This window comes from Paraburkholderia sp. RL17-347-BIC-D (genome assembly GCF_046027915.1).
GTDB lineage: Bacteria > Pseudomonadota > Gammaproteobacteria > Burkholderiales > Burkholderiaceae > Paraburkholderia.
In genome coordinates, this window is the sequence record NZ_JARESS010000018.1 from 1 (window position 1) to 57671 (window position 57671).

Consider the following 57671-nt stretch of genomic DNA (forward strand, 5'->3'; position numbering starts at 1 on the left):
ATCGTGTCGCTTTGACCTGAACGGGAGTTGACCGGAATTTTGCGGCGGGCGCGCTGCCAGGCCCACCCTTCATTTCAATGCATTTTGCGACGGCAGGTTGATCTTGGCTTGATGCGGGATTGCGAGACGGTCCCGCTAAAATACCTCACCAAATCAGGCGCTTCCTGTCTGCCGTTTGCCCCCTTTCCGTTTTGCCCCCTTCCCGTTTTGCTCACTCCGCCGAAGTTTTCGCATGCCGGAGTGACGCCTGCCCTGCGCTCGACGGGCGGAACTCTAGTCGTGTCGAGCCGATGGAGATTATTGCCGTTCAAGCTAACCGCCGTTGCTTCGCATCCAGGTCAGCGACGCCCGGCAGCAAATAATGCCTAATGCGTCCGATCGGGAAATCGAACGTTCCGCGCAGGTTGATACTTTCGAGATCTGCCAGCGGCACGACCTCGATCTTTTCCCGATTGTGCATTCGGTTCTCGAAGAACAGCCGATTGCGATGGAGCGAAAACTTCCCGCTCGACGGATCGCCTGACACAGACACTGGATGCCCTTCGACATCTTCGCTGTTTAGTCCGCCGACATCCACAGCCACCCTCACGATCAATCAGGAAGCGGCGACATGAATTCAATCATTGATCTCTCTGGCAAACGCGGGCTGATCGTCGGACCTAGCGAATTTCCCTGGCCACGGTCTGCAACTGCCTGAAGGCGCGATACCGCGCCTCGTGCAATGCCGCAATGTCACCCGTGTCCGACTCGTAGATCCTACCGATCTGCGACATTCTGGCCATCGCCGAGCGCACGTCGTCGAACAGGCCGCCAGCCACGCCGCCCAGGATCGCCGCGCCCAGCAGCACGGGTTCTTCCGCCCGCGTCGCAAGCACGGGCTTTCCCGTCGCATCGGCGAGCAGTTGCCGAACGAGATCGAGTCGCCCCGCGCCACCGCTGATGACCACCCGCTCGATCGGTGCGCCGGCCATCGCCTGTGCTTCGATGATCTGGCGAAGGCCGTAACCGATACTGCAAATGCCGGCAATGTAGAGGGCGACCAGACTGTTCAGGTCGTCCTCCATTCCAAGGCCCGCAATCACGGCTCTTGCGTGTGGGTCGGCCAGCGGGGCACGGTTTCCCAGGAACTCCGGGACGACATGCAGGCCGTTGGCCAGCAACGCCGCGCCCGACAGGCTGTCCGCCGCCTGCGCCGCGAGACCGGCAAGCATCACCGGCAGCGGGTGGCCCTCGTGCTCTGCGCGACGTCGGACGTCTGGGGCTGCGGGGTGCATCGAAAGCAGTCGTTCGATCGCCGCGCCCGCTACCGATTGGCCGCCCTCGTTGAGCCATGCATCCGGCACCATCGCCGAAAAATAAGGCCCCCACACGCCGGGCACGAAGACCGGACTGCGGGTCGTGGTCATCGTGCACGATGAGGTGCCGAAGACGTAGGCGAGGCAGGACTCGGGCTCGCCGTCGGCGCCGACCGTGCCGATCCCCCCGGCATGGGCATCGATCACGCCCGTGGCGACCGGCGTTCCGGTTCGCAGGCCGAGCTGCGCGGCGGCGTCTTCGGTCAGTCCGCTGCCCAACGGCGTACCCGGGTCGACGACGGTCTGGCCGATGCGCGCAAAAGCCTCGTCCGCCAGCACGCCGAGGCCGATGCTCCGAAAGTAACTCTCGTCCCAGCGCCGCTCGTGCGCCAGATAAGTCCATTTGCAGGTGACCGTGCAGGTGGATCTCGACAGATCCCCGGTCGCGCGCCAGGTCAGGAAGTCGGTCAGGTCGAAAAACTGCCACGCCGCCTCGAACACGCCCGGCCTGTTCTCGAGGAGCCACAGCAGCTTCGGTGTTTCCATTTCCGGCGAGATCTTGCCGCCGACAAACTTCAGCACCTCGTGGCCCGTCGTATTGATGCGCTCCGCCTGTGCCACGGCGCGGTGATCCATCCAGACGATGATGTCGCGCTCGGCTTGCTCGGAAGGGCCCACGGGCAGGGGCTGGCCGCCCTCGCCCAGCACGACGAGCGAGCAGGTGGCGTCGAAGCCGATGCCGGCGACCTGATCGGGCGAGACGGCGGCCTGCGACAGCGCATCCTTCACGGAAGCGCAGACGGCGGTCCAGATTTCGCCGCTCGATTGTTCGACGATGGAGCCGCTTGCATGGAACAGCGTGATGTCACGCCTGGCCGAGGCCACCATGCGACCGGCAAGGTCGAAGATTCCAGCCCGGGCGCTGCCCGTGCCCACATCCACCCCGATGACATGGAGCGCATCGCGCGTGCTGTCTGTCGCGCCGGAGGTCGAGTTTTCTGAGGTCATAGCTCGCTGCCTGGTCACTGTCTGCTCATTGCCTTTTTGGGGGAGGCGTTCCATGTTGACGGCGAGCCACACAACCGCGCCCGCGTCTGGCACGCATTTCAGAGATCGACGTTGTTTGGAAGAATCACGAGATCGCGGATGGTCACGTTGCGCGGCCGCGTCAGCATGAAGAGCACCGCATCGGCGACCTCCCTGGCCTGCATCAGGCTGCCCGAAGCGAGCGCTTCGTCCATCTTCGCCTTCGGCCAGTCGTCGAGCAGTGCGGTGACGACCGGGCCCGGGGCCACCGCGCCGACCCGCACACCATGCTTGGCGAGCTGGCGCCGGGTCGTGTGGACAAAGGCCTGCACCGCAAATTTGGACGCGGTGTAGATCGGCTCCCACACGACCGGGACGATGCCCGCGATGGAACTGGTAAAGATAATGTCACCCGATTTCTGCGCGACCATGTGCGGCAGCACGGCGTGGACCGATCGGAACGCGGCATTGACATTCAGGTTCAATACGCGATCCCACTCGTCCGGATTTCCATCCACGACATCGCCGCCGACGTAGGCGCCGGCGTTGGCATGGAAGATATCGAGGCCACCGGCCAGCTCGAGGATTCTCGGCAGCATCGCGGACACCTCCGACGGCTGCAACAGATCCACGGCCAGCGGCAGTGCGTTCGGCCCCAGTTCTGCGCACAGTTGCACGAGCCTGTCTTTCGCACGGTCGATCAGAACGACCTTTGCGCCTTCCGCGAGCAGGGTGCGCGCGCACTCCAAGCCGATGCCCGATGCCGCGCCCGTGATGGCGGCAACTTTTCCTTTCATGGATTCACTCATTGACTGCTCTCCTGTGTCGACCGGAGTTAGCGCTTTAGCGCTTATTCCGGTCCCATGCGGTTTGATGGCGGTCGACCGGAGTTAGCGCTTTAGCGCTTACTCCGGTCCCATGCAGATTGATCGCGGTCGACCGGAGTTAGCGCTTTAGCGCCTATTCCGGTCCCATGCAACCGCGGTCCCGTGCAAGATGATTGCTGATTGCTCGAATTACGCGCGACCATGCGAGACGCGGGACTGCCGGGCAAGCGAGTCGACGATCACCGCGATCGCCAGCACCGCGCCGGTGATCATGAAGCGCAGCGAGGACGACAGGTTCAGCAGCGTCAGGCCGCTGGCGATAGACTGGATCACGATAATGCCCAGTACTGCGGAATACGCGCTGCCTCGGCCGCCGAACAGGCTGGTGCCGCCGATCACGGCCGCTGCAATGGCGTTCAGGTTCACGTCGCCGGTGCCGGCCTGCTGACTGGCCGAGGCGAGCCGTGCCGCGGTCAGCACGCCGCCGAGTGCGGCGAGACTGGCGCACAGTACGAAGGCGCTGGTGTAGATGGCGCCGACATTGATGCCTGCCCGTCTCGCAGCCTCGTGATTACCGCCGACCGCGTTCATCGACCGGCCCCAGCGCGTCCTTGTTAGCGCATAGTCCATCGCGACCGAGAGGCCGAGGAAGATGCCGAACATCAGTGGAACGCCACGTCCCTGGTTGAGGTAGGCAACCACAGCCTCCAAAAGTACGGTGATGGCCAGGGCGCGCACACAAAGACTGCCCACGGAGGGCGCCGAGAGATTGGATGCACGGCGGCGCTCACGCGTGCGCAGCCCGATCACCAGCATCACGACACCGGGCACCAGCGCAAAGAGGTACGAAACGACAGCCGGGATGATGATGAGTTGCCCGAGGTTCACCATCGTCGAACCATAGGGGAGGTTGATCGACCCGGTAGCACCTAGCACATACAGCTGCATCCCGAGGATCGCGAGCAACCCGGCCAGCGTCGCGACGAAGCTCGGCATGCCGAGCCGGTTGAGCAGAAACGCGTACAGTGCGCCGACCACCGCACCGACGACGACCGCGGCGACGATGGCCAGCAGCACCGGCCAGCCGTGGTTGACCCAGAGCATTCCGACGAGGGCCGAGGCAAAGCCGCTCATCGAACCCACCGACAGGTCGATCTGCCCCACCATCAGCACGCAGACGATCCCCAGCGAGATCACGCCGACCGTCGAGCAGTCGAACAGCAGGTTGACCAGGTTGTCGGCCGAGAGGAACACCGGGTTCAGGCTGGTGAACACGGTCCAGATGATGATCAGGCCCGCGACGACCGGCAGCGATCCCAGATCGCCCGAGCGCACCCGCTCGACGAAGGCGGCCACGGTACCGCCGACTCCGGTGGCGTGCTTGACGCGGACATCGCTGCGGTCGAGCAGCGTGGACGGCTGTGGCGCGCCTTGCGGTTCAGGCTGCGAGCCGCCTTGAATATCGTTGCTCATGACGGCTCCTTAGTCTGGGTGCCCTGTTCGGCCTGGCGTCGGCCGGCGCGACGCGACACGGCGTTCTCCGTGGCGCCGGTGATCGCGGCCACCAGTTCCTGATTCGAGGAGTCGGGATAGAAGACGCCATTGTTGCGGCCCAGTCGCAGCACCACGATCCGGTCCGCCACGGCGCGAACGTCCTCCATGTTGTGGCTGATCATGATCACCGCGTGACCGCGGTCGCGCACCCGCTCGATCAGATTCAGCACCTCGGCGGTCTGGGCCACGCCCAGCGCTGCCGTCGGCTCGTCGAGCATGATCAGCTTCGGGTCCAGCAGCAGCGAGCGCGCAATTGCGACGGTCTGGCGCTGGCCGCCCGAGAGCGACGCGACCACATCGCGCACGCTCGGAATACGCGCCGACAACTCGTTCAGCAGCGTCCAGGCCTTCACCTCCATCGCGACCTCGTCGAGGCGCAGCGGATTCAGCTCGCGCCCGAGGTAGATGTTCGCGACGACGTCGAGGTTTTCGCACAACGCCAGGTCCTGGAACACTGTGGCGATGCCGAGATCGAGCGCCGCGCCCGGATTGGACAGCGTGACCTCCTTGCCGCCGAAGGTAATGGTGCCGGTGCTGGGTTGATGGACCCCGGCTAGAACTTTCACCAGCGTCGATTTGCCGGCCCCGTTGTCGCCCACCAGGGCGACCACTTCGCCGGCATGCACGTCGAGCTCGATGTCCGTCAAAGCCGAGACCGCTCCGAAGTGCTTCGAGACGCCGCGCAGGCTCAGCACCAGTTCGCCGCGCCTGGATCGTGTCGTGGAGTTGTCAGTCATGGGACGGATACCTCATTGAGAGTAGACGGACCCGGCACGAGCCGGGTCCGTCGGGCGTTTGTGCCGCATTTGCGTCAGCTATGCGCCAGATCAGTAAGTGATTCCCAGCTTCTTGCATCCTTCGGCATACCGATCAGTACACAGGTCCTTGCCGCTCGCGAACCCCTTGTCGACAACTTCCGCCTTGAGGTTCTTCGCCGTGATGACCGCCGGCTTGAAGAGCTGGGACGGCGTATTGAAGAGCGTCGTTTCAGCCTTCGGCGTCTGCCCGGAAAGGAAGCCGACGGCCACCTTCGCCGCTGCGGCGGCGACGATCTCGCTCGGCTTCAGGATTGTGTTGTACTCGTCGCCCGCGATGATCAACTGCAATCCCGCGAGCGTCGCGTCGTTGCCGGTCACGGGGGGCACCGGGTTGACGCCGGCTGCCTTGAAGGCCGCGACAGCCCCGCCGCCCGTGCCATCGTTAGCGGCCACGACACCGACAATCTGCGAGCCGAAGCGCGTGATCTGCCCGCTGACCCACTGCTGGGCCTTCGGGGGCGCCCAGTCCGGTGTGTCGTACTCGGCCAGCGTCTTGTAGCCGCTCCCCTGCAGTCCGGCGTGGATACCCTTCTTGATCAGTCCGGCGGCCGCGTCGGTCGGCGAACCGTTGACTTCGAGCACGCCGCCCTTGGTGGTCGGCACGCCGGTTTCCTTCAGGTGCTGGACGAGTGACTGCGCGATGGCCTTGCCGATGCCTTCGTTGTCGAACGAAACGTAGTAGTTGGCCGGCGTCGAGGGCACGGGCCGGTCATAAGCGATAACCTTGATACCCTGGCCCTGCGCCATGTGGACCAACGACGCGGCGGCCGTCGAGTCGACCGGGTCGAGGACGATCACCTTGGCGCCTTGCGCGATCACCGAGTTGAACTGCTGCTGCTGCGTCGAGACATCGGCATTGGCATTCTGGTAGAGGACCTTGCAGTCGGGGCAGAGCTTGCTCATTTCGGCTTTGAAGCCGGGGAAGTCATGCTGTTCGTAGCGGGTCGACGCCTGGTCGGGCATCAGAAAGGCGACCGTGCCACTGGGGGCGGCCAGCGCCGCCGTGTTGCTCAACAAGCTCAGGCTCAGGGCGCTAGCGCCGATTAGTTGGTTCGAAAGTCGGGTCATCGAATGTCTCCATTATTAGAAAAATTCCGGCGTAGCTGCTGCCGTGTCTGCGTCGCGAGTGAACTCCTTGTTGTAGTTTTTCGTCGTTGCTAGCGGCTTCCAGACCAATGCCCATTACCTGCCTCACTTGCGTTGGCCCGATTATGGGAAAGTTGCCGCGTCGTGTTTCATATCCCATGTACTGCGCGATGTCTCCGTTCCACGGGCTGAAAGTGTTGCGCCTTTATTTATCGTGTAGTCATCGCCGGTCTTGCACAACTGCGGCATCAGGCGATTCAGCACCACTGGCAGCGTTAAGTTGTTGGTAGGCGCGCCATCGCGAAGGCGACATGTCCTTAAGGGAAAGGAACTGGCGGTTAAAATTCGAGAGGTTATTAAAGCCGACCTGATAGCAGATATCGGTGATGTTCAGTTCACCCGACATCAATAATTGACACGCGAGATTAATGCGCAGCCGGTTCACATAATGCACGAAAGGCACGCCGGTGTGCCGACGGAAGTATCGCGAGAAGGCACTGACGCTCTGTCCCACAAGTTCGGCCAACTCCGTTTCGCGCAACTCTTGCGACAGGTTCTTGCCAATGTAGGAAAGCACGTGATTGATGCGCGCCTGCGCATAGCGCGCCGGGTCCGCACAATAAGCAGCACTCGCCAGTTTCACCGGCGCGACGCTTTGCACGAGCAAGTCAAGCAAAGCAAGAAACAACGTGATGCGCCGCATGCCTTTCGCGCCCAGCATCTCGCGCATGATCGGTTCAGCTGCCGCGCCCGTTTCCGGTGTGAACAGTACACCCCAACGCGATGCATCGAGTAACAACTCGACGCGTTTAAACTCCGGGAAAAGCTTGATTGCGCGCGTAACGAACTCTGCATCGAATTGCAGAATAAGACAGCGTTCATCCACACGGTCGCCCTGCGGCACATTGCTGACCCAGTTGTGCGGCAGATTCGATCCCACCATCACGAGATTGCCAGGCGCGAAATTGCCGATGTAATCGCCTACGAAGTATTTGCCCGTCGTCGACGTAACCAGCTGAATTTCGTATTCAGGATGGAAATGCCAGCGCACCGTGCGATAGGGATACCCGTGGGACCAGATCTTGAACGACTCGTCGCGCGGCACGGCGACCAGTTCCAGATCCGGCTGAGCGATTTCGGCGTGGCGGGCATCGGTACGCGCCGTGACACCCAGCGTCGTCTGCATCTGTCTTCCTCCTGAGCCCATTCTGCTTTTGACAGTCGCATATGTCGCATTGCGTCCGCTATAACAGAAAGTTAGCCCCGCCGCGGACATCTCGCCACTGAAAATAAGACCGCGAACTAATACTTTATTGCATTCGGGTAAATCCGTACGGCATCAAGTGACAACGCTCCCCTCACCCATCCTGGCCCATTCCCTTCCGATACAGACTGGGTGAATTTCCGGTCCACTTCCTGAAAGACCGGCGAAAGCTCGCCGCATCCGAGAATCCAATGCGCTCGGCGACCTGATCGATAGGAAGCCGCGTGTTCTCGAGAAATTCGATGGCGAGCGACCGGCGCACATCGTTCAACAAGGTTTGATACGAGTAGTTATCGTCGGCCAGCCGTCGATGCAAGGTTCGCAGTGACATGCCGAGTTGGGCGGCCATCTTCTCGGCGGATGGGAACACGCCCGGTGCGTTCAGGCAAGCCATGCGGATCTGCCTCGCCAGTTCGGGAATGCCATCGCGTTCTTCGAGAATACGATCACACAGTTGCTGGCAGATTTGCGCGGTAATCGGATTCGCATTCGGACACGGACGGTCCAGTACATGCACGTCGAAATGCCACTCCATCGTATCGGCGCCGAATTCCACGGGACAGTCGAACATCCTCTCGTAATTCCGCCAATGTGGCGGCGCCGGATACGCCATGACCATGCGCTTCGACGGAAAAGGCGCTTCCAGCACCCGGCTGAATAACACCGTCATTGAGCTTCGCCAGAATTCGGCGACAAACGGCAACATGTCGCCGAGCGATGCGAGCCCGTGACTGCTCAGAATACCGGTATTGCCCTCGGTGGAATAGCGGATCTGCAAAACCGCGCCGGCCATCCTGACATTTTCGACGCTGAATTTCAGGGCGTCTCCAAAGGTCGTACTGCTGACCATGGCATAGCCATATATGCCGAAGTCACTGATCCTCTGACGCGCACCCGCGAGCAATCCAACATCGGCTCTTGTTGCAAGCCGTTGGGCGTTTCGATAAATGGCGAGGCGTTGACGATGCGAAATTCTCGCCTGCGAATCCTCCAACTGGTTCGCATGGACGCCCGTATTCGCGAACAGTTTGTTGACGGAAACGCCCTCCGCGGCCAGTTCGGCGGCGAGCGCGGCCAAGCCCAGAAGACTCTGCGTCGGCGCATCGAGGTCCGGATGCAATGGCGTGACGATTTTCGGTGGTCGCACGATTTGTCTCACTCCAGTTGCGGACATACTCGCACATTTTTCCGATCTTCGTCGAGCACGTTTGGCACAGTTTGACACGGCAATTGGCAGCGTTGGACATTGCCGCTCAATGAGCTCGCTGAGATAGTAACCATCAACGGCGCACGCCGAAAAACAGATGGAGACAAGCCATGAAGCCCTCAGCCCACCCTGCTCCGGCACTAGTGACAACCCTGATCGGCGCTCATCCTGAAACCGTGGATGGCGCAATCGGTCCCGTCCATGCGGCGACGCAACACGCTCCGTCGATGCGAGCTATCGCGGCATCGGTTTGACGCACCGGTCACGGACTCGTCCGTCGACCCTCCCACACGCAGGCCGCGCCTCAAATGCTGCTTTGAAGCCAGTGGCCTTTGCCTCGCCTATCGCACCTTGCAGAGAGAACCATGACCACAGTAAAGATTGAAATGGATGGCGCCGTCGGAATCGTTTCACTAGCCAAGCCACCCCACAACCTGATCGACGACGCGATGATCGCGGATCTGCTCGCCGCGTATCGCAGCATAGTCGCCGAAGGTGCCCGCGCGATCGTGCTCAAAAGCGACATGCGGCACTTTTCCGCCGGTGCGGAAATGAGCTCATTTACCGATGGCAAGACGGTGATCCAGCACAACGCCGATCAATTCCTCGAGTTTCTCGACGTGCTGGAAAACGCACCGGTTCCGACAGTCGCGGCCGTTCACGGCGCCGCGCTCGGCGGCGGCCTCGAACTGGCGCTCACCTGCGACATGATCGTCGCCGCGGACACGGCCTACTTCGGCCAGGTCGAGAACATCGTGGGCCTGATTCCGCTGCTTGGCGGCACGCAACGACTCGTTCAGCGAGCGGGCGTCGTGCGGGCCAAGGAAATCGCGTTGATCGGACGGAGGCACCCGGCGGAAGCATTCGAACGCTGGGGCATCATCAATCACGTCGTGCCCGAAGCCGAACTCCAGAGCGCCGCCATGTCGTTCGCCCGGCAACTGGCGGCAGGCCCGACCCAAGTCCTCCACGGCATCAAGCAGCAGGCCAATCTCGCTGCCAACGGCGGCGTGCGCAGCGCAGACCTCGAACAGATCAACCTCAACAACATGATCTGGAAGACGGGCGATCGCGAGCGAGGTTTCGCTTCGTTCTTTTCGACCGGACCCGCCACCGCCGAATTCAAGGGAGATTGATCATGTCAGCACCGCTGCAGGGCATTCGCGTGATCGATTTCACGCGAGTGCTGGCCGGACCGCATTGCACCAAAACGCTCCTCGACCTCGGCGCTACCGTGACCAAGATCGAGCCGCCTTCCGGCGATATCGGCCGCGTGAGCATGCCGCATATCGGCGACATGTCGCTGTATTACGTGCAGCAGAACGCCGGCAAGCGCAACGTGAGCCTCGATCTCAACTTCCCGGAGGCACGCTCGATCATGGTCGACATGTGCCGGGACGCGGACATCATCGTCGAGAATTTTCGCCCCGGGACGCTGAACCGGTTTGGACTCGGCTATGAGCAGGTGCGCGCTTTCAACCCGTCCGTGATTTATGCCTCTTTGAGTGGCTATGGACAATCGACGTCCTGGCGCAACCGTCCGGCGTTCGCGCCGACCGTGCAAGCCGAGTCGGGACTGACCGACATCGTCCAGCACCATTTCGGCGATGCGCTCACCGAAGTCCGTAACGACGCATGCAGCCACGCCGACATGTACACCGGACTTCACGGCGTCATCGGCATTCTGGCCGCGCTTCAGCATCGCGCGCGAACCGGCGAGGGGCAGCACGTCGACATCTCGATGGCCGCCACCATGCTATCGGTGAACGAACGCGTGGGCGCACAACTGTCGGAAATCGATACGGATGGCGAACCGATCATTCTCTCGGCGCCAGATTCGCACATCTTCGATTTGCCCGATGGACGCCAACTCACCATCGCTGGCAGCCCGATCTACACGCCAATGTTTTCGCGTTACTGCGCGATGATGCGCCGCAACGATTTGCTGAGCGACTCCCGCTTCGGCACGGCGCTTTTGCGGCGGCAAAACATTGCTGATTTGCTGGCCGAAGTGCGCGCGTGGCTTCTCACCTTCAACGACCTGGATCAGCTTCAGACCCAGGTCAGCGAAGCGGGATTGGCCATTGGCGTGGTCCGGAGCGTCAACGAGTTCGCCGATTCCGAGTGGGTGCAGGAATGGGGTGCGCTAGTCGATGTCGACGACAGATCAGGCGGCACGACACGCATGCCCGGCGCGCCGTGGCATTTCAGCCAGTCTGAGTTACCGCAGCCGGGCAGCCCTGCATTCCAGGGCGAGCATAACGCCGAGGTGCTCTCCGAACGCAAGCTCAGCGCGGCGTTCATTCGGGATTTGCAGGAGCGCGGAATCCTTCTCAGCAGGCACAGCCCCACGCGCCCGTTCGACTGAACGTAGGTGCCATTACGCGAGCGGCTCGCGCCTTACCCCGAATGAATCGAGACGAACATGCAACACACTCTGAATCAGACGCATGATCCCGCTGCGCGCAGTTGGGTCGAGTCCGCCAATGCACCGGCGGGCGACTTCCCCATCCAGAACCTGCCATTCTCGGTTATCCGCAGAAGGAATTCCGATGAGGCGTTTCGGGGCGCGGTCGCAATCGGCGATCAGGTCATCGACATCGCCGCCTGGGCGTCTCGTGCCGGTCTGAATGGAATCGCGGGCGAGGCCGCGCGGGCATGCGCGCAGCCCGTGCTCAACGGGTTCTTCTCAATGGGTCCGTCCGCATGGCGCGAATTGCGACACGCGCTATTCGCGGCGCTTCATGAGCGCGCCCCTTCGGACGATCGCGCGGCGATCGAGGCATGTCTGGTCCCGCTAGCGGAAGTGGAATACAACCTGCCAGCGCAGATCGGCGATTACACGGATTTCTACACCTCGATTCATCACGCGACCAACATCAGCAAGCTACTCGGCCTGAGCGCCGTGGGCGCCAACTTCAAATCGATACCCATTGCTTACCACGGCCGGGTTTCGAGCATCGGGCTAAGCGGTCAGCGGTTCCGACGCCCGGCGGGTCAAATCATACTTCCGGGCGAAGATGCACCGATCTTCTCGCCGTCGCGCAAGCTGGACTACGAGCTCGAACTCGGCATCTACATTGGACAAGGCAATGCGGCCGGCGAGCCTACCGATCTGGATCAGGCCGACAGCCATGTTTTCGGGCTATGTCTGCTCAACGACTGGTCCGCTCGCGACATTCAGGCATGGGAGATGCAGCCACTAGGGCCGTTTCTGGCAAAGAATTTTGCCACCACGATCTCGCCGTGGATCGTGACCATGGAGGCACTGGCGCCGTTCAGGCTTCCCCTGCCGCGCCCGGACACAGATGGGAAGCCGCTGCCTTATCTGGACTCCGGCCGGAATAGCACGACGGGCGCCGTCGATATCCAACTGGAAGTCTGGATGGAGACTTCTCGCCATAGAGCCGGGAATCTCCCGGCGACGCGACTCTCACTGACGAGTTTCAAGCATCAGTACTGGAGCATCGCACAGATGGTCACGCATCACGCCGTGGGCGGCTGCAATCTGCGCGCTGGAGACCTGCTTGGCAGCGGCACCATCTCAGGCCCGGAGAAATCGGAAGCGGGCGCGCTGATGGAACTAGCACGCAACGCAAGCGAGCCGGTCACGCTGGGTACGGGTGAAAAGCGCAGCTACGTGGAGGATGGCGACGCCATTATCCTGCGCGGCTACTGTGAGAAAGCAGGCTTTGCACGAATCGGATTTGGAGAGAGTCGCGGCGAAGTCCTGCCAGCAAAACTCTAGTGATTAAGCCTCTTCAGATGTCTGTCATGAACACCATAACCGAGGAGACCCGACATGCAATCCATGGAATCAATCAACGCGGAGTTCGAGAGGCAAAACGCGACGAAAGTCAGATCATCCGGCTTGTCCCTCGTCGAGAAGACGCGAGCGCTCGCAAACTTCCGGAACCGCTTCGTATGGTCATTGCTTTACACCTCACTGGGAATCTATTTCGGCCTGTTGATCGCAGTGCTGGAGTTTCCTGGCGCGATGTCCCTATCCGTCTACGGCGAGCTCAACCTTGGACTGCTCGCGGTAGTCGTTCAGTTCGCGCTCACGATCGCTACCTTCTGGGGCTACTGCGCGTGGGCCGAGCGAGTCTACGACCCGAAAGCGGCCGAGTTGCTTCACAGCGCGTTTGCACAATCGAACGGTGATCGACATGAATAATCTGATCAGTCATGGCGGGCTCAGAATCATCGCCTTCGTAGGATTTATCGGACTCAGCCTCATTCTGACCGGATGGAGCGCTCGCCGGTCGCGCGGAACCTCCGGATTTTTCGTGGCCGGACGCAATCTGTCGCCGTTTCAGAACGGCCTCGCGCTGGCGGGAGACTTTATGTCCGCCGGCTCGTTTCTTGGTGTGACGGGACTCGTTTCCCTGTTCGGATTCGACGGCATCGTGTATCAGGTCGGCTTCATCGCCGGATGGATCATGATCATGCTGATCGTCGCCGAGCCTGTCAGAAACTGCGGCAAATACACCCTCTCCGATGTGGTCGCACTGCGTTTGCGCAGCCGCGGAGTTCGAGCGGCCACATCGGTTTCCTCGCTGATCATTTCGTTAGCCTATCTACTCGCGCAACTCGTTGGCGGCGGCGCACTGGCCAGTCTGCTATTGCCGATCGGCACCAACGCCGCGATCGTGCTGATCGGCGTACTCATGATCGCGTATGTGCTGTTCGGCGGAATGGTGGCCGCGACTTATGTGCAGATCGTCAAAGCCGTCCTCGTCTGGACTGCCGGCGCGGTGCTCGTGCTGCTTGCTCTCGCGCATTTTTCCTTCGACGTGGGCGCACTGTTCAATAAGGCACGCCTCTCATCGCTGCGTCCGGCGCAGTACTTTGTGCCGGGCGGCTACTTCAAGGATCCGCTGGATACGCTGTCACTCACGCTCGCTCTCGCGTTGGGCACAGCAGGCCTGCCGCACGTCATGACCAGGTTTTACACGGTGCCGTCCGCCGTCGCGGCGAGAAAGTCCGCGAAAATCGGTCTGATTGTGATGACGTCTTTTGCGGTAATGATGATCGTGCTCGGATTTTCCGCCACCGCGATCGTGGGACCGGCGGCGATTCTCGCCACACACAGTTCAGGAAACAGCGCCATCACCCTGCTCGCCACGACACTCGGCGGCGGTGCGGGTTCTGCCGGCGGCGAACTTCTTCTCGCTTGCGTTTCGGCAATTGCCTTCGCGACGATCCTTGCGGTCGTCTCGGGCATCATGATTTCCTCGGCCTCGACCATATCTCACGACATCTTCGGCCAACTCTTTTCGGCGTCTGGCGACAAGGAGCGTCGGCAGGTCGTGATCGCAAAGATCGCAACAATAGTCTTCGGTATGGCCGCGATGGGACTCGCGCTGCTCGTCAAGACGTTTAATGTCGCGTTTCTCGTAGGGCTCGCGTTCGCCATCGCGGCCAGCGCAAACTTGCCCGTGGTTCTCTTCTCGATGTACTGGCGGCGTTTTACGGATCGAGGCGCCGTGGCCGCAGTGCTCGCCGGCACCCTTTCCTCGATTGGTCTCGTGCTGCTGGGGCCGGCCGTCATCGGAGCAAAAGGCATCATCTTCAAGGATTCCACCCCGCCTTTCTGGCTCTCGAATCCCGGTCTGTTCAGCATTCCGGTGGGCTTTATCGCGGGCTGGATCGGATCGGTCACGACACGTCAGAACGCCGGCGGCGCTTCCTTCGATGCTCAGCAACTTCGAATGCTAAGCGGCCTTGGAGCGGAAGCCGCGTCGGAACACTGACCCGAGAGAGCGCGCTCTACCGACCTGTCCAACAAGGAGACAACAGTGATTAACTTACGTACTGCCGCTTCACGAGTTGCATTGTCTACGGCCGCCGTTGCTGCAATCAGCATGAACATGTTCTGTGCGCCCGCGATGGCGGCGACCGTCGAGGTATCGGAAACAAAGACGATTATCGATCACGTGACCGTCTCTTCCAGCAAACCCTACGCTTCCGTCAAACAGGATCTGGAGAGCCGTCTCGGCCGACTTGACGATCATATCCGCACGCTGCTGAAGCAGGACAAGGTCGACGAATTGCGCGTCGCCCTTCAGAAAGCCGCCGGCAACGATGGTCTTGTGATTCATTACATTGGGCTGCATGGAGATTGGCTCGTGCTGAAAGGACAGCGCCGGAACGGTACTGAGTATTTCACCGGCAACGTTCTCACCGCGACTGAAATGACCAGCGTCAATATGGCGGCGGGACTGTACGCGCCATTGCGTATCATGGTCTACGAGAACGCACAGGGTGGCACGACGATCGAGTACGATAAGCCGTCGACCCAACTCAGCCAGTTCCACAGCGCCCAAATCGACGTTCAAGGCCGTTCGCTCGACGCTCGGCTGGCGAAGCTTTGTGCTTCGGTATTGCAATAGCAACGTACTGATCTGACGGGCCAACGTCCTGACGAAGCGGATATCCACCATGAAAATAGACACTTTCAAACAGATCGTTCTTGCCTCTCGTCCCGATGGACAGCCAACCGTCGACAATTTCCGTCTTGAGCAAGCCACGCTGCCGGACACGCCGCCGAATGGGCTGCTGCTTCGTGTTTTGTACCTGTCGCTCGACCCGTACATGCGGGGCCGAATGGATGCGCGCAAGTCGTACGCGCCCTCGGTCGCAATCGATCACAAGATGGTCGGTGAAGCCGTGGCCGAGGTCATCGAATCCAGACATCCGGACTATCGCACAGGTGAACTCGTACTCGCACCAACCGGATGGTGCGACTATGCGGTGATCGACGGTACTGGATTGCGCAAGGTCGACCCCGATCTCTCGTCACCGTCGGCTCGGCTCGGCGTGCTCGGCATGCCGGGATTCACCGCTTATGCCGGCCTCATGTTGATCGGCAAGCCCAAACCCGGCGATACGGTCGTCGTTGCAGCGGCTAGCGGTCCGGTCGGCTCACTCGTCGGGCAGCTTGCGCGAATAGCCGGGGCGCGAGCAGTCGGCATCGCGGGCGGTTCTGAGAAGTGCCGCTACGTGTTGGACGAACTCGGTTTCGACGCCGCGATCGACCATCGCGCGCCCGACATGGCCGAACAACTGGCTGCGGCTTGTCCGGATGGAATCGATGCGTACTTCGAGAACGTCGGCGGCAAGATATGGCAAGCGGTGCTGCCTCTGCTCAACCGCTTCGCGCGTGTGCCAGTTTGCGGCCTCATCGCGCAATACAGCGGCGATCAGGAAAACGCCAACGGCCAGCTTGCGGCCACGATGCGCCAGATACTGACAAAAAGCCTTCTGGTGCGAGGCTTCATCAACTACGAGTTTGCCGACGAACACTATCCCGAGTTTCTGCGCATCGTGTCCAACGGTATTGGCGAAGGACGGATTCGCTGCAAGGAAGATATCGTCGACGGTCTCGAGAAGGCCCCGGAGGCATTTCTCGGCATGCTGGAAGGGCGCAACTTCGGCAAAGTAGTGGTGCGGGTGGCGGACCCGGCCAAGTTCGACTGATCGAAGTGCCTGCAAACTCAAGGGGTAGAGGCAGGTGCCTGGCCTGGCCGTAAAGCGAGCACGCTCCCTGCGCGCGCCACGATATGCTAACTTAGGGCGTCCGGGCGCCAACCGCGTCGAATCATTGCTTACTCCAAGGCTGTAGTTTTTCCACCGTATGCTGTCCCCAACCAAAGTGCCACGCCTTCCCCCTTTAAACGCGCTGCGGGCATTCGAAGCCGCCGCGCGTCATCTCAACTTCCGTGTCGCCGCAGAGGAAATAGGCGTAACTCAAGGCGCAGTTGCCCAGCAGGTGCGCAATCTCGAAGATGTTCTTGGACTTCAGTTGTTCGATCGCCTGCCGCGCGGGCTCGCGTTAACTACCCATGGTTCGATCTACTTCTCATCAGTGCAGCGCGCGCTAACGATCATCGCGAACGCAACGGAAGCGCTCACACACCGTGCATCGAGTTTGACGGTCAGCACGACGCCTTCATTTGCGTCGAAATGGCTCATCCCACGGCTGGCAACATTTACGGACGCTTATCCATCAATTGAAGTGCGCGTGATCGCAGATCAACAACTCTCGACTTTCAAAGGCGATGGAGTCGATATTGCAATCCGCCACGGCAAGCCGCCTTTCGGTAAAGGACTTGCTGCCGATCCGCTCTTTCCGGTCGACATCTATGCCGTCTGCAGCCCTTCATTGGCCGAATCGAGACGACCACTGAGGAAGCCGTCCGATCTGAAGCGTCACGTTTTGCTGCATGATTCACATGACCTGTGGCCTGAATTTCTCGAAGCGCTGAACGGAGGAGAACATGTCGATCCGAGTAAGGGGCCTCGATTCAGCCAGTCCGCCCTTGCAATCGACGCCGCGATATCGGGCCAAGGCATCGCGCTGACCAGCGAGCAACTCGTGGAACGGGATCTCGCCGCCGGCCGCCTGTGCCGCCTCTTCGATTTCGCGCTGCATCTCTCGCTGGGCTATTACGTCGTCTATCCCGATGACCGGCGCGACTCGGAGACTATTCGGGCAATGCGAGACTGGCTGATCACGCAGGCCCAATATGAACTAAAAGCAGCGACAACAGCAAAGCGATCGCGAGAAGGCAGTAGAAAAACTACTGCCAAGCTGAATAAATAATGATTCGACGGTGGCTGTCCATAAAACTAAAATACCGCTGCACGAAACCAGCCGCCAGAGATCGCTGTCTTGCCTCGTTAAATCCGACATACCAACATCGCAAAGGCTTCGCGCAACTCAAGTGAATCGTTCCCACCGCATCGCAATTCACACCGGAAATCCAATCCATGAACGCACCCTATTCGAATCGCCAATGGTTCTATGTAAAACGTCCCACGAGTCGCGTTGGATCGGAACACTACGAGCTTCGTGAAAGCGAAATTTCGGGACCGTTGGCGGAGAACGAAGTCATCGTTCGCGCACGGTACATCAGCGTGGATCCGTATATTCGCATTCAGCAGCACGAGCGCAATACGTATGACGTGCCTCATCCCCTCGGCATCGTGCAACGCTCCGGTGTAGTGGGAGAAGTGGTCGAGTCGGCCAGCCCGCTGTTCGCCAAAGGCGACTGGGTGTCGACTTATTCGGGTTGGCAGTTATATGCACGGTGCCATCACAGCGAACTGACCAAACTCGATCCGGCAAGCGCGCCCGTTTCCACGGCACTCGGTGTGCTCGGCATGCCGGGGCGTATCGCCTGGTTTGGTCTCATGGAAGCCGGCCGGCCGCGCCCTGGTGATACCCTGGTTGTTTCCGGCGCGGCAGGGGCCGTCGGCTCGCTGGTTGCACAGTTTGGGAAAAAAACGGGCTGCAAGGTCGTCGGCATTGCCGGTGGTCCAGACAAGTGCCGATTCCTGCTCGACGAACTGAAACTGGATCGCGCGGTCGATTATCGGGAACACAAGACGCACGAAGACTTGACGAGCGCGCTGCTCGAGGCCACAGGAGGGGTGGACGTTTATTTCGACAACGTCGGCGGCCCGATCACGGATGCCGTGATCCCGCTTATCAAGCGCCGAGCCCGCATCGTGATTTGCGGAGCGATCAGTCAATACGACGGTGGTTTGGACACGCCGGACGTGGGACCACGATTTCTACAGCACATGCTCTTTCAGCGCGCCACCATCCAGGGCGTGCTGGCAAGAGACTACACCAATCGTATGGACGAAATGGTGGCGCAAGTGGCGCCTTGGGTTAAAAGCGGTGAGATCGTATTCAAGGAGACTTTTGTCGATGGATTCGAACAACTGCCTGCTGCGCTGAATAGCTTGTTCGAAGGCGGCAACATCGGCAAGTTGCTCGTGAGGGTTTGAGAGAATTCGTTTCGCGCTCGTAAAAGATCAGGATCCGCACCCGGCCGCATCGCTCAAATCGACTTGAACAGGGGACTCTTCGCGAGTGCCTCCGCGCGGTCCGCGCTGGTGAGAAACTTCTCCGTGTAGATGTCGCGCTCGAACAACTGGCCCTGCATGAGAGTGCGGATCGCCGCTTCAATCATCATGGGCGGCCCGCAAAGATAGGCCTTGTGAAGTATGGTCACTGGTTTCACGTTCCATCCGACGGCTCGGTCGGAACGCTGAAGCTGAACGTCACGCCACGGATCTCATTGCGCACGATCCAGATACGGCCGGCGTGTGAGACTTCTGATGCTCCGTCCCCGCCGACATCGCCTCGATGGCGTTTCGCAAAGATTGACCATCGCCTGCTGAATCTGCACTGCGTCGGCTCTAATCATCAGTTTGCCTCAGCCATTCACGCCGTAACGCACCCGCAAGGCTGTCCAGCCCCTCCGCGACGTTGTCGCGGCCAGTTCCGTGAGCCTGCCGGCGCGCAGTCTGGCTGCCTGATCTTCGGCCCGCATCGCAAAAAGCCAGTGTTGCAGTCCATCATGGGATCCATGGATTGAAACGCATCATAGACAGTTCGTGTCGCGGGGCGTCACCGGAAAGCAGGCGACACTAGCGTTTTTCGTTCATTTTGTGAGTTGCGAAGTCTTTGGCTTCCTGCACATTTTCACGATGCGTCAGTGTGATAATGCGGTCGCGGCCAATCGCCATGCAATACAAATGCACCTGCTGCTTTGCGCGCTTTGCCGCGTCTATCGCAATGTGGCAATACGGGAGGGTTTCGCGCGTTAAACGGTCATTGGCTCACCTGCGTCCCAGACTCAACATCCTCAGGCTTTTTCGCGGGCCTTTCCGCAATTGCAGCCCCCACTTGCGCAGCGGCGCCCGCGGCCCATAGTGCGGAAGCCACCTTAGGAGCTACCGATGCCGTGGCATCGAATACCGCAACCGTATCCGCTATGGCCGCGCCAAGATTGAATCCCCCACTTGCGAACTTTAAAGCGGAGGCGTGGCTGTAGCCGTTCCAAAGCTCCGTTCCGGCTTGGGCCATGTTGAGCCCTGCACTCAGTCCCCATGCGCCACCGGAAAAGCCGCCCGCGACTTTGGCTACGACATGGCGACTTGCCGTTGTCGCATCCGATACGCCAGCACCCAGATTGGCAACGCCGGATATCATTTGCCCTGCGTGAGATGCAATTCTGGCCGCTAGGCTACCGACTGATAGCTGGCTTTGCGTGCCGATACCCGCTACCAGGCTGGCCGTGTTGCCGACTATACCCGCCGCTGCACCGCCCGCCCAAAGAGCACCAGACGCGGCGGTACTTATCACCTCGCGTTTCGGGATTGTCGCGACGCCGGCAGCGATGGCGCCCCCTAACTCGAGTGCTCCCGCGATACCTCCAGCATATCGAGAGGCTATAGGTGCGTTCCCTTCTTTAGAAGCCGCCATGCCAGACGATTGGGCGCCGCTACCGGCGGGGTCCGCGGACGTCGTGTGAGATGCAGCGCTGGCGGGTGCTTGCGGACCCAGTTGCGGCATCCGCTGCAACGGGATCGAATCGCTCGTCGAAAACGTTCGACCTCCGGCTGTTGACGGTGACGTACCCCACCGGACGGACGATGAAGCTCGCGCTGCCGGCCCGGGGTCCTTGACTGACCTGAGACCGGACAATGGGCCCGTCATCTCGGGGGAAGCTGGAGGTTGCGAGCCGCTTAGCGCTTTTGACGCTGATGCCGTTTGCCGGTCGTGGCCATCGTCGATCGCTGGCATATTGCTCGCTGGTGCTTCAATTCTCACGATATGAATACTCCCTTTAAGTTTCGTACCACATCATGATCAGAGATATCCGCGCATGTTATTTGACAGAAAAACAGTGCGTGAGCCAAGGCTTGGTCGGCGCACGCTTGCGAGGCGTCAGGCTGACGGACCACTTGTGGATAATGTCGCACCGTAATTGCGTCGCACACAGAAAACTTGAACGGGTTGACTTTATATTGTCAGGAATTCCTCGGCACGTAAAAATGCCGTAAAACGGCGAAGATACAGATCGCAATGCGAATACCAAGACGTTCTCCGTTTGGTACGTGCGGAGAGCATACGTCGCTTATAACGAGGTGCCGATTCATCGATTCTACGTGGCCACTCTGTCCCCTTCCTGAGCCACGCCCGCGAAGCGACGGGCAGCACTTATGCCTTGAGAGTAGGATGCCGAATCCCATTTACCTTTTGTGAATCAGCGTATCCGTCTCCCCTTGCCGCCTGAATGGCCTTTTCCGCCTCGTCGCGATGTCGCTGGTCGCACCTTCGGCTACCTTGTCGCGCTTCAATATCGCGGCGCCGATGTGTGGCTCTGGAGCTGTCGTTGCGGCGGCCACGTGACTGCCGAGTTGGAGGCGGTAGAAGGCGGCAGAACGCGTGATTGTGGCTGCCGTGAGCAGCGTCGTGTGTGGCGGTCCCGCCCAGGCTCACCTGCGCTGCGGGGCGGTGAGGTGTTTGGCCAGCTGACGACCGATCGGTACGCTGGCGATGGTTTGTGGGTTTGCCGGTGCGACTGCGGTGGTGAGGCAACAGTGAGCGCCGGGCGCCTGCGAGTGGGCAAGGCGCGTTCGTGCGGCCGCTGCTTCGGCGCTTCGACCGACTGACCGGCACGGTTTGCTCGGTTTGGTCATGGCATGCGACGTTCTTTGCAAGCTGTCGTCGGTGTCCGGGCATTAACCCCGGCATGTCAGCTCTATCTCGACGTTCCAATATGACCCGGTACAGACTGTCATCATCCGGCGAACTGTGCGGCGCGTCTCGGAGTGCAGCGGACATTCGAGGAATGAGATCGTTGGCGGATTCTCGGTCGAAGCTCGATTGGGTCACCCAAGGACAGCGGCCGGCATTTCCGCTGCGGCTATCGACGCGCTGATCGACGAGTATCGAGCAGGTGTCGCCATAGCTACCCGAGATTTTCCGATGGACGTGGCCGACGCGGTGTTCGTCGGCATACGCCGCCCGAAGAGGAAACTCGCGCAGTAAGCCGTCGGTGAAAGTTGGCGATGAAATTGCGCAGGGAAAGTTGTCAATGAAAGTAAGCACCAAAAATGCAGCGCATTCGTTGGGCTATGCTAACCTCGATGCGACTAGCTCAAGTTTCTTACAAAATAATGAATAGCTTCGATTCCTCTATCGAAACATATCTGTCCAACATACACTTCGGTCATTTCGCGACCCGATCCATAGAAGGCATCGCCGACCTTTACACCTTCAAAGGCCTCGTACTCATTCCCATGCTGTGGTGGATGTGGTTTCAGCAGGACGAGCGCCGCGAATGGCGGCGAGAAATGGTTCTCGCGACGCTTCTCAGTGGCCTCGTGGCGCTGTTCGTCGGAAGACTGCTGACTCACTGGTTGCCGTTCAGAGTGCGCCCCGTCTATAGCGCCGAACTGCATCTGCACTTCGCAGGTGGCGATATCAAGGACGCACTGCTGACAAGCTGGAGCTCCTTTCCAAGCGATCACGCGATGCTATGGATGGCGGTCGCAACCGGCATCTTCCTCGTGTGGCGCGGCATCGGTGTGCTGGCGATTCTCTATACCGTGCTGTTCATTTGCGTTCCGCGCGCCTATCTCGGCTTTCACTACCCAACCGATTTGCTGGTGGGCGCCGCTGTGGGAATCGGAATTACCTATGTCATGACGCGAGATGCGATCCGCGTGCGCTACGCGACTTCGGCGCTGCGATGGATCGAACGCTTCCCGGGACCTTCAGCGATGCTGGCGTTTATTCTGTGCCTCGAACTCGTTACGCAGTTCGACGAACTGCGCACGCTGGCGAGCAGTGTGCTCAAACATCTATGAACCACCCGTTGCGGCGCGGCGCTGGGAGCATGTCGGTGGTGGCGCCGCCCGAGCGAGTGATTTTATCGAAGCCAGGTTCATCGACGCGACACGCGTCGTTGTGATCGAAACGGCCGCTCAGAAAGCGGAGCAGTCGCACGAATGTCCAGGTGACGGTCTAGATGAACGTCGCTTCATGGGCCGACCTCTGCCCTACGAGCGATCGGCCGTAGCCGCCCCCTAACGGACGGCCGAGCTGAATGAAGGCAATGGCCGCTTACGGTAGATCAGTCGTTTGCTCGCTCCAAGTGCACCAGGATGCCTGACGATTCAGGAATTGATGAACGCCAAAAGATCCGCATTGATCGTATCGGCTTGCGTCGTAGGCATGCCGTGCGGGAAGCCTTTATAGGTTTTCAAGGTGCCGTTCGGCAGCAATTTCGCGCTCAACGGCCCAGAGTCGGCATAGGGTACGATTTGGTCATCATCGCCGTGCATCACTAACGTCGGGACTGTGATCTTCTTCAGGTCTTCGGTGAAATCGGTCTGGGAAAAGGCCACGATCCCGTCGTAGTGCGCCTTGGCTCCGCCCTCCATTCCCTGACGCCACCAGTTCAGGATCACGCCTTCGGACGGCTTGGCCCCTGGCCGGTTATAACCGTAGAACGGCCCGGCAGCAACATCACGGTAAAACTGTGAGCGGTTGTTGGCGACCTGCGCCTGAAATCCATCAAAAACCTCCTTGGGAAGACCTTCCGGGTTGTTAGCGGTCTTCACCATCAGCGGTGGCACAGCACTGATCAGCACCGCCTTGGTTACTCGACCCTCGCCATGACGCGCGAGATAGCGGACGACCTCACCGCCCCCCGTCGAGTGGCCCACGTGGACTGCATTTTTAAGGTCAAGATGCTCGGTAACGGCCGCGAGATCATCGGCGTAGTGATCCATATCATGACCGTCGGCCGTCTGCGTTGACCGCCCGTGACCGCGACGGTCATGCGCGATGACACGGAAACCGAGGTTCAGGAAGAACATCATCTGGGCATCCCAATCGTCGGCGCTCAGTGGCCATCCGTGTGAAAAAACGATGGGCTGCCCTGTTCCCCAGTCCTTGTAGAAGATCTGAATGCCGTCTTTGGTCGTGACCGTGTTCATTGTCATTCTCCTTGCTGAGGCGAGCTTTCAATTGAAAATGAACCACCGCGTGAACTCGTGCGCCATGAGACATTGCAGCGGGGTAAGCAGGCGGTCGGCAATCCGTCCGGGAAACATGCTGGGGTTTCGCAACTGGGCAAATGCGCTTTTTAGGCCGACAGTCTGTTCGCCTGCCAGCCGATCTCAGTTGGGCGTCATTCCATTGAGGCCACAACCTCGTCGGTAGTCACCACGCCGTGCGCGAGGAACGCGTAGTTGATCATCGCCGCCTTGTAGCCGTCGCCCCAAACGGGATGACGTGGTCCGGCTGTTGCATCGCTAACGACATACACCTCGAATCCCTGTTCGAGCAGATCACGCAAATGCGACTCCACGCACATGTTGGCAAGCATGCCTCCCAGTACCACCTTCCTTGCGCCTCGCTTGCGCAGTTGAAGGACGAGATCGTTGGTTTGCGGTCCGAAGACCTTGTGCGGACTCACAACAACCGTCTCGCCGTCGTTGATGTAGGGCTTGAATTCGTCGAGCCAGTCCGCGCCGGAGCCTTCAAAACCTTCCAGACTCAACTGACCACTACGCGCAAACGTGCCGGTAGCGAATTCATCTGCCTCCAGCGGTCCATTGAATTTCCACACACGATCGGTCGGGAAAAAGTAATGTGGCGAGATAAAGACCGTAAACTTTGCGGACTTCGCCGCCTTGAAGATTCGCAGCATGTTTTCTACCGTCTTATTCTCTGTCACGCTTGCTCCCACCGCGCCCCAGTTCTTGCCGTTCTTGCTTAAGACATCGACTTGCGGGTCGATGAAAACCACGGCTGTTTCAGTTCGATCAAAGGACACTTCGGACCTTTTATAGAGTCCATGACGGCTCGCCAACTTTCATCGACCCGAGCCTCTCCGATCAGATTAGGAATCGGCGAACTGGAAAGCAACGACGGTCCGATGGCGCGTCCAGGTTTTTGCACGCGCGCGCCGAGTGACGGGGCGCTTGATGAGTCCACCTGTTGACTTCGCGTGCACACTATTAACAAGCCAATGCTTAAGAAGCCAACGCGATCGTTGGGATCACGCATGCAAACAAATGCGGTTTCCGCGACAGCCTAGCCGCGCGTCAGTTCGAACACGTGCACGCAGCTAAGGTCCGCTGTCGGCGCCAAGCCGACGTCCGAATGACCGATCGATCGCACGAACGAATGGCGGCAGATGGCCGAAGCCGGAAGTACATTGCTCCACCGCACTGAGCCACCCGTGGCAGCGGCCCGACTTCTGTAGCTGACCCACTGCGAACCTTCGCCCCACCCCCAAACAGACATCCGTTTGCGACCCTTTGACTTCATCTGCGCGGCGCATGGCCAACGCTTTCGTCCTCGTAATGCAGGACATGTTTTGCGCATTGCGGCTAAGGGGATGACCTCAGGTCTTCCAGGTGGTCGATGCAAGCTGCAGACCGGGGATGGATATCCGAAATCCATTGACACAGCCGCCGGGCGCAATTAGTTTCCCAGTGTTTGGGACAAGTCATCCGGGTGATTCCACGTTGATACGGGGTAAATCAGTTGCGGCCCTTTGGGCCGCGCTGCGTACGCAGCAGAACCCATATTCGGCCCCACAGCAACACTCAATGCGCAGAACGTGCAGGACCCCTACCGTATGGGTTATCAGTCGGTCGAGACGCTGATCGCTGCCTTGCAGGGCCATCCGCCGCGTCCAAAGGTATTCGTCGACGTGGTGACGGTGACACGCGCGAACATGAATGAGCCGGCGATACGCGCCGTGATAGCCAACTACAATAATCGATAGCGACGCGGGAATGAGCGCGCGCCCCGAGTCTGGAAGCAGATTCAGGCGGTAATCGTCCTTTTCGTTCGAAAACAGGCAGATTCTCCAGAAGGCATTCTTGTGAGGCGCTCAGGGTGATCCTGATCTGTCGGACGTCGGGACCGGATCTCACGCAGCCCCGGTACGCCGCTCCAGTTCCGCTGTCGTGCGCTCCAGCTCCTGCACGATCATCGCCTCATCTGGCAACGCGGTCTGGTATTCCGCCGCGAGAATCTTGTTCGGCAGGTTGTCCAGCGCGTAGTGTGCTTCGGCCGCACCTTTTTCGGCGCAAAGGATCAGACCGACAGGTGGATTCTCCCCAGGCTTCATCCAGTGCTCGCGCGCGTAGTTCAGATAGAGATGCATCTGCCCGGAGTCCGCATAGCTGAAGCGGCCGACCTTGAGATCGATGATGACGAGGCATTTCAGACGTCGATGGAAAAACACCAGGTCGACCCTGAACCACGTGTCGTCGATTCGCAGACGGCGCTGCCGTCCAACGAAAGCGAAGTCGTCGCCAAGTTCCAGCAGGAAGTCCGCCAGATGCTGGATCAACGCCTCCTCAAGACCCGACTCCGAGTACTCGTCCTTGATGTCGAGAAACTCGAGGACGAACGGGTCGCGAATCGCCTCCTCTGGCGTGAGGAGATCACCCGGCTGAACATCAGCAGCTTTCCTGAGCAGGGCTGCCTTGTTGCGCGACAGCGCCAGCCGCTCGTAAAGCTGGCTACTGATCTGGCGGTCGAGCTGGCGCACCGACCAGCCTTCACGCAACGCCTCTGTTTCATAGAAAGCGCGAGCGGGCGCCGTCTTCACTGAAAGCAGGCGCACATAAGCGGACCACGGCAACGTAAAACGGGCGGCTAACGCCATGTAATCGGGCGCCGTTGCCATGGCGTCGACGACGTCATTCGCCGGCGGCGATTTTCCAGACGGCGTCTGGACATTTTCGGGGGCTGCAGATTTTCCAGACACTGTCTGGAAAATCTCCGCCGCCGGCCAGGCGAAATAGAAGGCGCGCATGCTGGCCAGATTGGCCTTGCCGAATCCGCGTCCGAAACGGCGCGTCAGGTCGTCCGCGAGCCGGGCAATCAGCGCCTGTCCGTAGCCCGCGCGCGCCTGCCCGCCCTGCTCACTGGCGACGATCCGCCGCCCGATCTCCCAGTAGGCGGCGGTCATCACGGCATTGACGTTGCGAGCCGCCGTGCGTCGCGCCGACTCGACGACACTGACCACTTCCTTATGCAGCCCGGCGTAGTCGCCGGGAATGATCGCCACCTTCGTCATGACGCGTTGACCGCATCCTTGAATGCCTTGCCGGCCGTAAACCTGACCGTCCTTGCCGCGGCAATCTGGATTTCGGCACCCGTCGACGGGTTGCGTCCGGTGCGTGCGGCGCGCTGCCCCGTCGAGAACGACCCAAAGCCCATCAGTTGCACGCCGTCGTCAGCGATCAGCGCGTGCATGCTCGCCCCGAGCACCGCATCGATGGCTTCACCATTGGCGGCCTTGCTGTCGCCGGTGCGACCGGCGACAGCGTTGATGAGTTCCTGTTTGTTCATGGACAGCTCAGTTCCGTGAGTAATACCCGCACCCTACCGCATCGCACGGCGCACAGGCAAACCTGACGCTGGGCGACGTCGGCGTCGGCATCGCACGCCGGCGGCGAATGCCTGTCCGACGACCGGTTCTCGATGTGACGCGTACAGCGGCGCCCGCGCCTGCATCGCTTCGTCGCCAGTGATCGTGGCTCGCCGATTCCACCTGAACGTGCGGCCTGAAATGATCGGTGATCGCCTAGCCGCGCGGGCACCGGCCAGGTTCCTGTTCATCCTGCTGTTCGGGTGCAACTCCATTCCGCTGCCTTTGTGTCCGCCCTCTGCGTCGTTTGCGTGCGCGCGCTGGCGCTGCTATGCCTCGCAGACCCGGTTACGGCCGGTTGACTTTGCTTCGTATAGGGCCGAGTCAGCCATCTTCACCAGAATCGCGCCATCGTGAACCGCTCGCCCTTGCGACGTCACCACGCCGATGCTCACGGTCACACAGCCATACCGGCTCTGGGCGTGTTCAATGTTGAGATCAAATACGGCTTGCCGAATGGTCTCTGCGACATTCGCGGCACCGGTCGCGTCGGTATCTGGAAGGGTCACCACGAACTCTTCGCCGCCATACCGCGCCACCTGGTCGGCCGGTCGGCGAACGCACAGAGCCACGCATTGAGCAACGGCTCTTAGTACCTCATCGCCCGCCTGATGACCATAGTAATCGTTGTACGCCTTGAACTGATCGATGTCGACGAACAGCAGCGAGAGCGGACGGCCCGAGCGATTGGCCTGTTGCCATTCCTTCTGCAACGTTTCGTCAAAGGTGCCCCGGTTGCTCAATCCCGTAAGCGCGTCCGTACGCGCCAGATGCTGTAGTTTCGACTCCGCAAGCTGTCGCCGCCGTAGTTCACGCGACAACAGCAACGATCCTGCCCCAAGGATCACGCCGAACACCGCCATCACGATCTCAAGTCGCCTGGCCCGGCGTTGCCATTCCGCGTAAATGTCGTTCTCCGCGGGTGCCACGTCGACTATGATCGGAAGCCCGGGTAGGTGCTTGTACACGTAGAGCCTGCGGATCCCATCGATTGAGGCAGTGCCAGCGAACGCACCTTCGTTTGTCGACATCGCCTGAATAAACACGGGGGCGTTTCGGATGTCACGCCCAACCACCTTCGGATCGTAGGGCAATCGGGTGATCATGGTTCCGTTCGTCTCGATCACTGCCGCTGTGCCGCGCTCCCCCACGGACAGGCCGTCCAGTAGAGCGCGGAAATAGTCGATGCTCAGCGTCCCAACCACGACACCGCCGAAAGAGCCGTCCGTGCGCGTAATCCGGCGACTCAGGGCAATCGTGAGCGCGCCGTCGCGCAGCCGCGACGCGTAGGGTTTGCTGATGTAGAGGCCGGTGTTGCCGCTGTCGCGGTGAAAGCTGAAATAGTCACGGTCAGCGAAGTTCCCGACCCGCGCCGGTATGAATCGGGAGTCCAGGACGATGTCGCCGCGCTCACTCATCACGAATATGGAGCCGAGGTACTTACCCGAAGCGGCGCGGTCGAACAACACCCCGCTTCGGATCCTCGGGGGGAGTGCCATCACCTGCGGATCCGCCACCCCGTCCGCTACCGCTTGCAGCGAAAGATCGTAGAGCTCGATGTTGCGAGCGATGTCCCGCTCGATGACGAGCATCAGGTTCCGTGCATTTTCCTCGGCGTGGTTGTAGGCATCGTTGCGTGACTCGAAAAGCACCCACGCGCAAAGGCTGCACGTGAACAGCGTCAGCAAAACACCACAAACGATCACACCAGATGGCGACAACACCCGCGAGGCGGCTGACGAAACGGATCGGCGCACAGAAAGCGATAGTGACGAACGCATGGAGCCTCATGAGACGAATTCATCCGCACGGTCTGAACAAACGTTGCCGCGCGCACGGGGCGGCACGGGTGCCTTCCGATAACAAGCCATCGTCATTTCTCGCGGCGCACGAGACCCCAAAACGACTCTGATTATCGCCGCACAGGATCTGACAAAATCATTACTTGAGTAATTTACTGGAACGCCAAGAGGCCGCCTTTTCAAATACCCGAGGCGACACTTGCCCAGCCACCGCAGGCGAGATGGTATCTGCGGACAATCATTTGGACGCCGTGGGATGATAAATCGTATTCGACCGGTGGCAAGGGATGTCAACGCAGATAAGGACCGTTTCACAGTTTTCCTGATGGACGGCGGCAAGTTGAAAATCCCCTTCCAACGATTTACCAGACTGCTCGCCGCATCGCGAGAGCAAAAGGCAAGCGGTTCGTGTGAACGCCGATGTCCCGGCAGCAGCGACGTTTCTTCGACGCCCGTCGAGTACAGGATGAACGGCCAGCAACTCCCCCGTCCTCGTAAATGCGGATATCGTGAGCCAAGCTGTGCACGTAGAGCGTGCGCCGCGGGTGCCCGTTGTCAAGCTGAATGACTGTGGCTCTCACCTGGCGCAAACGTCACTTCCAGAATCCGTCTGTCAGAAGCGGCCGATGTGACGTGATCGGATCGGCGTTCTCGCTAGATTAGACGTCAAAGAATCAAACACGCACCGAACCGGGGCCGCGCCTTGCCGCAGCCGCGGCCAGAATTTCGCGGATTGAAGCGAGTGACCGCTCGGCAGTCGCAGTCGATATGCGTGGGCCCGACTCGCCGAATATTGGCGGCCTCAGACCTAGGCATCGGCAGACACGAGACACATAGGGCTTTGTCGGGCCGCCGCACCGCTCAGCGGCCGCGCCAAGGGCGGCCTCGCCGACCTGCTCCCGCATCCAGGCGAGCGTTCGGCGATCCTTGTCGTTAAGAATACGAATCAGATGTTCCATATTGCCGACCCTGTATATATAACCAGTACTGTTAATATATACAGTATTGCTGCTGCGTTCAAGGTGAAAGTAGCGGTTCCACCGCGACCGCCGCCGATACACACTGCACCGGCGAACGGCACAACCGATCACCACCGCCGGAAAGCGATGGCCATCATAGAGTGATTTCGTATTTTTCATCGCCGATTTACGCGGCCACCGCAGCAACGTGACAAGGCCCCTACGATGATTGACCGGCGTTCGACTAGTGAGAAGGAGAACTCGACAAACGATAGCGTCGACTCCGAACCGTTTCGATCATTGTGTCCAATGGTCGAAACGCGTCGCGGAGGAACTTGATATGGACATCGACCGTGCGCTCACTGGCATGGGGTTGTGCCATCCAGACCTCCTGGACAAATGCGTCACGGGAAAGTACCTCTCCTGGATGCGCCAAATAAAGACGTAGGAGCTTGAATCCTGTCGGCGACATAGTGACAGCAACTTCTCGGTCCTCCCGCCGTACGAATACTCGATGTGACGTGAGCGACACGGTGATCCCAGGGACGCTCAAAAAATATCCTGGGAGTTCACGTTTGGTTGTGGGCGCAACATAACCTGTACACGGGCAAACAATTCCCTTGTTGAAAAGGGCTTGACGAGATAGAAGTCCGCCCCGGCATCAACAGAGACAGTCCCGTCATGTCAGGCAACGTCCAGCCAAGAATCACAGCCGCCGGCAACCGCTCATCAATTAACTCCTTCGCCTTTTTTCCCCGTGAATGCAACCAGGTCGATGCCCCGCTTCCTGTGCATGTAGCCATAGCAGTTCGGCTATCGAGGGATCATCTTCAACAATCAGAATTTCAGACATGTTGCTGGCCGAGGATCAGCGCGAGAGGTGGATTCGGAGCTACAAAAATCTGCCAGAGTTTATCCGTGAGAGGCGTGATGATAACCGCTGCCTTCCAGTTAATTGCGAACTGCAACTTTTTTTTCGACATCTCCTGGACACATTTATCGGAGAGCCAATTTTGTCGGCTTTCTGAAGACATGTTTGGTAGGTCCTGTTGACGCGCCATCGCGAATTGCAAGCCAATATTCAGGTTTCTGCCGCTAAAGTTTCACTCAGGGGTGTTCCAATTCGCCCTGCTTTAAAGGCAGTCGTGGCAGTTGCACTTCTAATAACATCCCAGGCAAGCTCCGCACGTAGTTGAAAGTGAACGCGCTGCACCGCGCAATCGGAGTTTGCTCTGAAGGGCGTATACAACCAACAGGGGCTCCCCCACAATGTCGGTCAACTCAACAAGTCGCACCACCACTCTTCTTCTAACTTCGATCGCGGCAGCCTGCGTGCTGACCGCTTGCGGAGGTAATGACAACTCTACACCGGCGGCCAGCAACGCCCCCACGCAGACATTCGCGGGCGCCGTCGCCGCCGCCGGCTTCGTGCCGGGCAGCACGACTGGCGATCCAATCCTCAAGGCAGGCTACTACGCTGGCGCGACCGTGTGCGTCGACGCGAACGGCAACGGCAAGTGCGACGGGGCTGAAACCATCGCGACAACCGACAGCACGGGCCATTTCACGCTGAAAACCAGCGGCAGCGGCCAACTGATAGCCGACGTGAGCACCAAGGCCACCAACACGGCGACCGGCGCAGCCGCCCCGAGCCACATGATCCTGCGCGCCTCGGCGGCACAGATCGCCGACCAGGGCGCGACGAACGTCGTGATCAGCCCGATGTCGAGCGAAGTTCAGCGTCTGGTTGAAGCGAACGGCACGACCTACGCCACCGAGAAGGCCAACCTCGCGACGCGCCTGAGCGGTCCGGGTGTGGCCGCTTCGGCAGCGACTGTCGCGGCCGCCGACGTGCTCGGCGACGTGAACAAGCTGTCGGGCGCCGAGCAGTCGGCGATCCTCTTTGAAGACAATGCACTGACGAACCGCTATACGTACGCAACGACCAAGCTCGATCGCGGCGACATGTACCCGGATAACCTCGCGGTTGCGGGCGGCGATCCGTCGCTCGTCGGCAAGGCGGGTGTGACCTCGACGACGGCCGTTGTGCCGACACAGACGCAGACGCCGATCACGTTCGCGCAGTCGCAGCAGGCTGCGTTCAACGTCGAAGGCATTCCGCGCTATGACGCGGTCTTCATTGTCATGCTCGAGAACCGCTCGATCGGAACCACGACGGGCGGCACGATCGGTATCGAGGGCTCGGGCGACGCACCGTACATCGCCGGCAACCTCGACTTCACGAGCGGCAAGTGGAACCAGGCGACGACCTATTACTCGACCGGCAACCCGTCGGAACCGAACTACACGGCGCTCGGCGGTGCGGACGACTGGGGTATCACCGACGACAACTGGTGGGGCTGCGGCGTAGACGCTTCCGCGCTGAAGGACACCGCGTTCGCGGGCGGCAAGGCATCAGACGGTCAGCCGCTGGTGGCGACGGCCGCTGTTCCGGCCAATCAGAACGGTGACCTGTCCGGCTTTGGCACTTGTCCGACGGGGACGACCGCTGCGCACAACATTGTCCAACCGAACCTGTTCACGCAGTTGTCGAACGCTGGCCTCGCGTGGCGCACGTATAGCGAGTCGATGAACCCGGGCCAGGATCCGCGTACCGACAGCATCGCCGACCCGGCCGTCGTGGCCGGCTACAACGGCATCGCAGGCACCGTCACCGCCGGCCTGACCAGCCCGGCTCTGAACATGCCGTCAGCGCTGTACAAGACGAAGCATCACCCGGGCATGGCCTACCAGACCGCGCGTTCGCTGCCGGAATTCTTCGCTAGCAACCGTACGATCTTCGGTACGCAGTACGCTTCGGCGCTCCAGAACACGTCGGTGTACCCGGTCCCGTCAGGCTACAACTTCGACCAGTTCGATACGGACCTGCAGAACGGCGACGTTGGCGCGGTCAACTTCGTGGTTCCGGACCAGTGCGACGACATGCACGGCACGGGTAACGACCCGACCTGTAAGGGCGACAACCTCGTGAAGCGTGGCGACGCGTACGTCCAGCAGGTGGTGACCAAGATCCAGGCTTCGCCGATCTGGAACAATCCGAAGCGTCACGTTGCGATCGTCGTGATGTTCGACGAAGGCGAAGGTAGCTCGACGTCGTGCTGCGGCTGGAACCCGAGTCAAACGTCGGCCGCTGAACCGCTCACGTTCACGAACGGCAAGTACACGCCGACGACGACGACGCAGTACAACAAGGGCAACCACGGTCACGGCAACTCGATCTTCGGTGTGGTCACGAACCATGGCGCGCAGGGCATCCAGGACAGCGACGCGTACAGCCACTTCGCGCTCGTGCGTACGCTGCAGGACATGTTCCAGCTCGCCGATCCGGCACCGGGCCAGGAGTCCACGTACATCGCCCGCTCGAAGTACACCGAGAGCTTCATCACGGCGAACATCCTGAACCTGCCGGAACTCGCGGACAGCGCCGATACGCACTTCGACTCGGTCCGTCCGATGAACCATGCGTACATCACGCCGCAGGGTTATACGCAGAAGCTGAATCCGGCCGACATCATCGGTACGCAGGAAGCTAATCGCCAGCCGGGTCCGGACAAGACCCAGACCAACATCTGGACGATCCAGTAAGTTTCACGGTCACGGGGAAAGGGCCCGCCCTTTCCCCGTCTGAAACCATCGCAGCTGTATGCCGGGTATGCCTTGCGCGTTACCCGGCACTTTTGTTGAACATCTCGCACATTTTCCCGGCCACCTCGCCTCGTGCGACTACGGGGTCGCCCGGAAACTGACTTCCCGGCGAAAACTATACCAACCATGCGTACGCTATCTCTTGCTCTAATCTGCTCCGTTTCCGCGATACTGGCCGCCTGTGGCGGCGGTAGCTCGTCCAGCAGCGACGCGTCAAGCCCATCATCTGGCGCATCGGCGCCTGCCGCCTCGACGCTAAGCCAGAAGGCGCAGCTCGGCCAAACGATCTTCTTCGACAAATCTCTGTCGAGCAACAAGAACATGGCATGCGCGAGTTGTCATAGCCCGGCCTACGCGTACGGGCCACCGAACAGCCTGTCGGTACAGCTCGGCTCCGATCCGTCGCTGTCGGGCGTGCGCGCAGTGCCGTCGCTGCGCTACAAGGCGATGACGCCGCCGTACGACGACAACGCGGCGAACCCGGACGGCGTCACGCAGAACGCGCCCGGCGGCGGCTTCATGCTCGATGGTCGCGCCACGACGCTCGCTACGCAGCCGGCGTTTCCGTTGCTGAATCCGATCGAGATGAACAACAGCTCGCCGGATGTCGTCGTGAAGGCCGTGCAGAACGGACCGTACGCCACGCGGTTCCAACAGGTGTACGGCCAGGGCGTGTTCGGCAATACCATGGCTGCGTTCAACGATATCGGCGACGCGCTGCAGCAGTTCCAGATTGAGGAGCCGTCGTTCGAGACGTACACGAGCAAGTTCGACCTGTATATCGGCAACAAGCTCGGCGGCACGTTGACGGCTGCCGAGACGCGCGGTCTCAAACTATTCAATGACACTACGAACGGCGCCGGCTGCGCGGCCTGCCACTACGTGGGCGCCAACTTCCAGGGCTCGGTCGGTTTGATGACCGACTTTACCTACCAGGCGATCGGTGCGCCGCGCAACGACGCGTCGATCCCGAACAACACAGATCCGATTCCGGCCAACACGAACGCGTCATTCGTCGACATGGGTCTGTGCGGACCGTATGCGACGATCCACATTCCGGGCTCCGCGACGAGCGGCGCCGGTCCGGATTCGTTCACCGGCGTCAATGTCCCCGACCCGTATTGCGGCCGCTTCAAGGTGCCGACGCTGCGCAACGTCGCGACGCGGTCCGTGTTCTTCCATAACGGCGTGTTCCACTCGCTCGTGCAGGTGATCAATTTCTACAACACGCGCGACACCAACCCTGAATACTGGTATCCAAGCACGGGCGGCGACTCCAGCCACCAGGTGCAGAACCCATCCTTCGCGCTGTTCCCGACGGCCGCGTCGGGTGCGACGGCCCAATCCTTCAACGATCTGCCCGCGGCCTATCAGGGCAATATCGACGAAGAACTGCCAATGGGACAAGGCCAGACTGACGCAGGTGGCACGACGGCGGCCGACGGTGCAAAGCCGCGCCCGATTCATTCGACGCCGCAGTTGACGCAGCAGGACATCGCCGACCTGGTTTGCTTCCTGAACACGCTCACCGATGGTTATCAACCGCCCGCCACGCCGCCCACCAGCGGCTCCTGCGTAAATTGACAAAATCGATGATCCTCGCACGCGGCCTGCCCTTCCAGGCAGGCCGCGTGCTCTGTCTTATCCGTACCTTAGCAACCTAACCTGAGCAACAAACACCATGACGCGACGTTCCATCGCCGCCCGCCTTGCTTGCGGTGCACTTGCCCTGAGCGCCCTGACCCTGTTCGCTGGCTGCCACGACAAGAGCCAAGACGTTAGCCGCGAGAATTTCACGGCTACCATCAACGACTTTCTCGCCCAGCGCGGCCACTTATGCCTCGCCAAATACGACTGGCCGATCTACGTGACGACGGACGATGTCGCCTCCGGTAGCCGCGACGCGGTACAGATGCCGGTGCTCGAGAAACTCGGTATCGTAGCGGGCCAGGATATGGTGGTCGAACGCACTGACCCCAGCGGCAAGAAGATCACCGCGAACGCTCGCCAGTACCAGTTGACAGCCGAAGGGCAGAAATACTATCTGCACATTCCGGAAGTCGTCGCGACCGCCACCTCGCGCGTCACGCACCCGGCTGATTTCTGTGCAGCCACGCTCACCCTCGACAAGGTGGTGGGATGGGAGCGGCCAATGCAAGTGGAAGGTAAGACCGCCACCTCGGTCATCTATACCTACAAGATCGATCCGTCACCGTGGGCCAAAGATGCCGATGCGCAGCGCGTGTTCCCGATGATCAAACGCGTGATCGAGGGCGCGGGCACGATGCAGTTGCGCGAAGGCGTGCATCTGACGTCGAACGGCTGGGTCGCCGACGAGGTCTTCGTGCGCTGAAACGCAGTAGGCGGGGAGCGCGTTTAGCCGCCCCGCAAACCGTTACGCCTGATCGCGAGGCACGAAGCGGCGAGTACGGATCCATTTGGTGGCCACCCACTTCTCGCCCGTCCGCAAGGGCGTGCTCGCATGTAGGGAGCTCGGATCGGAGAGCCCGAAACGGTTTCCATATTCGAAATAGAGGGCCTGGCCGCGCTGCGGCACTATCGACCATCCAAGCTGCGGGAACACGGTTTCACCACCGCCTTCCACATCGTTCAGATACATCAGCAGCGTGCCCACGCGCTGCCCGCTACGCGCGATCGACTCCTGATTCGCCGGGTTGCCCGCGATCAGATAGTCGACGTGCGGCGTCGACTCGGCGCCCGCTTCGTAATGCAGCAGTTGCAGGCCCTCCCCGTTCTCGACCGGCAGGCCGGTGAGCTCGGCGATCCGCGCTTCGAGGCGCGCGATCAGCGGCGTTTCGCCCAAACGAAAGAACATGCCGTGGCTGCTGCGGTGGCCAGCCACGACATGACGGCCGGTCACCGGATCGACCACGGTCGAACGATCCAGCCGCGGCCGCGCGAGCGAGATCAGCTGCTCGCATTCGTTCGCGGTGAGAAAATCCGCGAGCAGTACCGAGGATGGCCGGTGCATCCGCGACATCACGCGCACCTTGCGTTCACCGAGCCGGATCACCGCACCGTCCGGCACGCGCAGCGGCTCCACTTCGTAAGTGACTGGCGCACCGCCGATTTCGAGCGTCTCGCCCGGCAACGGTGTCCCGTATAAAAAAGCCGAGGAGACCGCATCGACCATTGCCGACGCGAGCTCCGCTGCGTTATTTCGATCGACCAGCTCGCGCACGATCGCCTGTGGCGCGACGCCGCGTGTGAGATTGTGGACAATCCAGTCGCGCACTTCGACGGGGAAGCTAACTGTTATGGACATCGGAATGGTGAACGATAGGTTGGAAGGGTACTGTCGTGTGCAGTGGAAAACTGCTGCCATGATATCGGTTATATAAACCATCAGTGAATGGATTCGAGTGGGCAGCGGTTCGTGTAAGTTACGGCAGACCAATTGAGCCGCTTGCCGCGACGACAGGTTCGCCGTCAGCGCTGCACAGCAGAAGGCAAACAATAAGACGCGATTTGGCGTCACCAGCTGCGAGTTATGTTCTTCATTCGATGCGGCAACAGTTGCTGCTGGACGTGTGAAAGCCATCCATCTCCAGGGCTACGCACGAAGGGGCACGCTGCACCTTCGAGTTGCCAGTTCCGAGCCACGTTGACGGCATCTTTATGCATCGAACTAGAACTTTTTCGGCGCCTTGATGCCGCATTTGTTGAAATGAAAGCATGCAAACGATATCGAAGGGCAATGACATGTTACGTTTGCTGATTCCGGTCGTTCATCATGAAGGCGCGTGAAGGCCGCACGCTGTGTGGCCATTCTTTGTCGAGCACGCCGTAACCGGAGAGGATGAGCTGGCGGAAGTCCTCGACTCGCACGCAGAGCAAGGCCGAATGTCCGCACTCCATTTCCCAGTGCCTTGCGCCAGCAGCAGAAGCGCGCGACGCTGAGTGCATTGAAACAGACCCGCGCAATCATCGGAACGATGACCCTGTACGCGCTATGGGCCCTCCTCTGGCGCCCTTTATCGCAGAGATGACGTCACCAGCATTGTCCAGTTCGCTGTCAACCCCGCGTATCAGGACGGGGAATCGGGAAGTTGATGCTCGCCTTCGTTGAGCATTGAGCGCTCACTCGCGGCTGCACGGAAGTATCGCTCGACACACCGCAACCCGCAGCGCATCTGATCGCGTTTTATCGACACCGGGCATGTCGTATTGCCGGATTCGCCCGACTCCCGGGAAGGCACGATAACAGCCCGATCATGAGCAAGCCAGCGGTTTTCTCCTTATGGTTAACAAGCAAAGGAAATCAATGAAGAAGGCTTTCAAAAAACTATTGTTGTGCAGTGTGTTGGGCACTGCAATGGTAACGATGATGAGTACATCCGTCAGTGCGACAGCGGATACCAAACCGCCAATCAAGATTGGCTATGTCGAAGGTTGGGACGACAGCGTCGCAACGTCGAACGTGGCCGCACGCATTATCGAGAAGCGACTGGGATATCCGGTTCAACTCGTGCCTGTGGCAGCAGGTGTCATGTGGCAGGGCGTCGCACGGGGCGATCTTGATGCGACGCTGTCAGCCTGGCTGCCGGCGACACATGGCGCGTACTGGGAGCAGTTCAAAGGGAAAGTGACCGACCTCGGCACCAATTTCCCGGATGCAAAGATCGGGTTGGTCGTACCGGCGAGCGTGCCCGAGAATAGCGTTGCCGATCTCGAAGCGCACAAAGCGGATTTCAACGATCGTATCGTCGGGATCGACGCAGGTGCGGGCGTGATGAAGAAAGCCGACGACGCCATCAAGGCTTATAACCTCAGCCTGACTTTGATGCCGAGCTCGGGCAGCGCAATGACGGCGGAACTCGCTCGACGGATGAACGGGAGCAAGCCGGTTGTAGTGACAGGCTGGGCACCCCACTGGATGTTTGCCAAGTGGAAGCTCAAATTTCTGGACGATCCCAAGAAGGTATTTGGCGGCGCCGAGCATGTTGATAACGTGATCAACCCACAGCTCGAGACGAAGGCCGCGCCTGTGGTTGCGTTCCTTAAGAAATTCCAGTGGAAACCGGGTGAGATCGATAGCGTCATGCTGGCGACCGAGAATGGCAGCAAGCCGACGGCTGCGGCTGATGCGTGGATTGCGGCGCACGCGGAGCGCGTGGATAGCTGGGTTGCTAAGACGCAATGATTTCTTAGTTAGTTTCGTGGCTCCTACCTGATGTCGGTGGCGAGATCCACCAGCTGTCTTTGCGTGTTTCTCGCATTCTCGCTGATAGGGGTAGACGTACGTCTCGTTCAAATCTTGATGGTTTGATTCAAGAGTCCCTGTTGATCCATCGCTTGTGCAGTCACCGACTGCGCCAAAGCCGCCGAACGGCCGAGCTTTGCTGAAAGCCGCTCTGCGCGCGACTATCACCCTGGTTTGCCCGGCGAGTACGAAAAGCCACGGAGGCATCAATGTGCAGGCCGGCGCCTGCATCACAAGGACATGAATTCAATGGATTCCCCAAAGGTTGTGGTCGAAGGTCTCTGCAAGGTTTTTGGAAACAATCCCAACGCGGCGGCTGACCTGCTCGCGCACGGCGCCACCAAGGACGAGATATTTGCCAGAACAGGCCAAGTGGTCGGCGTCCACAATGTCTCGTTCGACGTTCAGGAAGGTGAGATCTTCGTGCTGATGGGCTTGTCAGGTTCCGGCAAATCCACGTTGATCCGCCTGATCAACCGGCTCGTCGAGCCGACGGCGGGCAAGGTCATCATCGATGGCCGCGACATTGCCGCAGTGCGCCGCTCCGAACTCACGTCGCTGCGGCGCACTGAGATGAGCATGGTGTTCCAATCGTTCGCGCTGATGCCGCAGCGCACGGTGCTGTCGAATGCCGCCTTCGGTCTCGAAGTGGCCGGCATGGGACGCAAGACGCGTGAAAAGCGTGCACTCGAAGTGCTCGAACAGGTCGGCCTCGCGACGTTCTCGCAGAAGCTGCCGGCCGAACTGTCCGGCGGCATGCAGCAGCGTGTGGGTCTCGCGCGTGCGCTCGCGGTGAACCCGTCGCTGATGATCATGGACGAAGCGTTCTCGGCACTCGATCCGCTCAAGCGCAAGGAAATGCAGAACGTACTGCTGGAACTGCAAAACAATCAGCGCCGCACGATCGTGTTCGTGTCGCACGATCTCGAAGAGGCGCTGCGCATCGGCAACCGGATAGCAATCATGGAAGGCGGCCGCGTCGTGCAGATTGGTACGCCGCAAGACATCATCGCGAACCCCGCCGACGATTACGTGCGTGCCTTCTTCGAAGGCGTCGATACGAGCCGCTATCTGACGGCGGGCGATCTGATGCAGACGAACGGCGTGCCGCTCGTGCGTATTCTCGATCAGTCGAGCGTCGAAGCGTCGTTGAACGGCAGCGCCGAATACGCTTTCGTGCTCGATGCGGAGCGCCGCATTCGCGGCTTCGTGACGCGCGATGCGATCGGGAATGCGTCGCCGTCGCTGCGCAAGGTCGAATGCATTTCGCGTGGCGCGTCGCTCGATCACGTGGTGTCGCGCCTGTGCGTGAACTCGACCGCGCTGCCCGTGGTCGACGATGAAGACCGCTATTGCGGTTCCGTCGATCGGGCGGACGTTCTGAAGGTAATCACGCGCAATCGAGGTGCCCATGTCTGAGATCATTCCACTCGGCCGTTGGGTCGACCAGTCGGTTCACTATCTGCTCGATCACGACGCGAGTACCTTCGATTCGATCGGCAAGGCGATCGAGAGTTTTGCCGCATTGATCGAACATGGCCTGCAAGCCGTTCCGATGTGGGCGTTGATGGCGTTCTTCATTGGAATCGGCTTGTGGCGGGTCGGCTGGCGCTTTGCGATCTTCGCGACACTATCGCAATTACTGATCTATGCGACCGGGTTCTGGGATCAGACCGTCATCACGCTGGGTCTGACGTTGTCTTCCACGCTGATCAGCCTCGTGTTCGGCGTGCCGCTCGGCATCTGGACCGCAAAGAACAAGCACGTCGCGATGGTCGTGCGACCGATCCTCGACCTGATGCAGACGATGCCCGCCTTCGTCTACCTGATCCCGGCTGCGATGCTGTTTGGCCTCGGCCGCGTGCCTGGGATTCTGTCTACGGTGATCTTCGCGATGCCGCCCGCCGTGCGTCTGACGAGCCTCGGCATCCGTCACGTGAATCGCGAGATCGTCGAAGCGGGGCAGGCGTTCGGCTGCACGCCGTGGCAATTGCTGTACAAGGTGCAGTTTCCCAACGCGTTGCCGTCGATCATGCAGGGCGTGAACCAGACGATCATGCTGGCGCTATCGATGGTGATCATTGCGTCGATGGTCGGCGCGGGCGGTCTCGGCAACGATGTGCTTGCCAGTATTCAGCGCCTCGATATCGGGCTGGGCTTCGAAAGCGGCTTATCGGTGGTGCTGCTCGCGATCATGTTGGATCGTATCACCGAGAGCTTCGGCCGCTCCCCGGGCACGGTCAGCGCGCCGCGCTTCGCAGGTCTGCGCAGTGTAATGCGCGTACGAGCCGAGCGGCCGGCCGCACAGAACTGAACCGGTAGAGAGCAGCATGCCACCGCGAAAACCATCGATTTCCGCGACCACCAGACCTACCGTAAGCATCATGGAGAGTGAAGTGACGTCAGCCACGAATGAATTGCCGTTGCAGAGCCTTGCGCATTTTGGCTTTCTCACGCTGCCCGGCTTTTCGATGATCGCGTTCACGAGCGCGGTCGAGGTGCTGCGCGTGGCGAATCACGTCGCCCACGCGCAGCATTATCGATGGTCGATCCTTACACCCGATGGCGTGCCAGTGAGCGCCAGCAACGGCATCACGCTCAAGCCCGCGTGCACGCTTGAAGAAGCGGGCAGGCCGGATGTGCTGATCGTCTGCGGCGGCACGCAAATCCGCAGCGCGGTGGATAGCAGCGTCAGGGAGCTGCTCGGCGATCTCGCGCGGCAGGGTGTACCACTCGGTGGCATGTGCACCGGTGCGTATGCGCTGATGTCGGTGGGGTTGCTCGACGGCCACCGCTGCACTGTGGATTGGGAAGACCTGCACGTGTTGCGCAAGGAGTTTCCGCGAGTCCATTTTGCAGACGAACTGTTCGTGATCGACCGCGATCGCCTGACGTGCGTCGGCGGTACCGCGCCGCTTGATTTGATGCTCAAACTCGTCGGCAGCCGGCTTGGGCAGAACGTCGCCGAACAGGTATCGCTCGAGTTGCAATCGCTCGGGTCGGCACCCCGGCCGCAGAGCCGGATATCGTGCGGCCGATAGCTTCGCTGATGGGGCGAGTGGATGACACAATCTACGGCGCGCGCAGTGGTGGACGGCCCCAACATCTGTCCGGGGGCTTCAGTCCCCTCCTCTGCTCCATCTAGCGTTGTGCTCAGCCGAGACATTGCATTTTTGTGTAGTCCGAGGCACGTCCAGGTGGCTGGCCTGGTCGCTCAACAAGCGTAGAGCGCCAATATCCTCGCTGGGCTAGTACCAGATTTATGTAATAGCCATCCTTTGCCCCCGCCAACTACCATCAAAAAATCTCGCGGCCTCCGTATCGCAGGTAGTTCTTTGGCGCAGACCCTTGGTTTTCCGATCCCTTCGCGATGATGGACGAGACCGCTTCCCGGGGGTACACAGTCGCGCCCGACATTCAATCTCTCTTCCAGAGGCAGTGACCCGAAAGGACGCACCATGACCATGCCCCAAATAGGCGGAACAAATGTTTCCGCGGACGCGACCCGCTCCGGCCGATTGTTTTTCCTCGAATTGAGCGGTGGCCGCATTCACTCGATCAATCCCGACGGATCCGACCTCAAGACGATCGTCGCGGATTGCCGCCTCCCCGACGGCATCGTCGTGGACGTGGATGCCGGTCATATCTACTGGACCAACATGGGTTCGATCGGCCTCCATGACGGCTCGATCGAACGCGCCGACCTGGATGGCAAGAGCCGCGTGGTCATCGTCCCGCAAGGCGTCACGCACACACCGAAGCAGATTCATCTCGACAAGGCAGGTGGCAAGCTCTATTGGTGCGATCGGGAAGGCATGCGCGTGATGCGCGCCAACCTCGACGGCTCTCAAGTCGAAACGCTGGTCGCGACCGGGCATGGCGACCAGGATCGGCTCGACCAGACCCGGTGGTGCGTCGGAATCACGATCGATCCGAAGGACAGGAAGCTCTACTGGACGCAGAAAGGTCCAGACAACGCCGGCCTAGGCCGCATCTTCCGCGCCAATATCGACATCCCGCAGGGCGAAGGCCCGGCCAACCGCTCCGACATCGAAGTGCTGTTCGACCGGTTGCCGGAGCCCATCGACCTCGAGCTCGACCTCGCGAAGCGTGTCCTCTACTGGACCGACCGCGGCGATCCTCCGCGCGGCAACAGCGTCAATCGTGCGCCGATCGATGGAACGGCGACGTCCGAAATCCTCGTTACGCACCTGATGGAAGGAATCGGCATCGCACTCGACCTTCCCGGTAATCGGATGTTCGTCACAGACCTGGGCGGCTCCGTCTATTCCGCCGATCTCGATGGAAAGAACCAGCGCAACTTCCTCTTCGCCCAAGGCAACCTCACCGGCATCGCCTATGCCGAAGTCTGACCCACGCATTGGAGACATGACATGACTGATACCAAGAGCCAGCCCATTCGCCGCATCGCCATCATCGGCACCGGCGTGATCGGTGCCAGCTGGACCGCGCTGTTTCTCGCCAAGGGGCTGAAGGTCGTTGCGACGGACATCGCCCCGAATGCCGAAGCCCAGCTCAGGGCATTCGTGGAGGCTGCCTGGCCGGCGCTCACGAGATTGGGCCTGGCGCCCGGAGCGTCGCAAGCGAACCTGACGTTCACGCCCGTGCTTGCACAAGCACTCACGGATGTGGATCTGGTCCAGGAAAACGGCCCCGAGCGGCTCGAATTCAAGCAGGATCTTTATCGGCAACTCGATGAGCTGCTGCCCCCCCACGTGATCATCGCATCGAGCACGTCGACCCTGCCCATGAGCAGCATCCAGGTGGGCGCCGTGCTGCATCCCGAGCGCTGCGTCGTCGGCCATCCGTTCAATCCGCCGCACCTGATTCCGCTGGTCGAGATCGTCGGCGGGACCAAGACCTCGGAAGAGACGATCCAGCGCGCCATGGAGTTCTATACGTCGATCGGGAAACAGGCGGTGCGCCTGAACAAGGAATTGCGGGGCCACGTCGCCAACCGTCTGCAGTTCGCGGTGGCGCGCGAGGTCTATTACCTGGTGTCAGAGGGTGTGCTGAGCGCCGCCGACGTCGACACCGCCCTCTCCTGGGGGCCGGGCCTGCGGTGGGGCTTGATGGGCAACATGATGCTCAATCACCTCGGCGGCGGCCCGGGCGGCATCGAGCACTTCTTCCATCAGTTCGCCGGCCCGATGACGGCTGGGTGGAAGGAACTGGGCTCGCCGGAGCTGACGCCGGAAGTGCAGAAGAAGCTGATCGACGGCGTTCATGCCGAGGTCGGATCGCGGTCCATCGAGGAGCTGGAGACAGAGCGCGACGAGATGCTGCTCGGCCTCATCGAACTGCGCACCAAAGGAAAGGCGCGTTAAAGGTACGGATGCGGCCACTCCGCAGGTGGCCGCGGCTCACGTGGAGTGGCCGCGGGAAGTTGACACTCCCTTATCGAAAAAAATTCCTCAAATGGAGGACTCGACCAATCCTGCAATCGAAAGCGAACCGGATCGGCTTACCGGAATCATTCAATCGACGCAGCACACGCGGGTGTGCGAATGTCAGGAAAGCGACCTGTAGTCGCCTCGCCAACGCCAATGCCTGAACGTCGGCACGACCGGCTACGCTTAAGCCCCGACACTACAAGACCCTCGTAAGCGCGGTGGTGCCGGAACGAGCTTCGCCCACGCACAAGCTTTTGTACGCAGTCACCCAAGTGTAACTATTCTGTCGCTCGTACGATCTGTCATCGGTCGCGTTGCACCGATCGCACACTCTTACGGAGCTTCAGAAAGCATGCTTCATGACCTGCCAGCTATCCAGAAAAATGTTCACTGGGGATACTTTGACGCGGCGCTAGCGCCCGCACTGATCGTCGAGAGCGGCGACTTCGTTCGCGCCGAAGCGATCACGCATCATGCAGGCGACGCCCCCGACCTCATGATGGATGACAAGGTGCGCGCGCTCTACGACACGATTCCCGAATCCGATCGCCAACCCGGCGTGCATCTGATGACGGGACCGATCTTCGTGAAGGACGCAAAACCTGGCGACCTGCTGGAGGTACGTTATCTGCAGATGATTCCGCGCTTCAACTACGGCTCGAATCTCGCGGCGCACTGGGGTCATCTGTTCACCGACTTCGAGAAGGAACGCGTCACTATCTACGAACTCGATCAGGCATCTAACACCGCTCACGCGCTGTATGGGTATGACTATCCCGGCAAATATCTCGTGCCGGGCAAGCGCTCGGAGATTCGCGACTGCTGCCGCGAACCCGCGCTCGAAGGCATTCGCGTGCCGGTGCGCCCTCATCTGGGCACGGCGGGCGTCGCGCCCGATGTGGCGGGCCGCGTAAGCACCGTGCCGCCGGGCGCACATGGCGGCAATATCGATAACTGGCGCATCGGCGCGGGCTCCACCATGTACTACCCGGTCGCCGTGGACGGCGGGTTGTTCTCGATCGGGGACCCGCATGTATCGCAAGGAGATGGCGAAATCAGCGGCACCGCGATCGAGGCGTCGCTCAATGTGATGTTCCAGATCGTGCTGCGGCGCGACTTCAGATTTCCCTCGCCGCTGCTGGAAACGCCCGAATACTGGATTGTCCACGGCTTTGATGAAGACCTCGACATCGCGACCAAAAACGCTTCACGCGATATGTTGTTGCTGCTTACCGAGCAGCAAGGCCTGTCCCGCGACGACGCGTATTCGCTAATGAGCGTCGCCGCGGATTTCTCCGTGACCCAGGTCGTCGATGGCCGTCAGGGCATTCATTGCAAGATCCCCCGCAGCATTTTTCCTCCGAAGAAAAAGCCTCGCGCGTGAGTTGTGCGCGTGCGCTACGACGGTGCGTCCGCGCACAGTTGTAGCGCAGCGCGGTAGCGGTGCGTCCACGCACCGTCGTAGCGCAGCGCCACAGCGCTAACGGCGTTGTTATCGATGGCACGGACATTGCCTTTGAATCACTCGACTGACGTTCGTCAGGGTCCGGGAGCCTGGGTTGGACTTACTGCGTTTCACCACCGAGTCGTACGCCGAAGTAGATCGCCTGCGAGCATGGAACGAGGCGCTCGACCGGCTTGGTCTGCGCTGCGGCGCGCCTCAGGCAGCCGCGCGCCACTTGCATGGAACCATCAAGTCGCGCAAGTCGAGCAACGGCTTTGAACTGATCGCGCTGGCCGCGTTCGCGCAAACTATCGAGCTCAAAGTCGACGGCACCGACAGTCTCGTGATCGTGCTGCATCTCGACGGAGGCGTAACGCTCGTCGCCGACGGTGTGCGCGCGCGAGTTGCAACCGGTGATATTGTCTATGCGTCGTCGCGCGAGGAAGCGGGCCTGTCGTTCACCTCCGACTTCCGTGCGTTCGTGATCCGCGTGCCCCGCGCCGCCATCAACGCACGCCTTCTTACACCGTTCTCACTGCGTGCCGGGCGTTTGCCCGGAGACGCCGGTATCGGTCACGTCTTTTCAGGCTTTCTGCGCTCGATTGCTGAAAGCGTGGAGACGTTGTCACTCGACGATCTGCGTCCCCTCGAACTCGCGCTCGCGGAGTTTTTGGTCGCCAGTCTCGTCGGGCACGACAAGGAAGGCAGCTTCAGTGGCCTCACGCCGTCTCAGGCCGCGCTCTTTTCACGTATATGTCGAACCATCGAAGGCAATCTCGCTGACCCCGATCTCGGGTTGACATCGATAGCGAAGGAAGAGCGCGTGTCGCCGCGCTATTTGCAGAAACTGTTTGAAGCGGTTGGACAGAATTTCTCGACCTACTTGCGCTCACGCAGACTGGAGCGCTGCCGCGCGGATCTGGTCAATCCCCTGTATGAAAAGCTTTCGATTGCCGATGTCTGCTTCCGTTGGGGTTTCAACGACCCCGCGTATTTCAGCCGCGCGTTTCGCGAGCAATATGGCGCGTCGCCACGCACTTTCCGGCATGAAGCGGGTCTTGAATTAGCGCGCCTTCTCGTGCGGCGAATCTCGCGCGGCTTGCCCGTCAACGCCGGGAGTCTGATCGTGCAGGCACAGCTCGCCGAGCAGGGTGCGGTTCATGAAGTTGCGGACGAGACCGGCTCCGCCGAGCAGCTTGACGCGCCTTCGGCACCCCTGTCCCGCGAGTCCGGCAAGCCGCGTCATCATCTGTTGCGCGCGACGGCCAACACAATTCACTGGGGTTACTTCAGTCACGATCTGAAGCCCGTGCTCGAACTGAACAGCGGCGACACGGTGACGATCGAAACACTCACGCAACACGCGGCGGATGATTGGGAGCGCATGGTGCAGGGTGATCCTGGCGCTGAAAGCGTGTTCCACTGGACCGCCGGGCGCAAGAACGTCAATCGCCGCGGCGCCGGTCCCATGGATGCGTCCATCTATGGACGTGGCGCGGGTGAAGGCTTCGGCGTGCATATCTGTACCGGACCGATTGCCGTGCGCGGCGCGGAACCCGGCGATGTGCTGGAAGTGCGCATTCTCGACATTCACCCGCGCCGTTGCGCCAATCCTAAATTCGCCGGCCGCGCGTTCGGCAGCAATGCCGCTGCGTGGTGGGGCTTCCACTATCGCGAGTTATTGACCGAGCCGAAACCGCGCGAGGTCGTCACCATCTATGAACTTGATGCCGACGCCACCGCAGGCAAAACCGCCTGCGCGCGCGCTGTCTATAACTTCCGCTGGACACCTCAGCGCGATCCCTTTGGCGTGATGCATCCGACAATCGACTATCCCGGCGTGCCAGTCGATCATTCGACGGTGGTCGAGAATCACGACATCCTGAAGAACGTCCAGATTCCGGTGCGTCCGCACTTCGGCGTGATCACGGTCGCGCCGCAGCAGGATGGTCTGATCGATTCGATCCCGCCCTCCACCTTCGGCGGAAATCTCGACAACTGGCGCGTGACGCGTGGAGCGAGCGTGTTCTTGCCAGTCGGGGTGCCCGGCGCTCTGCTCTCCGTCGGCGACCCGCATGCATCGCAAGGAGATTCAGAACTGTGCGGCACCGCGATCGAATGTTCGCTCACCGGCGACTTCCAACTGGTGCTCCACAAGAAAGAGACGCTCGGCAGGCAGGTGTTTGCGGACCTCACCTATCCGCTAGTCGAAACCGCCGACGAATGGGTTCTTCACGGCTTCAGCTATCCGAACTATCTGGCCGAGTTCGGCACGAGCGCGCAAAGCGCTGTGTACGAAAAATCCACGCTCGATCTCGCGATGCGCGACGCGTTCATCAAAACCCGGCGCTTCCTGATGACGACCAAGGGCCTTTCCGAAGATGAGGCGATCTCTCTGATCTCGGTCGCAGTCGACTTCGGCGTGACGCAGGTGGTAGACGGCAACTGGGGCGTGCACGCGATCATCCGGAAGTCGCTCTTCACCGCGTGAAGTAGCGAGTAGTGACCTCCGATACGCGTGCGTACAAGAGTTTGTTCGCAGCAAGCTCGATGCCGCGATTTTGGCTTCCCTACCATGGGTTCTGACTTGAACACAGGCGCACGCGCCGTTCGACAGGACTCACTGGACCATGGATTCTCCCGCACATCGCACGCTGCCCGGCCACGGGCGCTTTCAATATTTGCCGATCAACGGCCGCCCTGTTTATCGTTGGCCCGACGGTTCCCGGTTGGCGGTCTATATCGGCTTCAACATCGAGCACTTTGCGTTCGGTGAAGGACTGGGACCGACTATCGGCCCGGTGATGCCCGAACCCGATGTGCTCAATCACGCGTGGCGTGAATACGCATTGCGTGTGGGCGCATGGCGCTGTCTCGATCTCTTCGATGAACTCGCACTGCCAACCGCGGCCATCATCAACACGGCGCTCTACGATCACTGCCCCGAACTGGTCGCCGCGTTCGCTCAGCGTGGCGATGAACTCGTCGCGCACGGCCATACGAATTCGGAACGACAAGGAACGCTGACTGAAGACGACGAACGCGCGTTGATCGTTGCTTGTCGCGAGCGGATCGCGGCGGAGAGCGCGCAACAGCCGGCCGGCTGGTTATCGCCGTGGCTCTCGGAAAGTCATGTCACCAGCGATCTGGTGGCCGAAGCGGGTTATCAGTACACGCTCAATTGGTGTCACGACGATCAGCCCACGCGCCTGCTTACGCGCAACGGTCACCCGCTGTGGGCGATTCCGTATCCGGAGGAGGTCAACGATATCCCGATGATCCTTGCGCGCCAAATGGACGCGAAATCGTTCGCCGATCTAGTGATCGATCACTTTGAGGAAATGCTGCGGCAATCCGCGCGAGAACCGCTGGTGATGGGCATTGCGCTGCATGCGTACCTGATGGGACAACCGCATCGTTTGTGTCACTTGCGGCGGGCACTCGAACATATTGCCCGCGCGCGCGACGAAGGCCGGGTCTGCATCACCACGCCTGGTTCGATTGCAAACCACATGGACTTTCTCGGGCATTAGATCACTTCACTTTCACTTTGCCATGCCGCCCTCGTCCGCCCATATTTCCTTCAACCTCAATAGGATTCGCCATGTTCATGTCAAAGGCAATCAAGCTGCTGCTATGCGCACTCACCGGTCTTCTCCTCGCACAAGGCGCCTCAGCGCAATCGTGCGAACCCTCCAAGGTGGCTCAAAAATATCCATCGCTTGCGGGCAAGACCATCAAGATCGGCGTGGACCCCGAGTCGCCGCCGTATGCGTTTCGTGACAGCAAGGATTTCAATAAGATCATCGGCGCCGATGCAGACATGGCCCGAACCGTGTTTGACTGCGCCGGCGTGAAGACGGAATTTTTCACTGCCGGCTGGCCGGGGCTGCTGCCCGCACTGCGTGCCGGACAGATCGACGTGATGTGGGACTTGCTGTACTACACGCCGGAACGCGCCAAGGAAACGACCTTCGTCACGTATATGCAGGCCGGCACGGGCGGTCTGGTGGCGGCTGGCAACCCCAAGAAGATCGATGACATCTCCAAGCTCTGCGGCCTCACGGTCACGGCAGGCATTGGCACCGTCGAACTGACGATGGCGCAAGCGCAAGCCGCCAAATGCAAAGCCGAAGGCAAGCCCGACGTGACCATCATGACGTCCGCCGATATCGCGTCGGGCGCACGCCTCGTCGCAAGCCATCGCGCCGATGTCATGATGTACGACCTGGCGCTCGTCGACGGTCTCGCGAAACAGAACCCACAACTCTACATGCGCGGCTTCATGGTGACGAGCGGTATGAAGATCGGCGTGGGCGTGAAGAAAGGCAACGCCGATATGATCGCCGCCGTTTCCGATGGACTCAAGATCATGCAGGCCAATCAGACGCAGAAGAAGACCTTTCAGCGATACGGCGTAGATCCGTCGCTGCAAACGCCGACCACACTGCTTACTCAATAACGGCTGCCTGCGCGGCACACCGTGTCGTGTGCCGGTAGCGTCATGGATCAGGTTCGGAAATGAAGGCATTGCGTATCAAACACATCGTAGTCGGCGCTCTCGGTATGGTTGCCATGTTCGTATTGCAGCCGGCGATGGCGGCCAGTCTCGATGGCGCTCAGGTGTTCGACGGTTTCAAGGAGCTGGCCGGTTATGTCGGCTCGCCCTTCCTGCTCGGCGGCGCGTGGATCGCGGTGAAGATTACGCTGATAGCGATGTCGATCGGGCTGGTGCTCGGGCTCGGTCTTGCGCTGATGCGGCTGTCGCGATTCAAGGCCTTGAACTCAGCGGCGTGGGGTTATATCTGGTTCGTGCGCGGCACACCGCAACTACTGCAACTCGTGTTCATCTTCGACGCGTTGCCGCTGATCGGTTTGCGTTTCGATGAAGTCACGACCGCGGTTATCGGCTTTGCATTGAACGAGGCGGCGTTCAGCGCTGAACTGTTTCGTGCCGGCATCTTGTCAGTGAACCGTTCGCAATCGACCGCCGCCGCCGCACTCGGCATGGGACCGTTGCTGACGTTACGCCGCATTATCCTGCCGCAATCGATGCGCGCGGTGATCCCGGGTCTCGCCAATGACACCATCGGCATGTTGAAGCTAACGTCGATCGCGTCGGTGATCTTCGTCAACGAGCTAACGTTTCGCTCGCAACAGGTCGTCGGCCAGAACTTCAAGTTCTTTACCGTGTTCGGCGCGGCGGCGGTGATTTATCTGGTCCTGACGAGCGGGATCTCCTTGCTTCAGGTGTGGCTCGAAAGCATCTTCGATCACGAGCGCGACCGAAAGGTCACGTTGTCGTGGTTCGGACTGCGCCCTTCGACGCGTGATGTGAAACCGCTCGATGCACCGATTGACTTTCCGGTCGCCGCAAAAGCGCCGGAGGCGAACGATCACGCATGGATTGGGACGCTGCTGCCTGCCGAAAGTCGCACGCCGCGGCATCGCGATGAACCGTTTGTAGCGTGCAGGAACGTCTGGAAATCGTATGGCAAGCGCGAGATATTGCGCGGCGTCGACCTGTCGATCGGGCATGGCGAAGTGGTCGTCATCCTCGGCCCGAGCGGTTCCGGCAAAAGCACACTGCTCAAGCTGATTAACCATCTCGAACCACTTGACTGGGGAACGATCAAGGTCGATTCGCAGTACGTGGGTTACCGGGAAGTACCGGGTGGCGGCGGCACGGTACGGCCCCTGCACAACCTCGCACGCGCACGCGCCGAAGCGCGCGTGGGCATGGTGTTCCAGCATTTCAATCTCTTCAGTCATTTGAGTGCGCTGGACAACATCGTCGAAGCACAGCGGCAGGTCTATGACGTGCCGCGTGCCGAAGCGCAAGCACTCGGCCGGGAGTTGTTGAAGAGCGTGGGGCTCGCCGCGCACGCGGATTTTCTGCCGCATCGGCTATCAGGCGGGCAGCAGCAGCGCGTGGCGATTGCGCGTGCGCTCGCGATCAAGCCCAAGTTGATGCTCTTCGACGAACCGACTTCGGCGCTCGATCCAGAACTTGTCGGTGAAGTGCTTGGCGTGATGCGCGGGCTGGCCGATGCCGGCATGACGATGGTCGTGGTCACGCACGAAATCCGCTTTGCTCGCGATGTCGCCGACCGCGTTGTCTTCATGGACGGCGGCGAAGTTATCGAGCAAGGGACGCCGCAGCAGGTCATCGACAACCCGACTCACGAGCGCACCCAAAAATTCCTTAACGTCGTCGCCAATTGAATATGAGGCTCACATGACAGACTTCGAAACTTTCAATCTCGGCCGCGTCGTGCTGCAGTCCGGTGCGACGCTCTCTGACATGCTGCTCAGCTACAAGACGTATGGCCGTCTGAATGCCGCGCGCGACAACGCGATCGTCTATCCGACGTTTTATAGCGGCAGCCATGTCGACAATGAGTGGCTGATCGGGGAGCACATGGGGCTCGATCCGCGGGAGTATTTCATCATCGTGCCGAATATGTTTGGCAACGGCGTATCGAGTTCGCCCAGCAACAATCCACCCCCTTATGATCGCGGCCGCTTTCCGCATGTGACGCTCTACGACAACGTCGCGATGCAGTATCGCCTCGTGACCGAGAAGTTTGGCATCGAGTCGCTCAGGCTCGTCACCGGCTGGTCGATGGGCGCGATGCAGGCGTTCCACTGGGCCGCGATGTATCCGGAAATGGTCGAACGCATTCTGCCGTTCTGCGGGGCGGCGCGGTGCTCGCGGCACAATTTTGTGTTTATCGAAGGGCTTAAGGCTCCATTGCTGTTGGACCCGGAATTCAAGGACGGTTTCTACGATGCACCGCCGACGCGTGGAATGCGCGCTGCCGCGCGGGTGTTTGCCGGATGGGGATTTTCGCAGGCGTTTCTGCGTCAACGGCTCGACATGGAAGCAATGGGGTATGGCTCTCTTGAGGACTTCATTACGCAGTTCTGGGAAGGCGACTTCTTGAAGAAGGACGCGAATAATATCTTGTCGATGATGTGGAGTTGGCAGTACGGCGATATTTCCGCGAATTCTCTATATAAGGGAGATTTCGATCGAGCGTTGGCCAGTATCACTGCAAAGGCTATTGTGATGCCCGGGCGCACGGATCTGTATTTTCCGCCGGAAGATAGTGAGTATGAGGTTTCGAAGATGCCCAATGCAAAGTTGCGGCCTATCGAATCGGTTTGGGGTCATTTTGCGGGCGGTCCCGCAGCCAACGCTATCGATGTTAAATTCATCGATAGTGCCGTGAAGGAAATTCTGGCTGCGTAGTGTTCTGCTCTTTTGCGCTCGGTTCCGCGTGCGCCAGACTTTTTCCGCACGGTCTGGCGCGAGTTCGGGAGGATCGCATTGCCCAGTTGAATCCGCCCTGGCTAAAACGCGCTTACTTCTCGACGACACCCAGTAGCGCCTGCTTGCCTCCCACGTATTTGTACAGCGAAATCACGCCGTGCCGCAGGTCGCCTCTTGAATCGAACTGCGTTTCGCCAAGCACACCGTGGTAGTCGGTTGCCGGCATCGCGGAAAGGATCTTCGCGGAGTCGGTTGATTTGCGCGCACTTCATCGCCGCGACAATCACGCCCACGGCGTCGTATGCAAACGGTCGTGTCTTCGCAGCACGGTCTTTGCAAACACAACACCCCGGCGTCTCCTTTATCAGAGGCCCGGGGCGTTTTTCATTGGCTCAAGTTATTCTGCAATGCGTTTGAAACTGACGTAGTAATCGTCGGTGTAGTAGCAGTCGCCGGTCTGCTTGCGCGGTCCACCACATACGATGCGGCGCTGCCCACGATCCGCCGAGCCAGGCGTGCGAACTGTGTAGGTGTGGTAGTAGCCACGCGGATGCTGCGGCAGCAATGCCGCGCTGTTGCGGAACAGGACACCGTCCTCGCCAAAAGGGAAAGGTCCGCCCGCTTTGATCAGACGCAGTGTTTCGGCAGCTTCCGCCGACAACTGCGCTTTAGTGACGGTGGCCAGCGTGCCCGATGCGACGGGTGTGGCGCTCGCGGCCTGCCCAGGCTGAACCGGCGCCTGACTCTCGGATGCGCCCGATGCTTGAGTAGCGTTTTGCGATCCGTCCTTACCGCATCCGCCGAGGATCGCGCTCAAGGCAAGGATGTACGGGAAAGCCCACGCTTGCTTCACGAAGCGGATGTCTCCGGGTTGACCAGCATTCGACGACCACGAACGATTTAAGGGTATCGCTAACGGCAGAGTGAATCAATGTCCGGCCCGAAATAGCAATTTTTAACTCGACAACCAGGCCGTTACACGGTTCGCGGCGTTCGAGAAGTATGCAAATCAAGCAGATTGCGGCGACGCTCGTTTTATCGAACAGACGCACAGTCGAGGCGCTTTCAGCCGCGGGCGCCGCCGGCCCACTGCCTTTTGGACGGTCCATTCGCCCATCGCTACAGTGCTTCGTCCCGTAACTTCACCACCGAAGGAGCGTCGGCCCAAGCAGTGCCCCGGCGGCCGTCGGAATCGACATCCCGATCAGATACCAGGTTGCCCAGAACGGCACACTCATTTCCGGACATCGAAGACTGTAGGCAAGCGCGCCGATCGTGCCTGCAACAAGTCCGGCGGCCGCGCCCGTGAGGCGAAGCCGCGTCGGCGCGAGAGCACGCGCCGCCCACAGCGCGGCCGCGAACGCGGGTAACGAGATCAGCGCGATGTTGAAAGAGCACGAGCGCCAAGTGCGACCCATCAGTAGGTGCTCACGCGCCTCGGGCGGCGCGAACCAGAGCACCAGTAGTGCGGCAAGCCACACCAGTGCCACCGGCGTCGCGAGTACGGCCCACCAGCCCCCTACAACCCTGCCGGGTCGCCCGAGGCGCACGCAGGCCGCCAACGCTGCAACCGCGAGACATGTGGGCCACACGAGCTTCGCCCAGAACAGCGGAGCATGCAGAAGAAGGGCGATATCATGCCGCACGCCGTAACCGAGAATCACGATCGCAAGCGCACCCATTGCGCCGAACGTGAGCGCTCCACCGAAGCGCTTTGCAGCGACATGTCGTTCGACAGGCGCAACGCCTGTCGCGAGCATCGAAATCAGATCCTCCGTTTTCATCAGGATATCCCTCGAATCTTCATGGCCAAAGCCCTCAGCCCGCGATGCACGCCTACTTTCACAGCCGATTCCGATAAGCCGGTCAGGCGCGACGTTTCCTCGACGGTAAGCCCTTGCAGCTTGACGTGCACGATCGGCAAACGCTGACGGTCCGGTAGCTGGTCGAGCAGCTTGTGCACATCGCGCCTTGCGTCCGCGGGTTCCGTGTCCGATGCGGCGAAGATATCGGCTTCGTCATCAAGCGGTTCCTGGAACGCCTCGCGACGCGATCGCGCACGTAGATGGTCCGTCAGCTTGTAGCGCGCAATCGCGTTGATCCAGGTGGTCAGCGGTTCGTCCGGGCGCCAGGTATGGCGTCCGTTATGCACGGCCAGCAGGATTTCCTGCACGACGTCTTCGATATCATGAGGCAGATAGTGCAGCCGTTTGCGCAGTAACGCCCGCAGATGTCCGGTCAGGTCCTGCAGAAACGCTCGATACGACGCGGCGTCGCCTTCCAGCGAGCGGACCAGCAAGTTTCTGAGCCGTTCCTCGACTGGACGCATCGGCCCGGCGTGCGTCCCGCGCGTCACGTTGACGTGACTCCGAGCTTCGATTCTGGCCGCACGCGGGCGGTCACGTCACGCAACCGCTCGCGTCCACGTGAGAGCCGCGACATGACCGCTTCAACCGGCATGCCGAGCATCAGCGAGATTTCCGCGTAACTCATGTCGTCAAGACCGAACATCAGTACCACTTCGCGCTGCTGTTCCCAAAGCATTTGAAAGACCCAATCGAGGTCTCGCACTTCGAGACACGAAATCTGGTTGCCGCTGTGTGTGATCGTCATTTGCCATCGGCGCTGATTCGTGCCTCGTCGAAATCGCATCGCGTAGCGCAGACTTCGCTCCAGCGTGTCCTGCACCAGATCGTCGGCGTAGCCACGGTCGCCCACTCGCGCGCGCATAACGGCGAAGATCAGGTACCTGGTCAGCAATGCCGTCCTGAAATTCCATCGCCCTTCCCTATTGCCGCCCGTCGCGACTAAGCCAGCCATCGACGGAAAACGGTCCCGATCCCCCCAACATCAGCGCGGCAAGACACGCAAGATAAAGCAGATCGGTCTCGTAGCCCGGCGGACCGAACTGCGGACCGGCCGACGTGACGGCCATCAGCTTGATCGACAAGAACCCGTACGGAAGATGCACAGTCAGCGCCGCAACCATCAGCACCGCGATCATTGGCAGACTGACGAGCGACACGAACGCGCCGGCGAAGATCGCGAGACCCCCGATCAGTTCGATTGCAATGGTCGCCCACGCCATGAAGTGTGGTGCCGGCACACCGAGCGCGTGCAAAATCCCGGCAAATGCATCCGGATGCTTGACGATCTTTGAGTAGCCGTGCGCCATGAACCCGTAACCGACGATCAGCCGCAATGGCAGGGGTGCCCATCGGGCGAGGCTCCAGCGGTCCGTCAGCCGGGCGGGATCGGTGAAACGAAGCAGGTGGCGGACAGTGTCCATGCGCAAGGTCTCCTGATGAACGTTAGCAAAGAACAACGGGCGATGCAGGTGGGGTATGCATTCGCCCGCTCTCTTTGTAGTTCGTCGGGGATGGATGCGCGGTTACAGTGAGGCTGAATATTTTTTCCTTGGCACGCGCCTGCTCCACTGTTGCCGGTCACTTGTCAGTAAAAGCCGGCTCAGACAGGGCATGCCGCTACAGCCGCTGAACTGTGTCGCCAGTTGCTGTTATGCGATCACCCCACGGGCATGCAACCAGCCAATGTGCCGCAAGCCAATGCCAAAAGAGGTCAGGGAGAAACAAAAGACCGCTGTCCTTGAGGGCAGCGGTCTTCCTTAGGATGGGTGGCGCATGAGGGACTCGAACTCCGGATTTGCGGATGTCGTGAGGATAGTCCGTCACGACACACGCTATGCGAGTCGATGCCTCGCTCTGCCGGGGCTTGAACTGCTCACGCCCCCGTCAGCATTTACGCGTCGACGACGCAACTGTTATTGGCCGGCGGCCGGCGACACTACGCTCGGGGTCGCCAGCGTGTTGTGACTCCCGGGAGCGTTGGTCAGGGACGTCGAGCTATTGTTAGTGCTATTCGGCATGCCCGAGTTCGGCGACCCGGCGCTCATGCCGCTGTCCGAGTTGGTGACGCCGGGCGTGCCGTAGCCGCTCGTTGCATTGGCCGGCGATACCGCGGCCGGCGACACGGTGGTCGGGGTCGCCAGCGTGTTGTTGCTCTGTGCATAAGCACCGCCCGCCAGCGTGAGTGCGGCGAGGGCCGCGATTAATGTGCTGGTTGCCTTGTTCATGACCCGCTCCTCCTTAATTGGACTGGAATTTCGACGCAAACGATCTATTCATATTTTTCCAGGTGACACCAAGTTTAGGAAAGCGGTCGCTAATAATTAAGCGCATTGTTCGCAAGGGTGAATTTCGATTTTCGAAGGGACCCTAAACGGGTCCTGGTCCCCAATCTGAGGCCGGTGTGGTCCGGTATGCGCGGTGCATGCTACGTGACCCGCGAGGAAACTGATTGGTGGTGTGGATAGCGAGCAGCCAGTTGAGCGGGGCCGGTGAGCAAACTTGCAACCGAGCTCCCCCATGATTGGCAAAGGTCTGGGCGGAAGAAGCGAAGGTCGCTTCCTGGCCGCACTGAGCCGGATGATGGCCGTCGCAGGTGGCCTCTTGAGTCGTCGGCGAACAACGCCCGGAACGTCTCGGAGGACTTTCATTGCTTCGCGTCATGCCCAACA

At 60.4% G+C, this 57671-nt stretch carries 46 protein-coding genes and 6 pseudogenes; 26 read left to right on the plus strand and 26 right to left on the minus strand.

The genetic code is table 11. The features are described 5' to 3' along the window. Positions 1–307: 307 nt before the first annotated feature. The 8 genes from P0D96_RS23455 to P0D96_RS23490 all read right to left on the minus strand — a co-directional run bounded on the left by P0D96_RS23455 (position 308) and on the right by P0D96_RS23490 (position 9266). Complete coding sequence (locus tag P0D96_RS23455; RefSeq protein WP_408315508.1) at positions 308–583, minus strand: hypothetical protein; 276 nt, start codon at positions 581–583, stop codon at positions 308–310. Between the two features lie 76 nt (positions 584–659). Further along, on the minus strand, positions 660–2303 hold the full coding sequence (locus P0D96_RS23460) for an FGGY-family carbohydrate kinase (protein ID WP_408315510.1): 1644 nt from the start codon (positions 2301–2303) through the stop codon (positions 660–662). A gap of 98 nt (positions 2304–2401) precedes the next feature. Next, positions 2402–3130 carry an SDR family oxidoreductase gene (locus P0D96_RS23465; protein ID WP_132380975.1) on the minus strand — a complete coding sequence of 243 codons (729 nt, stop codon included), beginning with the start codon at positions 3128–3130 and terminating at the stop codon, positions 2402–2404. Between the two features lie 207 nt (positions 3131–3337). Continuing rightward, entirely contained in the window at positions 3338–4621 is a 1284-nt protein-coding gene (locus P0D96_RS23470) for a sugar ABC transporter permease (protein WP_165923991.1), read from the minus strand. Further along, on the minus strand, positions 4618–5439 hold the full coding sequence (locus tag P0D96_RS23475) for an ATP-binding cassette domain-containing protein (protein ID WP_408180917.1): 822 nt from the start codon (positions 5437–5439) through the stop codon (positions 4618–4620). Before P0D96_RS23475 ends, P0D96_RS23470 begins: the two co-directional genes overlap by 4 nt. Positions 5440–5529: 90 nt before the next feature. Beyond that, the gene (locus P0D96_RS23480) at positions 5530–6534 is read right to left on the minus strand and encodes an ABC transporter substrate-binding protein (RefSeq protein WP_408315513.1); all 1005 of its coding nucleotides are present in this window, start codon (positions 6532–6534) and stop codon (positions 5530–5532) included. Between the two features lie 292 nt (positions 6535–6826). Continuing rightward, the gene (locus P0D96_RS23485; protein WP_408315515.1) at positions 6827–7792 is read right to left on the minus strand and encodes a helix-turn-helix domain-containing protein; all 966 of its coding nucleotides are present in this window, start codon (positions 7790–7792) and stop codon (positions 6827–6829) included. 172 nt (positions 7793–7964) lie between these two features. Next, a complete protein-coding gene (locus tag P0D96_RS23490; RefSeq protein ID WP_408315517.1) occupies positions 7965–9266 on the minus strand; it encodes an AraC family transcriptional regulator in 1302 nt (433 codons plus the stop codon). A gap of 176 nt (positions 9267–9442) precedes the next feature. Between P0D96_RS23490 and P0D96_RS23495 the strand changes: the two genes are divergently transcribed. From P0D96_RS23495 to P0D96_RS23535, 9 genes are all read left to right on the plus strand, one after another. Then, a complete protein-coding gene (locus P0D96_RS23495; RefSeq protein WP_408290595.1) occupies positions 9443–10213 on the plus strand; it encodes an enoyl-CoA hydratase/isomerase family protein in 771 nt (256 codons plus the stop codon). Between the two features lie 2 nt (positions 10214–10215). Continuing rightward, positions 10216–11445: a CaiB/BaiF CoA transferase family protein gene (locus P0D96_RS23500; RefSeq protein WP_408315519.1), complete on the plus strand. Its 1230-nt coding sequence runs from the start codon at positions 10216–10218 to the stop codon at positions 11443–11445. A gap of 57 nt (positions 11446–11502) precedes the next feature. After that, positions 11503–12825 carry a fumarylacetoacetase gene (fahA, locus tag P0D96_RS23505; protein ID WP_408315521.1) on the plus strand — a complete coding sequence of 441 codons (1323 nt, stop codon included), beginning with the start codon at positions 11503–11505 and terminating at the stop codon, positions 12823–12825. Positions 12826–12879: 54 nt separating this feature from the next. Then, positions 12880–13254 carry a DUF485 domain-containing protein gene (locus P0D96_RS23510; protein ID WP_408315523.1) on the plus strand — a complete coding sequence of 125 codons (375 nt, stop codon included), beginning with the start codon at positions 12880–12882 and terminating at the stop codon, positions 13252–13254. Continuing rightward, positions 13247–14833: a solute symporter family protein gene (locus tag P0D96_RS23515; protein ID WP_408315524.1), complete on the plus strand. Its 1587-nt coding sequence runs from the start codon at positions 13247–13249 to the stop codon at positions 14831–14833. Before P0D96_RS23510 ends, P0D96_RS23515 begins: the two co-directional genes overlap by 8 nt. Positions 14834–14878: 45 nt before the next feature. Next, entirely contained in the window at positions 14879–15472 is a 594-nt protein-coding gene (locus P0D96_RS23520; RefSeq protein WP_408315526.1) for a DUF302 domain-containing protein, read from the plus strand. A 49-nt stretch (positions 15473–15521) separates the two neighbouring features. Further along, positions 15522–16559, plus strand: a complete 1038-nt coding sequence (gene curA, locus P0D96_RS23525) for an NADPH-dependent curcumin/dihydrocurcumin reductase (RefSeq protein WP_408315528.1) — start codon at positions 15522–15524, stop codon at positions 16557–16559. Positions 16560–16716: 157 nt separating this feature from the next. Continuing rightward, the gene (gcvA, locus tag P0D96_RS23530) at positions 16717–17685 is read left to right on the plus strand and encodes a transcriptional regulator GcvA (protein ID WP_408315530.1); all 969 of its coding nucleotides are present in this window, start codon (positions 16717–16719) and stop codon (positions 17683–17685) included. A 167-nt stretch (positions 17686–17852) separates the two neighbouring features. After that, a complete protein-coding gene (locus P0D96_RS23535; RefSeq protein WP_408315532.1) occupies positions 17853–18878 on the plus strand; it encodes an NADP-dependent oxidoreductase in 1026 nt (341 codons plus the stop codon). Positions 18879–18931: 53 nt separating this feature from the next. Here P0D96_RS23535 and P0D96_RS23540 read toward each other — a convergent pair. Next, a pseudogene (locus P0D96_RS23540) lies at positions 18932–19093 on the minus strand (phenol hydroxylase); the annotation flags it as partial. A gap of 2968 nt (positions 19094–22061) precedes the next feature. Here P0D96_RS23540 and P0D96_RS23545 point away from each other — a divergent pair. After that, positions 22062–22754 carry a phosphatase PAP2 family protein gene (locus P0D96_RS23545; RefSeq protein ID WP_408315667.1) on the plus strand — a complete coding sequence of 231 codons (693 nt, stop codon included), beginning with the start codon at positions 22062–22064 and terminating at the stop codon, positions 22752–22754. A 309-nt stretch (positions 22755–23063) separates the two neighbouring features. Here the strand turns inward: P0D96_RS23545 and P0D96_RS23550 are convergent, their stop codons facing one another. Beyond that, entirely contained in the window at positions 23064–23888 is an 825-nt protein-coding gene (locus P0D96_RS23550) for an alpha/beta fold hydrolase (RefSeq protein WP_408180902.1), read from the minus strand. A 194-nt stretch (positions 23889–24082) separates the two neighbouring features. Next, positions 24083–24730, minus strand: a complete 648-nt coding sequence (locus P0D96_RS23555; protein ID WP_408180901.1) for a cysteine hydrolase family protein — start codon at positions 24728–24730, stop codon at positions 24083–24085. Positions 24731–25522: 792 nt separating this feature from the next. Between P0D96_RS23555 and P0D96_RS23560 the strand changes: the two genes are divergently transcribed. Next, positions 25523–25690, plus strand: coding sequence for a hypothetical protein (locus tag P0D96_RS23560; RefSeq protein WP_408315534.1), 168 nt, complete (start codon positions 25523–25525; stop codon positions 25688–25690). Between the two features lie 147 nt (positions 25691–25837). On the opposite strand, the gene P0D96_RS23565 is transcribed toward P0D96_RS23560, so the two are convergent. The 7 genes and pseudogenes from P0D96_RS23565 to P0D96_RS23585 form a co-directional block, all read right to left on the minus strand. Then, positions 25838–26995, minus strand: a complete 1158-nt coding sequence (locus tag P0D96_RS23565; protein ID WP_408315536.1) for a PDDEXK nuclease domain-containing protein — start codon at positions 26993–26995, stop codon at positions 25838–25840. Then, positions 26992–27270: an HU family DNA-binding protein gene (locus P0D96_RS23570; protein WP_408180898.1), complete on the minus strand. Its 279-nt coding sequence runs from the start codon at positions 27268–27270 to the stop codon at positions 26992–26994. Before P0D96_RS23570 ends, P0D96_RS23565 begins: the two co-directional genes overlap by 4 nt. A 348-nt stretch (positions 27271–27618) precedes the next feature. Beyond that, positions 27619–29130, minus strand: a complete 1512-nt coding sequence (locus tag P0D96_RS23575; protein WP_408180897.1) for a sensor domain-containing diguanylate cyclase — start codon at positions 29128–29130, stop codon at positions 27619–27621. A 695-nt stretch (positions 29131–29825) separates the two neighbouring features. After that, positions 29826–30110, minus strand: coding sequence for a CppA family protein (locus tag P0D96_RS48810; RefSeq protein WP_494478263.1), 285 nt, complete (start codon positions 30108–30110; stop codon positions 29826–29828). Between the two features lie 111 nt (positions 30111–30221). Continuing rightward, a pseudogene (locus P0D96_RS48735) lies at positions 30222–30290 on the minus strand (IS6 family transposase); the annotation flags it as partial. 64 nt (positions 30291–30354) lie between these two features. Beyond that, positions 30355–30582 (minus strand): winged helix-turn-helix domain-containing protein, encoded by a 228-nt coding sequence (locus P0D96_RS23580; protein WP_408315539.1) that lies wholly within the window; start codon positions 30580–30582, stop codon positions 30355–30357. Positions 30583–30955: 373 nt separating this feature from the next. Further along, positions 30956–31144 (minus strand): hypothetical protein, encoded by a 189-nt coding sequence (locus tag P0D96_RS23585; RefSeq protein WP_408315541.1) that lies wholly within the window; start codon positions 31142–31144, stop codon positions 30956–30958. Positions 31145–31379: 235 nt separating this feature from the next. Between P0D96_RS23585 and P0D96_RS23590 the strand changes: the two genes are divergently transcribed. From P0D96_RS23590 to P0D96_RS23600, 3 genes are all read left to right on the plus strand, one after another. Then, positions 31380–33716 (plus strand): alkaline phosphatase family protein, encoded by a 2337-nt coding sequence (locus tag P0D96_RS23590; protein WP_408315543.1) that lies wholly within the window; start codon positions 31380–31382, stop codon positions 33714–33716. Between the two features lie 186 nt (positions 33717–33902). Continuing rightward, on the plus strand, positions 33903–35360 hold the full coding sequence (locus P0D96_RS23595; RefSeq protein WP_408315545.1) for a cytochrome-c peroxidase: 1458 nt from the start codon (positions 33903–33905) through the stop codon (positions 35358–35360). Positions 35361–35457: 97 nt separating this feature from the next. Further along, entirely contained in the window at positions 35458–36129 is a 672-nt protein-coding gene (locus P0D96_RS23600; protein ID WP_408315547.1) for an SEN1982 family lipoprotein, read from the plus strand. A 42-nt stretch (positions 36130–36171) separates the two neighbouring features. On the opposite strand, the gene P0D96_RS23605 is transcribed toward P0D96_RS23600, so the two are convergent. After that, positions 36172–37062 carry a 2OG-Fe(II) oxygenase gene (locus tag P0D96_RS23605; protein WP_408180892.1) on the minus strand — a complete coding sequence of 297 codons (891 nt, stop codon included), beginning with the start codon at positions 37060–37062 and terminating at the stop codon, positions 36172–36174. Positions 37063–38112: 1050 nt separating this feature from the next. On the opposite strand from P0D96_RS23605, the gene P0D96_RS23610 reads away from it, so the two are divergent. From P0D96_RS23610 to P0D96_RS23665, 12 genes and pseudogenes are all read left to right on the plus strand, one after another. Continuing rightward, positions 38113–38940: a glycine betaine ABC transporter substrate-binding protein gene (locus P0D96_RS23610; protein ID WP_408315669.1), complete on the plus strand. Its 828-nt coding sequence runs from the start codon at positions 38113–38115 to the stop codon at positions 38938–38940. Between the two features lie 309 nt (positions 38941–39249). Further along, positions 39250–40419: pseudogene (locus P0D96_RS23615) on the plus strand (quaternary amine ABC transporter ATP-binding protein); the annotation flags it as partial. Then, positions 40412–41314 carry a choline ABC transporter permease subunit gene (gene choW, locus P0D96_RS23620; protein WP_408180890.1) on the plus strand — a complete coding sequence of 301 codons (903 nt, stop codon included), beginning with the start codon at positions 40412–40414 and terminating at the stop codon, positions 41312–41314. The pseudogene P0D96_RS23615 and the gene choW, both read left to right, overlap by 8 nt. Positions 41315–41384: 70 nt before the next feature. Then, a pseudogene (locus tag P0D96_RS23625) lies at positions 41385–42017 on the plus strand (AraC family transcriptional regulator); the annotation flags it as partial. Between the two features lie 441 nt (positions 42018–42458). Next, a complete protein-coding gene (locus P0D96_RS23630; RefSeq protein WP_408290627.1) occupies positions 42459–43373 on the plus strand; it encodes a 3-hydroxyacyl-CoA dehydrogenase in 915 nt (304 codons plus the stop codon). Positions 43374–43394: 21 nt separating this feature from the next. Beyond that, positions 43395–44348, plus strand: a complete 954-nt coding sequence (locus P0D96_RS23635; RefSeq protein ID WP_408315550.1) for a 3-hydroxyacyl-CoA dehydrogenase NAD-binding domain-containing protein — start codon at positions 43395–43397, stop codon at positions 44346–44348. A gap of 418 nt (positions 44349–44766) precedes the next feature. Continuing rightward, positions 44767–45798, plus strand: coding sequence for an acetamidase/formamidase family protein (locus tag P0D96_RS23640; RefSeq protein ID WP_132381025.1), 1032 nt, complete (start codon positions 44767–44769; stop codon positions 45796–45798). A 175-nt stretch (positions 45799–45973) separates the two neighbouring features. After that, positions 45974–48349, plus strand: coding sequence for an acetamidase/formamidase family protein (locus P0D96_RS23645; RefSeq protein ID WP_408290633.1), 2376 nt, complete (start codon positions 45974–45976; stop codon positions 48347–48349). A gap of 139 nt (positions 48350–48488) precedes the next feature. Beyond that, positions 48489–49391: a polysaccharide deacetylase family protein gene (locus tag P0D96_RS23650; protein ID WP_408180885.1), complete on the plus strand. Its 903-nt coding sequence runs from the start codon at positions 48489–48491 to the stop codon at positions 49389–49391. A gap of 71 nt (positions 49392–49462) precedes the next feature. Beyond that, on the plus strand, positions 49463–50320 hold the full coding sequence (locus P0D96_RS23655) for an ABC transporter substrate-binding protein (protein WP_132381031.1): 858 nt from the start codon (positions 49463–49465) through the stop codon (positions 50318–50320). A 59-nt stretch (positions 50321–50379) separates the two neighbouring features. Next, positions 50380–52083 carry an amino acid ABC transporter permease/ATP-binding protein gene (locus P0D96_RS23660; RefSeq protein WP_408315552.1) on the plus strand — a complete coding sequence of 568 codons (1704 nt, stop codon included), beginning with the start codon at positions 50380–50382 and terminating at the stop codon, positions 52081–52083. Positions 52084–52096: 13 nt separating this feature from the next. Continuing rightward, positions 52097–53113 (plus strand): alpha/beta fold hydrolase, encoded by a 1017-nt coding sequence (locus P0D96_RS23665; RefSeq protein ID WP_408315671.1) that lies wholly within the window; start codon positions 52097–52099, stop codon positions 53111–53113. A gap of 112 nt (positions 53114–53225) precedes the next feature. On the opposite strand, the pseudogene P0D96_RS23670 reads toward P0D96_RS23665, so the two are convergent. The 7 genes and pseudogenes from P0D96_RS23670 to P0D96_RS23700 form a co-directional block, all read right to left on the minus strand. Beyond that, positions 53226–53445 (minus strand): annotated as a pseudogene (locus P0D96_RS23670) (branched-chain amino acid ABC transporter substrate-binding protein); the annotation flags it as partial. A gap of 86 nt (positions 53446–53531) precedes the next feature. Next, positions 53532–53987 carry a ribonuclease gene (locus P0D96_RS23675; protein WP_132381035.1) on the minus strand — a complete coding sequence of 152 codons (456 nt, stop codon included), beginning with the start codon at positions 53985–53987 and terminating at the stop codon, positions 53532–53534. Positions 53988–54276: 289 nt separating this feature from the next. Then, on the minus strand, positions 54277–54918 hold the full coding sequence (locus P0D96_RS23680; protein WP_408315554.1) for an NrsF family protein: 642 nt from the start codon (positions 54916–54918) through the stop codon (positions 54277–54279). Continuing rightward, positions 54918–55463 carry a sigma-70 family RNA polymerase sigma factor gene (locus tag P0D96_RS23685; protein ID WP_408315673.1) on the minus strand — a complete coding sequence of 182 codons (546 nt, stop codon included), beginning with the start codon at positions 55461–55463 and terminating at the stop codon, positions 54918–54920. The genes P0D96_RS23680 and P0D96_RS23685 overlap by 1 nt, the downstream gene beginning before the upstream one ends. A gap of 23 nt (positions 55464–55486) precedes the next feature. Next, positions 55487–55913: pseudogene (locus P0D96_RS23690) on the minus strand (sigma factor-like helix-turn-helix DNA-binding protein). Positions 55914–55922: 9 nt separating this feature from the next. Beyond that, the gene (locus tag P0D96_RS23695) at positions 55923–56423 is read right to left on the minus strand and encodes a DoxX family protein (RefSeq protein WP_408315556.1); all 501 of its coding nucleotides are present in this window, start codon (positions 56421–56423) and stop codon (positions 55923–55925) included. A 492-nt stretch (positions 56424–56915) separates the two neighbouring features. Continuing rightward, a complete protein-coding gene (locus P0D96_RS23700; RefSeq protein ID WP_408290646.1) occupies positions 56916–57227 on the minus strand; it encodes a hypothetical protein in 312 nt (103 codons plus the stop codon). Positions 57228–57671: the final 444 nt, after the last annotated feature.

Bases quoted from the DNA above. Each gene is read 5' to 3' on its own strand.
- P0D96_RS23460 (WP_408315510.1), bottom strand. From the start codon at position 2,303: ATGACCTCAGAAAACTCGACCTCCGGCGCGACAGACAGCACGCGCGAT.
- P0D96_RS23465 (WP_132380975.1), bottom strand. From the start codon at position 3,130: ATGAGTGAATCCATGAAAGGAAAAGTTGCCGCCATCACGGGCGCGGCA.
- P0D96_RS23470 (WP_165923991.1), bottom strand. From the start codon at position 4,621: ATGAGCAACGATATTCAAGGCGGCTCGCAGCCTGAACCGCAAGGCGCG.
- P0D96_RS23475 (WP_408180917.1), bottom strand. From the start codon at position 5,439: ATGACTGACAACTCCACGACACGATCCAGGCGCGGCGAACTGGTGCTG.
- P0D96_RS23485 (WP_408315515.1), bottom strand. From the start codon at position 7,792: ATGCAGACGACGCTGGGTGTCACGGCGCGTACCGATGCCCGCCACGCC.
- P0D96_RS23495 (WP_408290595.1), top strand. From the start codon at position 9,443: ATGACCACAGTAAAGATTGAAATGGATGGCGCCGTCGGAATCGTTTCA.
- P0D96_RS23500 (WP_408315519.1), top strand. From the start codon at position 10,216: ATGTCAGCACCGCTGCAGGGCATTCGCGTGATCGATTTCACGCGAGTG.
- fahA (WP_408315521.1), top strand. From the start codon at position 11,503: ATGCAACACACTCTGAATCAGACGCATGATCCCGCTGCGCGCAGTTGG.
- P0D96_RS23510 (WP_408315523.1), top strand. From the start codon at position 12,880: ATGCAATCCATGGAATCAATCAACGCGGAGTTCGAGAGGCAAAACGCG.
- P0D96_RS23515 (WP_408315524.1), top strand. From the start codon at position 13,247: ATGAATAATCTGATCAGTCATGGCGGGCTCAGAATCATCGCCTTCGTA.
- curA (WP_408315528.1), top strand. From the start codon at position 15,522: ATGAAAATAGACACTTTCAAACAGATCGTTCTTGCCTCTCGTCCCGAT.
- gcvA (WP_408315530.1), top strand. From the start codon at position 16,717: ATGCTGTCCCCAACCAAAGTGCCACGCCTTCCCCCTTTAAACGCGCTG.
- P0D96_RS23535 (WP_408315532.1), top strand. From the start codon at position 17,853: ATGAACGCACCCTATTCGAATCGCCAATGGTTCTATGTAAAACGTCCC.
- P0D96_RS23545 (WP_408315667.1), top strand. From the start codon at position 22,062: ATGAATAGCTTCGATTCCTCTATCGAAACATATCTGTCCAACATACAC.
- P0D96_RS23550 (WP_408180902.1), bottom strand. From the start codon at position 23,888: ATGAACACGGTCACGACCAAAGACGGCATTCAGATCTTCTACAAGGAC.
- P0D96_RS23565 (WP_408315536.1), bottom strand. From the start codon at position 26,995: ATGACGAAGGTGGCGATCATTCCCGGCGACTACGCCGGGCTGCATAAG.
- P0D96_RS23570 (WP_408180898.1), bottom strand. From the start codon at position 27,270: ATGAACAAACAGGAACTCATCAACGCTGTCGCCGGTCGCACCGGCGAC.
- P0D96_RS23575 (WP_408180897.1), bottom strand. From the start codon at position 29,130: ATGCGTTCGTCACTATCGCTTTCTGTGCGCCGATCCGTTTCGTCAGCC.
- P0D96_RS48810 (WP_494478263.1), bottom strand. From the start codon at position 30,110: ATGGAACATCTGATTCGTATTCTTAACGACAAGGATCGCCGAACGCTC.
- P0D96_RS23580 (WP_408315539.1), bottom strand. From the start codon at position 30,582: ATGTCGCCGACAGGATTCAAGCTCCTACGTCTTTATTTGGCGCATCCA.
- P0D96_RS23585 (WP_408315541.1), bottom strand. From the start codon at position 31,144: ATGTCTTCAGAAAGCCGACAAAATTGGCTCTCCGATAAATGTGTCCAG.
- P0D96_RS23590 (WP_408315543.1), top strand. From the start codon at position 31,380: ATGTCGGTCAACTCAACAAGTCGCACCACCACTCTTCTTCTAACTTCG.
- P0D96_RS23595 (WP_408315545.1), top strand. From the start codon at position 33,903: ATGCGTACGCTATCTCTTGCTCTAATCTGCTCCGTTTCCGCGATACTG.
- P0D96_RS23600 (WP_408315547.1), top strand. From the start codon at position 35,458: ATGACGCGACGTTCCATCGCCGCCCGCCTTGCTTGCGGTGCACTTGCC.
- P0D96_RS23605 (WP_408180892.1), bottom strand. From the start codon at position 37,062: ATGTCCATAACAGTTAGCTTCCCCGTCGAAGTGCGCGACTGGATTGTC.
- P0D96_RS23610 (WP_408315669.1), top strand. From the start codon at position 38,113: ATGGTAACGATGATGAGTACATCCGTCAGTGCGACAGCGGATACCAAA.
- choW (WP_408180890.1), top strand. From the start codon at position 40,412: ATGTCTGAGATCATTCCACTCGGCCGTTGGGTCGACCAGTCGGTTCAC.
- P0D96_RS23630 (WP_408290627.1), top strand. From the start codon at position 42,459: ATGACCATGCCCCAAATAGGCGGAACAAATGTTTCCGCGGACGCGACC.
- P0D96_RS23635 (WP_408315550.1), top strand. From the start codon at position 43,395: ATGACTGATACCAAGAGCCAGCCCATTCGCCGCATCGCCATCATCGGC.
- P0D96_RS23640 (WP_132381025.1), top strand. From the start codon at position 44,767: ATGCTTCATGACCTGCCAGCTATCCAGAAAAATGTTCACTGGGGATAC.
- P0D96_RS23650 (WP_408180885.1), top strand. From the start codon at position 48,489: ATGGATTCTCCCGCACATCGCACGCTGCCCGGCCACGGGCGCTTTCAA.
- P0D96_RS23655 (WP_132381031.1), top strand. From the start codon at position 49,463: ATGTTCATGTCAAAGGCAATCAAGCTGCTGCTATGCGCACTCACCGGT.
- P0D96_RS23660 (WP_408315552.1), top strand. From the start codon at position 50,380: ATGAAGGCATTGCGTATCAAACACATCGTAGTCGGCGCTCTCGGTATG.
- P0D96_RS23665 (WP_408315671.1), top strand. From the start codon at position 52,097: ATGACAGACTTCGAAACTTTCAATCTCGGCCGCGTCGTGCTGCAGTCC.
- P0D96_RS23680 (WP_408315554.1), bottom strand. From the start codon at position 54,918: ATGAAAACGGAGGATCTGATTTCGATGCTCGCGACAGGCGTTGCGCCT.
- P0D96_RS23685 (WP_408315673.1), bottom strand. From the start codon at position 55,463: ATGCGTCCAGTCGAGGAACGGCTCAGAAACTTGCTGGTCCGCTCGCTG.
- P0D96_RS23695 (WP_408315556.1), bottom strand. From the start codon at position 56,423: ATGGACACTGTCCGCCACCTGCTTCGTTTCACCGATCCCGCCCGGCTG.
- P0D96_RS23700 (WP_408290646.1), bottom strand. From the start codon at position 57,227: ATGAACAAGGCAACCAGCACATTAATCGCGGCCCTCGCCGCACTCACG.